55 protein-coding genes, 1 tRNA gene and 2 pseudogenes (1 of these 58 running past the window's edge) are annotated in these 57,671 nt (G+C 27.3%); 52 read left to right on the top strand and 6 right to left on the bottom strand.

What is annotated here, in order from left to right; all coding sequences use genetic code 11:
• The 10 genes from ABGF48_RS03900 to ABGF48_RS03855 all read left to right on the top strand — a co-directional run.
• Positions 1-447, top strand: partial view of a hypothetical protein gene (locus ABGF48_RS03900; RefSeq protein ID WP_408105032.1) — the 3' portion only. Its footprint begins 264 nt before the window's first position; 447 of the gene's 711 nt are visible here — the last part of the coding sequence; its start codon lies beyond the left edge, outside the window; it ends in the stop codon at positions 445-447.
• A 6-nt stretch (positions 448-453) separates the two neighbouring features.
• Positions 454-1,560, top strand: a complete 1,107-nt coding sequence (locus ABGF48_RS03895; RefSeq protein WP_408105031.1) for a tetratricopeptide repeat protein — start codon at positions 454-456, stop codon at positions 1,558-1,560.
• A 15-nt stretch (positions 1,561-1,575) separates the two neighbouring features.
• Positions 1,576-1,824 (top strand): hypothetical protein, encoded by a 249-nt coding sequence (locus ABGF48_RS03890; protein WP_408105030.1) that lies wholly within the window; start codon positions 1,576-1,578, stop codon positions 1,822-1,824.
• Between the two features lie 251 nt (positions 1,825-2,075).
• On the top strand, positions 2,076-2,219 hold the full coding sequence (locus ABGF48_RS03885) for a hypothetical protein (RefSeq protein WP_408105029.1): 144 nt from the start codon (positions 2,076-2,078) through the stop codon (positions 2,217-2,219).
• A gap of 97 nt (positions 2,220-2,316) precedes the next feature.
• On the top strand, positions 2,317-2,739 hold the full coding sequence (locus ABGF48_RS03880; protein ID WP_408105028.1) for a MarR family winged helix-turn-helix transcriptional regulator: 423 nt from the start codon (positions 2,317-2,319) through the stop codon (positions 2,737-2,739).
• 5 nt (positions 2,740-2,744) lie between these two features.
• Positions 2,745-4,466, top strand: a complete 1,722-nt coding sequence (locus tag ABGF48_RS03875; protein WP_408105027.1) for an ABC transporter ATP-binding protein — start codon at positions 2,745-2,747, stop codon at positions 4,464-4,466.
• Positions 4,467-4,474: 8 nt separating this feature from the next.
• Positions 4,475-6,244: an ABC transporter ATP-binding protein gene (locus ABGF48_RS03870; protein WP_408105026.1), complete on the top strand. Its 1,770-nt coding sequence runs from the start codon at positions 4,475-4,477 to the stop codon at positions 6,242-6,244.
• 59 nt (positions 6,245-6,303) lie between these two features.
• Positions 6,304-7,878, top strand: a complete 1,575-nt coding sequence (gene cls, locus ABGF48_RS03865) for a cardiolipin synthase (protein ID WP_408105025.1) — start codon at positions 6,304-6,306, stop codon at positions 7,876-7,878.
• A gap of 9 nt (positions 7,879-7,887) precedes the next feature.
• Positions 7,888-8,346, top strand: coding sequence for an NUDIX domain-containing protein (locus tag ABGF48_RS03860; protein WP_408105024.1), 459 nt, complete (start codon positions 7,888-7,890; stop codon positions 8,344-8,346).
• Positions 8,343-9,818, top strand: coding sequence for a family 20 glycosylhydrolase (locus tag ABGF48_RS03855; RefSeq protein WP_408105023.1), 1,476 nt, complete (start codon positions 8,343-8,345; stop codon positions 9,816-9,818). Before ABGF48_RS03860 ends, ABGF48_RS03855 begins: the two co-directional genes overlap by 4 nt.
• 102 nt (positions 9,819-9,920) lie before the next feature.
• Here the strand turns inward: ABGF48_RS03855 and ABGF48_RS03850 are convergent, their stop codons facing one another.
• Together ABGF48_RS03850 and ABGF48_RS03845 are read right to left on the bottom strand one after the other, a co-directional pair.
• The gene (locus ABGF48_RS03850; protein WP_408105022.1) at positions 9,921-10,805 is read right to left on the bottom strand and encodes a hypothetical protein; all 885 of its coding nucleotides are present in this window, start codon (positions 10,803-10,805) and stop codon (positions 9,921-9,923) included.
• An 18-nt stretch (positions 10,806-10,823) separates the two neighbouring features.
• Complete coding sequence (locus ABGF48_RS03845) at positions 10,824-12,041, bottom strand: glycosyltransferase family 2 protein (RefSeq protein WP_408105021.1); 1,218 nt, start codon at positions 12,039-12,041, stop codon at positions 10,824-10,826.
• 256 nt (positions 12,042-12,297) lie between these two features.
• Between ABGF48_RS03845 and ABGF48_RS03840 the strand changes: the two genes are divergently transcribed.
• The 22 genes from ABGF48_RS03840 (at position 12,298) to atpC (ending at position 32,021) form a co-directional block, all read left to right on the top strand.
• Positions 12,298-12,372, top strand: a tRNA-Gly gene (locus ABGF48_RS03840).
• A 108-nt stretch (positions 12,373-12,480) separates the two neighbouring features.
• Positions 12,481-13,080: a hypothetical protein gene (locus ABGF48_RS03835; RefSeq protein WP_408105020.1), complete on the top strand. Its 600-nt coding sequence runs from the start codon at positions 12,481-12,483 to the stop codon at positions 13,078-13,080.
• A 139-nt stretch (positions 13,081-13,219) separates the two neighbouring features.
• A complete protein-coding gene (gene hisS / locus ABGF48_RS03830; protein WP_408105019.1) occupies positions 13,220-14,551 on the top strand; it encodes a histidine--tRNA ligase in 1,332 nt (443 codons plus the stop codon).
• The gene (gene thrS / locus ABGF48_RS03825) at positions 14,541-16,448 is read left to right on the top strand and encodes a threonine--tRNA ligase (protein ID WP_408105018.1); all 1,908 of its coding nucleotides are present in this window, start codon (positions 14,541-14,543) and stop codon (positions 16,446-16,448) included. The genes hisS and thrS overlap by 11 nt, the downstream gene beginning before the upstream one ends.
• A 158-nt stretch (positions 16,449-16,606) precedes the next feature.
• Positions 16,607-17,137 carry a translation initiation factor IF-3 gene (gene infC / locus ABGF48_RS03820; protein ID WP_134711096.1) on the top strand — a complete coding sequence of 177 codons (531 nt, stop codon included), beginning with the start codon at positions 16,607-16,609 and terminating at the stop codon, positions 17,135-17,137.
• Between the two features lie 13 nt (positions 17,138-17,150).
• Positions 17,151-17,342, top strand: a complete 192-nt coding sequence (rpmI, locus tag ABGF48_RS03815; protein WP_134711094.1) for a 50S ribosomal protein L35 — start codon at positions 17,151-17,153, stop codon at positions 17,340-17,342.
• Positions 17,343-17,352: 10 nt separating this feature from the next.
• Complete coding sequence (gene rplT / locus ABGF48_RS03810; RefSeq protein ID WP_408105017.1) at positions 17,353-17,703, top strand: 50S ribosomal protein L20; 351 nt, start codon at positions 17,353-17,355, stop codon at positions 17,701-17,703.
• Between the two features lie 94 nt (positions 17,704-17,797).
• Entirely contained in the window at positions 17,798-19,153 is a 1,356-nt protein-coding gene (locus ABGF48_RS03805; protein ID WP_408105016.1) for a TrkH family potassium uptake protein, read from the top strand.
• A 10-nt stretch (positions 19,154-19,163) separates the two neighbouring features.
• Positions 19,164-19,811, top strand: a complete 648-nt coding sequence (locus ABGF48_RS03800; RefSeq protein WP_408105015.1) for a potassium channel family protein — start codon at positions 19,164-19,166, stop codon at positions 19,809-19,811.
• Positions 19,812-19,911: 100 nt separating this feature from the next.
• Complete coding sequence (locus ABGF48_RS03795) at positions 19,912-20,631, top strand: TrmH family RNA methyltransferase (protein ID WP_408105014.1); 720 nt, start codon at positions 19,912-19,914, stop codon at positions 20,629-20,631.
• Positions 20,632-21,366 carry an ATP-binding cassette domain-containing protein gene (locus ABGF48_RS03790; RefSeq protein ID WP_408105013.1) on the top strand — a complete coding sequence of 245 codons (735 nt, stop codon included), beginning with the start codon at positions 20,632-20,634 and terminating at the stop codon, positions 21,364-21,366.
• Positions 21,359-22,033 carry a methionine ABC transporter permease gene (locus ABGF48_RS03785; RefSeq protein WP_408105012.1) on the top strand — a complete coding sequence of 225 codons (675 nt, stop codon included), beginning with the start codon at positions 21,359-21,361 and terminating at the stop codon, positions 22,031-22,033. The genes ABGF48_RS03790 and ABGF48_RS03785 overlap by 8 nt, the downstream gene beginning before the upstream one ends.
• Positions 22,033-22,854 (top strand): MetQ/NlpA family ABC transporter substrate-binding protein, encoded by an 822-nt coding sequence (locus ABGF48_RS03780; RefSeq protein WP_408105011.1) that lies wholly within the window; start codon positions 22,033-22,035, stop codon positions 22,852-22,854. The genes ABGF48_RS03785 and ABGF48_RS03780 overlap by 1 nt, the downstream gene beginning before the upstream one ends.
• 253 nt (positions 22,855-23,107) lie before the next feature.
• Positions 23,108-24,595, top strand: coding sequence for a DUF1846 domain-containing protein (locus ABGF48_RS03775; protein ID WP_408105010.1), 1,488 nt, complete (start codon positions 23,108-23,110; stop codon positions 24,593-24,595).
• Positions 24,595-25,509 (top strand): diacylglycerol/lipid kinase family protein, encoded by a 915-nt coding sequence (locus tag ABGF48_RS03770; protein WP_408105009.1) that lies wholly within the window; start codon positions 24,595-24,597, stop codon positions 25,507-25,509. The genes ABGF48_RS03775 and ABGF48_RS03770 overlap by 1 nt, the downstream gene beginning before the upstream one ends.
• Before the next feature lie 372 nt (positions 25,510-25,881).
• On the top strand, positions 25,882-26,685 hold the full coding sequence (locus tag ABGF48_RS03765; protein WP_408105008.1) for a F0F1 ATP synthase subunit A: 804 nt from the start codon (positions 25,882-25,884) through the stop codon (positions 26,683-26,685).
• A 23-nt stretch (positions 26,686-26,708) separates the two neighbouring features.
• Positions 26,709-27,077: an ATP synthase F0 subunit C gene (atpE, locus tag ABGF48_RS08550; protein WP_456264605.1), complete on the top strand. Its 369-nt coding sequence runs from the start codon at positions 26,709-26,711 to the stop codon at positions 27,075-27,077.
• Between the two features lie 19 nt (positions 27,078-27,096).
• Positions 27,097-27,573, top strand: a complete 477-nt coding sequence (locus ABGF48_RS03755; RefSeq protein ID WP_408105007.1) for an ATP synthase F0 subunit B — start codon at positions 27,097-27,099, stop codon at positions 27,571-27,573.
• Positions 27,566-29,290: a F0F1 ATP synthase subunit alpha gene (atpA, locus tag ABGF48_RS03750; protein WP_408105006.1), complete on the top strand. Its 1,725-nt coding sequence runs from the start codon at positions 27,566-27,568 to the stop codon at positions 29,288-29,290. The genes ABGF48_RS03755 and atpA overlap by 8 nt, the downstream gene beginning before the upstream one ends.
• Before the next feature lie 6 nt (positions 29,291-29,296).
• Complete coding sequence (gene atpG / locus ABGF48_RS03745; RefSeq protein ID WP_408105005.1) at positions 29,297-30,205, top strand: ATP synthase F1 subunit gamma; 909 nt, start codon at positions 29,297-29,299, stop codon at positions 30,203-30,205.
• The gene (atpD, locus tag ABGF48_RS03740; protein ID WP_408105004.1) at positions 30,202-31,608 is read left to right on the top strand and encodes a F0F1 ATP synthase subunit beta; all 1,407 of its coding nucleotides are present in this window, start codon (positions 30,202-30,204) and stop codon (positions 31,606-31,608) included. Before atpG ends, atpD begins: the two co-directional genes overlap by 4 nt.
• Positions 31,608-32,021 (top strand): ATP synthase F1 subunit epsilon, encoded by a 414-nt coding sequence (atpC, locus tag ABGF48_RS03735; protein WP_134744345.1) that lies wholly within the window; start codon positions 31,608-31,610, stop codon positions 32,019-32,021. Before atpD ends, atpC begins: the two co-directional genes overlap by 1 nt.
• 72 nt (positions 32,022-32,093) lie before the next feature.
• Here the strand turns inward: atpC and ABGF48_RS03730 are convergent, their stop codons facing one another.
• Positions 32,094-33,773, bottom strand: a complete 1,680-nt coding sequence (locus ABGF48_RS03730; protein WP_408105003.1) for a hypothetical protein — start codon at positions 33,771-33,773, stop codon at positions 32,094-32,096.
• A 120-nt stretch (positions 33,774-33,893) separates the two neighbouring features.
• Between ABGF48_RS03730 and ABGF48_RS03725 the strand changes: the two genes are divergently transcribed.
• Together ABGF48_RS03725 and ABGF48_RS03720 are read left to right on the top strand one after the other, a co-directional pair.
• A complete protein-coding gene (locus tag ABGF48_RS03725) occupies positions 33,894-34,124 on the top strand; it encodes a pro-sigmaK processing inhibitor BofA family protein (protein ID WP_408105002.1) in 231 nt (76 codons plus the stop codon).
• 131 nt (positions 34,125-34,255) lie between these two features.
• The gene (locus tag ABGF48_RS03720) at positions 34,256-34,513 is read left to right on the top strand and encodes an HPr family phosphocarrier protein (protein WP_408105001.1); all 258 of its coding nucleotides are present in this window, start codon (positions 34,256-34,258) and stop codon (positions 34,511-34,513) included.
• A 321-nt stretch (positions 34,514-34,834) separates the two neighbouring features.
• Here the strand turns inward: ABGF48_RS03720 and ABGF48_RS03715 are convergent, their stop codons facing one another.
• Positions 34,835-36,703 carry an NAD(+) synthase gene (locus ABGF48_RS03715; protein ID WP_408105000.1) on the bottom strand — a complete coding sequence of 623 codons (1,869 nt, stop codon included), beginning with the start codon at positions 36,701-36,703 and terminating at the stop codon, positions 34,835-34,837.
• A 116-nt stretch (positions 36,704-36,819) separates the two neighbouring features.
• Between ABGF48_RS03715 and ABGF48_RS03710 the strand changes: the two genes are divergently transcribed.
• The 12 genes and pseudogenes from ABGF48_RS03710 to mobC (ABGF48_RS03655) all read left to right on the top strand — a co-directional run.
• Positions 36,820-39,363, top strand: coding sequence for a heavy metal translocating P-type ATPase (locus tag ABGF48_RS03710; RefSeq protein ID WP_408104999.1), 2,544 nt, complete (start codon positions 36,820-36,822; stop codon positions 39,361-39,363).
• Positions 39,363-39,635 carry a metal-sensitive transcriptional regulator gene (locus ABGF48_RS03705; protein WP_408104998.1) on the top strand — a complete coding sequence of 91 codons (273 nt, stop codon included), beginning with the start codon at positions 39,363-39,365 and terminating at the stop codon, positions 39,633-39,635. Before ABGF48_RS03710 ends, ABGF48_RS03705 begins: the two co-directional genes overlap by 1 nt.
• A gap of 26 nt (positions 39,636-39,661) precedes the next feature.
• On the top strand, positions 39,662-40,126 hold the full coding sequence (locus ABGF48_RS03700) for a tRNA (cytidine(34)-2'-O)-methyltransferase (protein ID WP_408104997.1): 465 nt from the start codon (positions 39,662-39,664) through the stop codon (positions 40,124-40,126).
• A gap of 12 nt (positions 40,127-40,138) precedes the next feature.
• A complete protein-coding gene (gene trxB / locus ABGF48_RS03695) occupies positions 40,139-41,077 on the top strand; it encodes a thioredoxin-disulfide reductase (RefSeq protein ID WP_408104996.1) in 939 nt (312 codons plus the stop codon).
• 485 nt (positions 41,078-41,562) lie between these two features.
• Positions 41,563-42,834 (top strand): alpha-L-fucosidase, encoded by a 1,272-nt coding sequence (locus ABGF48_RS03690; protein ID WP_408104995.1) that lies wholly within the window; start codon positions 41,563-41,565, stop codon positions 42,832-42,834.
• 125 nt (positions 42,835-42,959) lie between these two features.
• Entirely contained in the window at positions 42,960-43,958 is a 999-nt protein-coding gene (gene gap / locus ABGF48_RS03685) for a type I glyceraldehyde-3-phosphate dehydrogenase (protein ID WP_408104994.1), read from the top strand.
• Between the two features lie 53 nt (positions 43,959-44,011).
• Positions 44,012-45,199, top strand: a complete 1,188-nt coding sequence (locus ABGF48_RS03680) for a phosphoglycerate kinase (protein WP_408104993.1) — start codon at positions 44,012-44,014, stop codon at positions 45,197-45,199.
• A gap of 12 nt (positions 45,200-45,211) precedes the next feature.
• A complete protein-coding gene (gene tpiA / locus ABGF48_RS03675) occupies positions 45,212-45,958 on the top strand; it encodes a triose-phosphate isomerase (RefSeq protein ID WP_408104992.1) in 747 nt (248 codons plus the stop codon).
• Between the two features lie 109 nt (positions 45,959-46,067).
• Positions 46,068-47,351, top strand: coding sequence for a phosphopyruvate hydratase (gene eno / locus ABGF48_RS03670; protein WP_408104991.1), 1,284 nt, complete (start codon positions 46,068-46,070; stop codon positions 47,349-47,351).
• 32 nt (positions 47,352-47,383) lie between these two features.
• Entirely contained in the window at positions 47,384-48,382 is a 999-nt protein-coding gene (gene gap / locus ABGF48_RS03665; RefSeq protein WP_408104990.1) for a type I glyceraldehyde-3-phosphate dehydrogenase, read from the top strand.
• Positions 48,383-48,501: 119 nt separating this feature from the next.
• Positions 48,502-50,037, top strand: coding sequence for a glutamine-hydrolyzing GMP synthase (gene guaA / locus ABGF48_RS03660; protein WP_408104989.1), 1,536 nt, complete (start codon positions 48,502-48,504; stop codon positions 50,035-50,037).
• A gap of 193 nt (positions 50,038-50,230) precedes the next feature.
• Positions 50,231-50,424 (top strand): annotated as a pseudogene (gene mobC / locus ABGF48_RS03655) (plasmid mobilization relaxosome protein MobC); the annotation flags it as partial.
• A 247-nt stretch (positions 50,425-50,671) separates the two neighbouring features.
• Here mobC (ABGF48_RS03655) and ABGF48_RS03650 read toward each other — a convergent pair.
• A complete protein-coding gene (locus ABGF48_RS03650; protein ID WP_408104988.1) occupies positions 50,672-51,109 on the bottom strand; it encodes a MarR family winged helix-turn-helix transcriptional regulator in 438 nt (145 codons plus the stop codon).
• Positions 51,106-51,651 carry a glutathione peroxidase gene (locus ABGF48_RS03645; protein ID WP_408104987.1) on the bottom strand — a complete coding sequence of 182 codons (546 nt, stop codon included), beginning with the start codon at positions 51,649-51,651 and terminating at the stop codon, positions 51,106-51,108. The genes ABGF48_RS03650 and ABGF48_RS03645 overlap by 4 nt, the downstream gene beginning before the upstream one ends.
• Positions 51,652-53,114: 1,463 nt before the next feature.
• Here ABGF48_RS03645 and ABGF48_RS03640 point away from each other — a divergent pair.
• The 6 genes and pseudogenes from ABGF48_RS03640 (at position 53,115) to ABGF48_RS03615 (ending at position 57,241) form a co-directional block, all read left to right on the top strand.
• Positions 53,115-53,318 (top strand): helix-turn-helix transcriptional regulator, encoded by a 204-nt coding sequence (locus tag ABGF48_RS03640; RefSeq protein ID WP_006908593.1) that lies wholly within the window; start codon positions 53,115-53,117, stop codon positions 53,316-53,318.
• A 459-nt stretch (positions 53,319-53,777) separates the two neighbouring features.
• Entirely contained in the window at positions 53,778-54,194 is a 417-nt protein-coding gene (locus ABGF48_RS03635) for a histidine kinase (protein ID WP_408104986.1), read from the top strand.
• Between the two features lie 176 nt (positions 54,195-54,370).
• Positions 54,371-54,619: pseudogene (gene mobC / locus ABGF48_RS03630) on the top strand (plasmid mobilization relaxosome protein MobC); the annotation flags it as partial.
• Positions 54,594-55,562, top strand: coding sequence for an ATP-binding protein (locus tag ABGF48_RS03625; RefSeq protein WP_408104985.1), 969 nt, complete (start codon positions 54,594-54,596; stop codon positions 55,560-55,562). The pseudogene mobC (ABGF48_RS03630) and the gene ABGF48_RS03625, both read left to right, overlap by 26 nt.
• A gap of 607 nt (positions 55,563-56,169) precedes the next feature.
• A complete protein-coding gene (locus ABGF48_RS03620; protein WP_408104984.1) occupies positions 56,170-56,805 on the top strand; it encodes a hypothetical protein in 636 nt (211 codons plus the stop codon).
• Positions 56,806-56,896: 91 nt separating this feature from the next.
• Positions 56,897-57,241, top strand: a complete 345-nt coding sequence (locus ABGF48_RS03615) for a hypothetical protein (RefSeq protein WP_408104983.1) — start codon at positions 56,897-56,899, stop codon at positions 57,239-57,241.
• Positions 57,242-57,671: the final 430 nt, after the last annotated feature.

The raw sequence follows: 57,671 nt of genomic DNA, 5'->3' as shown, positions 1-57,671 counted from the left end.
AATATAATTGAAGGGACAAAAAGATATTATTTACCTATGTCAAACACTTTGTTTATAGTCTATATTATAGAATATTTGGCACATATTATCTTACAAAATATCGATTTTCAATATACATTTATAATTGATATTCTAGTGCTTATAGTTTTAAGTACAGTATATGAAAAAGTATATATTTCTGAAGAATATGGGATAGAAGTAGCTTTAAATTCTGTGATGTTTATCAAGGATAATATTATTCAATGGTTGCCTATAGTTGTAATATTTGTTGCTGCAAAATTCTTATTAACAATAAATTATGTAATTTTTACATTTGATATTACTTATATTATGAATGTAGTTTTATATTCTTTGATAATGGGTATTCTTTATATCTATAAAGGGCATCTATTTAAGATTTTAGATGGATCTTCAATTAGAAAAAGACAATTTCAAGGAAAGTTTTAGGTAAGTATGAATATTATTGAAAAGTATTTTAGAAAAAAAGCAGATAAAGTTTCTTTTATAGAGTTAAAGGAAAATATTGATTATTACAGAAATTATGGCATTGAAGACATTCCTCTTCCAATTATTTTGGATGATATGATGGATGGGATGACTCATAATGAATTTGATAATGAGATAAAAATTGAATACATCATTGACGGTATGTTGTATATGGTAGCAATAGATCCTGAATTTTTGTATGTAAATGAATATAAGCATATTTTAGGTAAATTATTAGATGATTCATCAAAATATGCATTATCAAAAGCTGTAAAATTTTACGATACTAATTTTGAAAAAGTATTGTTATTTACAAGAGCTGCATTCTTACTTAATGAAGAAAATGAAATGGCAGCTTACAGCTATGCAAAATTATTGTGGAATATTGAAGTTTCAAAAGAAGATAGAGAAATTTTTATTGAACAGTCAATAAGAATTTTGGAAAGAATTTTGAGATACAATGAAACATATTCCTTGGCAAATTTTGAGTTGGGAAATATTTCTAAAGCGACAGGAAAATATATTAAAGCAAATAATTTTTATAATAGAGCTTTGAGAAATGCGGAATTTGAAGAATTAAAAGATACTATAAGAGATGAAATGAATAAGATTGCTCCTGATGTTGCGGTTGAAAATTCAATTTATTATATTAATAAAATGGATTATAGTACTGCAATTTCTGAATTGATGGAAGCTAGAAAAAATTCATCTAGATATGATATTCCTTATTATATTGCAATTGCATATATGAATAAGGAAAATCCGGAATTAGCAGAGCAATTTTTTGAAGAATCTATTGAAAAAGGTGCGGATTTTGCTATGCTTTATACAGATTTAGTATATATAAAATACGTTTTGAAAAAAGATGTTGAAGCATTGCATTTGGCTAATGATTCTATTGAAAAGTATCCATCAGAAATTAAATTGAGATATAATAGAGCGATAATTTTGATGTCAATAAATAAATTTGATAAAGCAATAGAAGATTTTGACTTTATACTTGAATATCAAGATTTATCTGATGAAATGTTTAATCAAATAATGAAAATTAAAGAGTCTATCATGAATAGATAATACTAGGAGGTAGATTTGACAGTTGGAGAATTACTTTTAACGAATAAAGATAAATACACAAAAGCGTTTCTGATTCAAAATGATAAAGAAACAAATAAGGCTGTTTTTACACAAGTAAAAGATGAAAATGTAGCTAAAGATTTAATAGATGTTGAAGCTAAAGATTATTTTTTATTGGATAAAGTGGCGATAAATGAAATCTTTGGTAATGCAGATGAATTAGAAATTACTGAAGATGATAAAGTTTTTGTGATAGGGATTTAAAAATAGAATTTTGCATGATGCACTAGTCTTTGAGTTATTATAAACTCTACTGAAGTGCCTATGCAAAATTTTATTTTTTTTATATGTTAAAATAGTCTTGTAATAAAAAATATAGGAGTGAGGATGGATTTTATAAGCAATTTTTGAATAAAGACATTTGGTAAAAAGAATATGAAGAAATATCTTCCTGAATCTTTTTATATTAAAAAGAAACCGGAAATGAATTAAATAAAATTAAAGATAAAATAGAAATGTCATATCAATACTTCTTATTAAATAAAAAAATGATAGATTTAAGAAATGAAATTGATAATTTAGAGTCATGTATTTCATTGAAAAATACAAGATTACCTAATTATGAGATGACTTTTTCTAGATTAGATTATAGAAAGTAAAAATCTATAAAAATGTTGACGATTTTTTAAAATGGGTATAAAATAGTTGCATGAGAAACAGTTGCTTATGCAACTATTTATTTTTAAAGAGGTTTTTATGGAAAAAATTATGAGATATATAAATAGAATTTATAGATCTTCAATATCAGATAGAACAAAATATTTTCATAATTATGGATTGACTGGACATCACATAAGTTATCTTATAGCTATATATCATAATCCTGGATTAATTCAGGAAAAATTGACAGATGGTATATTTGTAAACAAGTCAACAGTAACAAGAAATATAAAACATCTTGTTGATATGGAATTAGTTGTTGCTAGAGTTGATACTAATGATAAAAGAGCAAATCGATTATATCCAACAGAAAAATTATATGAATTATTTCCTTTAATTGAGGAATACTCAAATCAATGGAATGATTTGATAATGCAAGATTTATCAGATGAAGAAAAAATAAAATTTTTAGAATTATTAAGAAAAATATCAGATAGAGCAGTTGAAAAAGGAAAGTAGGAATAATGTTTAAGAAATATGTATATCCAAGAAAAAAAGATATAAGTATTACTATGTTTATAAAAATATTTAGTACATTTTGTGGAATTATGGTACCAGCAATACTAGCATACATTATCGATACAGTTGTTCCAACTAAAAATAAGACAATGATAGTATTAGTTGGATTGTTGATGATATTAGTTTCTTTTTTAGAATGGTTTTATAGTATAAAGTCAAATAGAATGGCTTCTAAAATTTCTTCGGATACAATTCAAGATATTCGTCAAGATTTATTTGAGAGATCAATTAGATTGTCTGCTAAACAAATTGATAAATTAGGGATTTCTTCTATAGAGTCAAGACTTACTTCTGATACGTACACAATTCATAATTTTTTAGGGACTGCAATGAGAATGGGAGCAAGATCTGTAATCTTATTTTTGGGAGGAATTATTTTTTGTATTATTTTAAGTCCTAGATTATCTATTGTAATTTTAATATTAGTAATTCCTATTTTTGCAACAATTAGATTTATATATAATAAAACACAGCCAATGTGGAAAAATTTACAAAATCGAGTTGATGTAATGGTTCAATCTATAAGAGAAAGCATAAGAGGTATAAAAGTAGCAAAAGCCTTAAACAAAGTAGAATATGAAAAAAATAAATTTTTTAATGCAAATAATTCTGTAAGAGAACAAAATATTGAAGCAACAGATATAATGGCGTTAACATCTCCATTAGTAAATACACTGTTATATATTGGATTAGCAGTAGTAATAATTTATGGGGGAAATTTAGTTAAAAATAATCAAATAAAATTAGGTACAATTATTGCTTTTATGACATATTTTATACAAATAACTCATTCTCTATTTATGTTAAATTGGATGTTTAATATTTATAGTAGGGCTATGACATCTGTAAAAAGAATTGAAGAAGTAATATTTATGCCTATAGATAAAAATCAAATAGTTGATAATCCAACAAAATTACCTAAGTCAAATAGTGATATTCCAGAAATAGAATTTAAAAATGTTTCATTTTCATATCATGGAACTGAAAATAGTTTAGTAAATATAAATTTTAAATTATTTGTTGGAGAAAAGCTAGGAATTATGGGAGCTACTGGTTCAGGGAAATCAACAATTATTAAATTACTTTTAAGACAATATGATGTAAGTGAAGGAGAAATATTAATTAGAGGTGTTAATATAAAAAATATTAATCATAGAGATTTAAATGCTATTTATGGATCTGTATTCCAAAAAGACTTTTTATTTAAGGGAACTATAAAAGAAAATATAGATTTTGGTAGAAATTTACTAGATGAAGAATTAATTGATGCGACAATAAATGCGCAAGCTCAAGAATTTATAGAGGAAAAAGAAGATAAGCTAGATCATGCTTTAGCTTCTAAAGGCGTAAATTTATCAGGTGGACAAAAACAAAGAGTTTTACTTTCACGAGCATTTGCTTCTAAGCCAGAAATATTGGTACTTGATGATTCATCTTCTGCACTTGATTTCAAGACTGAATCAAATTTAAGACGAGCTATAGATGATAATTTTGGTAATTCAACAACTATAATTATTGCACAAAGAATTTCTTCTGTTATATCGGCAAATCAAATATTATTTTTAGAAAATGGAAAAATTTTAGCTAAAGGAAATCATGAATACATGATTAATAATTGCATTCCTTATAGAGAAATAGCTGATATGCAAATTGGGGAAATGAAATAGAGGTAGTTATGGATAAAAAGAAAATAAATAAAAAAATAAATGAAAAAAATTATGGTAAAATTGCTAAAAAATTATTTTCCTATATTCTTAATGAATGGAAATTATTTTTTATAACAATAATTCTTGTTATAGCTTCAAATTTAATTGTATTATGGGGTCCAAGATATTCGGGGGCAGCTATAGATACATTATCTAAAACTCCAATTAATTTTAATGACACTTATCTATATGTAGGTTTGATGTTATTAGCTTATTTAGGATCATCAGTTTTAACATATATTTCATCAAGATTAATGGTTAGAGTTTCTGAAAAAGTTATAGTAAAAATGAGACAAGATACATTTGATAAAATAGTGGATGTTCCAATTAAATATATTGATACTCATCAAGCTGGAGATCTTGTTTCTAGAATTTCATATGATTTAGATGTTGTTAATCAAACAGTATCAAATAATATAGTGAGTATCGTTGCATCATTAATAACTGTAGTGGGTTCATTTTCAATGATGATGTCAATATCACCATTTTTATCAGTAATATTTTTGTTTATTTTACCTGTGACGATTTTATTCACAAAATATAGAGTTAATAAGACAAGACCTTTATTTTCTTTAAGATCAAGAAAATTAGGTGAAATGAATGGTTATGTAGAGGAAATATTGATTGGACAAAAAACAATTCAAGCCTATGAAAAAGAAGAATATTTCTCAGGAGAATTTTGGAAAAGAAATAGTGATAGTATTGATGCCTATTATAAAGCGGATTATCAAGCATCCATAAATTTCCCAACAATGGGATTTATTACTAATATCTCTATAGCTTTAGTTTCTATTTTTGGATCTATTTTATACTTAGATGGAGTATTTACTCTTGGATATTTATCTGCATTCATACTTTATTCAAGACAATTTTCATTTCCTATAAATCAGATAGCGGCTGTAGTTGCAGAAGTTCAATCTGCATTTTCAGCCGCTAATAGAGTGTTTATATTATTAGAGCAAGATAACGAAAAAGAAGATTTGCCAAATGCAAAAGAATTACAAAATGTAGAAGGTAAAGTTGAATTTAGAAATGTTTCTTTTGGGTATGATGACAAAATGATAATTAAAAATTTCAACTATATTGCTAAACCGGGATCTCTTACAGCAATAGTAGGGCATACAGGTGCAGGAAAAACAACATTAATTAATTTATTAATGAGATTTTATGACCCACAAAAAGGAGATATTTTAATTGATGATTTATCATATAAAGATATTAAAAGAAAGAGTCAAAGAGCTTCATTTGCGATGGTATTACAAGATACATGGCTATTTAAGGGAAGTATTAAAGATAATTTAACTTATGGTAGAAGTGAGGCAACAATGGAAGAAATTAAAAATGCTGCAAAATCTGCACATATTGATAATTTTATTGAAAACCAAAAATATGGATATGATACTATACTTGATGAAGAGGCTGAAAATTTATCTCAAGGACAAAAACAATTAATGACTATTGCAAGAGCGATGTTATTAAATTCTCCTATGTTAATTTTAGATGAAGCTACATCGAATGTAGATAGTAGAACTGAACTACAAATCCAAGATGCTATGAATAATCTTATGAAAAATAAAACGTCATTTGTAATTGCTCATAGACTTTCAACTATAAAAAATGCTGATATGATACTTTTATTAGATAATGGAGAAATTATTGAAAAAGGTACACATGAAGAATTATTAGCGAAAAATGGAGAGTATAGCAAATTATACAATTCACAATTTATAAATAATTAATTAAAAACTTTGTAATTTCATGATATTATATATAATATATTGAAATTACGGAGTTTTTTATGCGAAAATTTAAAATAAAAAATAAAGACAAAATAACAGAATCTCTAACAAATTTAAAAAGTAAGAGACATTTAGTTAAGCCAATCTTTTGGGTTACTATTATAATATTGCTTCAATTTGCTCTATTGATTTATTTATCTAATATTTTTAAGGGTGAAGAATTATTGATTAATTATCTATGGAGCATTGTTTCATATGCGTTAATTATCTATATTATAAATTTAAACCAACCTATAGAGTATAGAGTAGCTTGGATTATTCCAATTGCTATATTACCTGTTGCAGGGTTTTTGATTTATTTGGTATTTGAAATTTTTCCAGGTCCAAAAAGGTTAAAGAGAAAACTGGAGAAAATTAAAGAAAGTAGCTCTTATTTACTAGTAAAAGATGATAAGATTTTACAAGAAATAGATGATAACAAAAAAATTAATAATGGAATTGAAAAATATTTACAAAATACTATAAATTATCCAATATATAAAAATACAAATTATAAATATTTTTCATCAGGAGAAGAATATTTTGAAAAACTATTAGAAGATTTAGAAAATGCTCAGGAATTTATATTTTTAGAATATTTTATAGTAAGACCAGGAAAAATGCTTGAACAAATACTAGATAAATTAATTGATAAAGTAAATGAGGGTGTTAAAGTAAAAATTATGTATGATGGAATAAATGATTATTATTTACCTGATAATTATAAAGAATTTTTACTTAATTTAGGATTTGAAGTTCAAGTATTTTCAGCTGTTACTCCAATATTATCTACTGTTCATAATAATAGAGATCATAGAAAAATAGTATCAATTGATAATAAAATAGCTTATACTGGGGGGTTAAATTTAGCTGATGAATATATAAATGAAATAGCAAGATTTGGACATTGGAAAGATAATGGTATTAGAATTGAGGGAGAAGCGGTTAGAAGTATAACTGTTATGTTTTTAAATTTATGGAATCTTTCTAAATATGAAAATTCTGATTATGAAAAATATTTGAAAAATGTTTATAAGGTAGATAACAACGATTATGTTCAACCTTTCGATGATTCTCCAAATGATGGAGAAACTGTTGGAGAAAATGTATATGCTGATATAATTAATAGGACTAAAAATTATGTATATATCATGACACCATATCTAATTTTGAGTGAAAAAATTAAAGATGCAATGATATTCGCTGCTAAAAGAGGAGTTGATATTCAAATTTTAATGCCTGGTATACCCGATAAGAAAGTTCCATATATAATGGCTCGTTCAAATTATGAACAATTACTTTTTAACGGTGTGAAAATATATGAGTATATACCCGGATTTTTACATTCTAAATCTATTATTGCGGATGACTTGATTTCTGTAGTTGGGACAATTAATTTAGATTTTAGAAGTTTACATTTACATTATGAAAATGCTATTTTATTTTATAGTAAAAACTTAGCTAAAATAATAAAAAATGATTTTGAAAAAACTAGAAATTTATCTAGAGAAGTAACATATAGAAATTATAAAGATTATTCTATTTTTTATAGATTTTTAGGAAAAATACTTAAATTAGTAGCCCCTTTGATGTAGGAGAATTTTATGAAAACAATTATGATGAATATGGTCAGAATTTTTAATGGAAGCAAAGTATTGGTTCTCGATAAAAAGAAAAAATATGGCTGGGAAGGATTAACATTTCCCGGGGGAAAAGTTGAACCTTTTGAATCTTTTAATAATTCTGCAATTAGAGAAATAAAAGAAGAAACTAATTTAGATATAAAAGATTTAGAATTTAACGGTTTTATTCAGTGGTATGGTAAGAATCCTGATGAGAGATATGTTGGCCTTTTATATACAGCACATGGATTTGATGGAAAGTTAATATCAGAAAATATAGAAGGAAATTTATTTTTTGAAGATTACGAAGAATTTAAGGCAATGGAAGGACATTCTGATTCAATGGAATATATTTTAAAAATATATGATGGAATGTATAAAGAAATATCTTTGATATATGATGAAAAAAATGTTTTAATTGAAAGGGAATTTATAAAATGAGGATAAATACGAAAAAATTAAATGAAAAATTATTAACTTTTACTTATCCTCAAGAGATAAAATTTATTAATTCAGAAACATTTTATATAAAAAATATTATATATTCTGGTGAAATACGTAATGTTTATAATATCTTTTATGAAAATATAAAAGAGTTTTTTATTAATGATGGAAAAGTATTTATTTTAGAATTAAATTTTAATGAAAATCTTAACTTTTCAGAACAAGGTTATAAATTAATTGTAAAAGAAAATAAAATTTTAGTTGAATATAAAAATGAAATTGGGATTATATATGCTTTGATGAAGTTAAATAACATTATAAAAATAAATAAGTCTTTATTTGAATTTGAAATTATAGATTATCCAAGATTATCAGAAAGAAGAATTTTACTTGATATTGGTAGAAAGTATTTTACAAAGGATTGGATACTTAATTTAATATTTGAAATGTCAAAATTAAAATTGAACACATTAATGTTACATTTTTCAGAAAATAGAGGGTTTAGAATTGAATCAGAATTTGATCCTAGTATTGTTTCAAAAGATGGTTTTCTAACAAAGAAAGATATAAGAGAAATCATCGATTACGCTAAAAATAAAAATATTTCAATAATTCCAAGTTTAGATACTCCAGGTCATGTTGAACATATTCTTAAAATTCATCCAGAATTAGGACAAATTGATATTAATGGAAAAAATAGTAAATATTCTTTTGATATAACTAGAAAATCAGTTTTAGAATATATTAAAAATCTATATTTAGAATTTATGGAATTATTTAATAATTCAAAATATTTTCATATAGGATTTGATGAATACATGGATTTTAAAAGTGAACAATTTAAAAATAAATATCAAAAAATATTAGAAGAAAATTCTAAGATAAATGGATTTTCAAGTTGGACAGATTCAATAAATTTATATTTAAATGAAATTAGTAAACTAATGATAGAAAATAATTTTATTCCAAGAATATGGAATGATTGTTTACATTATGGAGAAAATACATCAAATATATTTTCGAATAAACTTGAAAATAGGATAGGAGTAGATTATTGGTGTAATATTCCATGGGATGATAATGTTGTTAATATTTCTTACTTATTGGATAGGGGTTATAATGAAATATACAATTCAAATTCAAGCTTTTTTTATTATGTTTTAAGAGAAGAAATGCCGAAAGATGGTAGAAAACAAAATTCATGGGATTACTTTAATCAATATCAAAGAATATATAATATTTGGAGTCCTGGAGTTTTCTTTGGTGAAAATATTGATAATGAAGATAATAGGATTAAAGGTGCTTCTATATCAATTTGGTGTGATAATCAAAATCTAGTAAGTCAAGATATTATTTTTGAGGATATAAAAAAAGAGTTAAGAGCATTTGCTGCTAAAACGTGGAATTATAAAATAAATGAGAATATAGATATTGAAAAATATTTTGAAAATTTAAGAATTGTAGAATAATTATAAACTAAAAGCGGTTATGATATAAAAAACATGGTACTGTTGCAAAATAACATTTTTAGTTATTTTGCAACAGCCATATGCAAGTTATAACTTTTTATTTTATTGTACATTTATATTATTTATAACATTTTCATAAGCTTCTATTGAAATAGATGGATTCCATGTGTAACCTGCATTTTTATTTGAATTTATATAATCTTGTTTGTCTTTTTTATATTCTTTAATTTGGAACTTTAAGGCATCTAAACTTATCTTAAAATTATTCTTTTTTTCTAAATTAGGTATTAATGAATTTATATAATTAATACTTAAGTTTGGTTTTTCTTCAAAAACTGAAGCATAATTTAATGAATCATAAAACTTACCTATAATTTGTAAGCCTGATCCGGCAGTTCCATTTGGTATTTTTTCTAATTCTGTAACAAATTTATTTATATTTTCTTTTTCTAAGTTAGATAAACTAGAATTTTTTTCATTTTCTTTGCTATTGTTTTCTTTTTTTGATAATTCGTATAAGCTATTTACTAATTTTTCCAAATTATTAATATTTTTTTCGTTAGTAAATTTAGCACCTGCATCTTCATGTGATTTTTTATATTCACTAGGATTACTTTTGAACTTTTTGATATTTTCAAAAAGTAAAGAAATAGTCATATTTAAATCTGATTTTTTTTCTGAATTTTCATAAAGCTTATTAACATAATTAATTGTTTCATCAGAGTAATCTTGAAGATTTAATGACTCATCCAATAGCTTAACTGCTCTTAAAGATGAACCTGTTGTTCCGTGTGGGAATTTAATTAAATTTTGAAACCATTTATTTAATATATCCTTGTTGATTTCTTTTTTAGTTTCAATCAAAGTCTCTTTTTTAGTTTCTATTTTTTCGACTAATTTTGTATTGTTTTTAGCATTTGTTGAACAAGCAGTAACTATTAAAGAGATAGATAGTAATGCTATAATTTTTTTTATATTACTTTTCATATTACTTCCTTTTTTATTTTAATTTGTGATATTATTTTTTGAATCATGTTTTATTTCTTTCCATTCAACATTGTCCTTAAATAGGACATATGCATTAATTGGTATCCACGATGCTAAAAATACACCAAAAAATAATATTCCTTTCCACATAGGAATAATTTTTTTGCCATTAAGTGCTAAAATAATAATTGCAAATAATGAAGGACCAAAAACCATCCCAATAATATTATACCCTAAAATTGAAAACCCAACAATTGAAGTTGTTTTCATAGAAATAAATAATGTTCCTATAATCATTGATAATAAACTAATATTACTAATATAATTTGCAACTAACATGGCATATGTATCTAAAAAATGTATTCCTTTACCGGAAAATAATGATTTTAACACTGCTTTTGAATTAGCTATAAATCCTTGTTTTAATCCAAGTTGCCATCTAATTCTTTGATGCCATGAAGCTATAAATGAGTTTGGTTGTTCATCATAAAAAATCGCCTTTTCTGTATAACCAATTTTTTCACCTTGAAGAGTTGTCAAAACTGTAAATTCCAAATCTTCTGTTATTGTTTTAGTATTCCACCCACCTAATGATTTTATTACTTTTTTTGTAACCATAAATCCACAACCTATAATCATATTATTTAACTTTAGAGCAGTTCTAGGTTTATTGTAAAAAGTACTTATCATATAGTGATATAAGGTATATGAGCCTGATGTAAAAGATTCATATGGGTTTTTCGAATCTCTAAATCCTTGAGATGCTGAAAATCCATATTCAATTTGTTTATTCATTTCTAACAGAAAATTTTTATCGACGATATTATCGGCATCAAATATTACATAAGCATCATGATTTTCTTTATTTATTAAATAATTAAACAATTGATGTAAAACATCTCCTTTATTTTTTATGGGATATACAACATCAAAAATTCTAGCTCCATTATTAATAGCGACTTCTCTGGTATTATCAGTACAATTATTAGGTGCTATAATAATTTCGTATTTATCTTTTGGATAATTCAAATTTTTTAATGAATTAATTAAATTAGGGAGCACAAATTCCTCATTTCTAGCAGCAATTAAAATAGCAAATTTATTGTATTTATCAACATCAGGTATATTTTCTATTTTTTTAAAATAATGTAGCCCTATAAAAAATTGATATAGAGAATATGGTATTAATATAGAACTCAAAATAATCATCAAATAAGTTATAATTTTTAAAAACATTTTTCACCATCCTTTTCGTAAATTATACCATATAGAAAATATATTTAGTATTACAATTAAGTAAAAAAATTTGACAATTATTTATAAAATGTTTATACTAATAAAGTAATTACTGCTATAAAGTAGTTAAACATACGGAAGAGGCTCAGTGGTAAGGCTAGGTACCCAAAATCTTCGATTTTGATCTCATCAGCATTGCAAGACCATAAAATAAAATGTTTAATAAGGTAATTACTGCTATAAAGTAATTTAACATGCGGAAGTGGCTCAGTGGTAGAGCATCGCCTTGCCAAGGCGAGGGTCGCGAGTTCGAATCTCGTTTTCCGCTCCAATCTAAATCAGGATAATCCTGATTTTTTTTTACAATTTATAAAAAATGTTGAGAATTTTATTAATTTATAATAACATTATAAGTAAGATAAATACTTGGAGGGATAAAATGGATAGAAGACCAAATTTAAAGAGAAAAAATGATACCATGCTTAATTATATTATGATAGCATTAATTGTAATATTGATATTATGTTTCATAGTCTATATTGTATCAGCTATTTTTGGTGGAAAAGATAATACAAAGAAAAATGATGTAAAAATAGCAACTATAGAAACTAAAACGGAAAGCAAGACTTTACAAACCTTAAAAGAAACTTTAAAAGAATCTAATAAAGAAACAAATAAAGAAACAAATAAAGAAACAAATAAGGAAACAAATAAGGAAACAAATAAGGAAACAAATAAGGAAACAAATAAGGAATCTGTAAAAGAAACAAATAAAGAAACAAATAAGGAAACATTGAGAGAAAATAATGTGCGAGATAATGGTCAAAGAAGTGGAAATAGAAATGCTGAAAATCCTTATGCAGCAACAGCTTCAGATGAAAGGATTAAAAATGCTAGTGAATCGGAACTTGTAGATATGATCATTAGAGGGGATTTAGGATACGGAGCAGAAAGACAGGAAATTTTAAAGAAAAACGGTCTAGATGTTGATTATATTAACAATCTTGTAAATCAAAGATTAAGAGAATTAGGATATTAAATAAGATATAATTCTTAAACAAAATATCATAGGATTAGGGGATAGATTTTTCTATCCTCATTTATTTTAAAAAACATTTTACTTTAAATATTTTTGTATTTTTAATATAATAAATTAGATAGGAATATAAGGAGAAATTATGGATATAGTTAATCCATCAATTCTTTCTGGATTTATGGAATTATTACCAGATGAACAGAAATTATTTGATGAAATTAAATTGACAATTGAAAAAAATTTTATTAAATATGGATTTGTAAATTTAGATACACCTCTTATAGAGAAAGAAGAAATTTTATTATCTAAAGGAGGCGGGGAAACTTCAAAACAAATTTATAGAATTGATAAAGAAAGTACACCTCAAGCTTTGAGATTTGATTTAACTGTAAGCTTAGCTAGATATGTTGCAATGCATGCAAATGAATTAAATTTTCCATTTAGAAGATATCAAATTGGAAAAGTTTACAGAGGTGAAAGGAATCAAAAAGGTAGATATAGAGAATTTTACCAATGTGATATTGATATAATTGGTAATGAAAAATTAGATATTGTTAATGATGGGGAAATTCCATCAGTTATTTATAATATATTTAGTGATTTAGGATTAGGAGAAGTAACTTTTAGAGTAAATAATCGTAAATTGCTAAATGGATATTTAGAGTCAATTTCTGTATCAGATTTTGAATCTATAATGAGAACAATTGATAAATTACCTAAAATTGGAATTGAAAAAACAAAGTTAGAATTAGAAAAATTTGGATTAAATTCATTACAAATCACTCAAATTTTTGATTTTATTAATTTGACTGAATTAGAAAATACAGAGATATTAGATAAATTATTAAAGATTGAAATAAGTAATGATTCATATTCTGAAGGACTGGGAGAATTAGTTAAAGTATATGAATATATGAAAATGTTTGGAATTCCAGAAAAAAATATTAAAATAGATTTGACAATTACAAGAGGGTTAGATTATTACACTGGTACGGTATTTGAGACATTCCTAAATGGATATGAATCAATAGGATCTGTATGTAGTGGTGGAAGATATGATAATCTTGCAAGTAATTTTACTAAGCAGAAGTATCCAGGAATAGGACTTTCTATTGGATTGACTAGATTGTTTTACCAATTAAATGAGTCAAAACTATTGAAGAAGCAGGAGAAAACTGTCAGTCACAATATTTTAGTAATTCCTATGAATGAAGAAGTTCTTGATTATTCCATTGAAGTTGTTAATTTGCTAAGAAATAATGACATAAATTCTCAAATATACTTAGAAACAGTAAAAACAAAGAAAAAATTTAATTATGCAGATAAAATGGGCATAAAAAATACAATTATTATTGGGGAAACTGAAAAACAAAATAATACTGTTAGCTTGAAAAATTTTGATAATGGTAATCAAGAAGAATTAAAATTAGAAAATTTAGTCGAAATATTAAATGGGGGAAAATATGAAAATTAAATTTCCAGATGGAAGTATTAAAGATTTTGAACAAAATGCAAGTTTATTAGATATTGCCAAATCAATATCTGAAGGATTAGCACGTTCAGTAGAAGGGGCTATTGTAAATGGTGGTACTTTAATGGGGTTACAAGAAACGTTAAAAGAAGATAGTGAAGTAAATTTCTTTAAATATGATACAAAAGAAGGAAAACATTTATTTTGGCATACTTCTTCACACTTAATGGCTGCAGCTATTGAAAAATTATTTCCAGGTACATTATTTGCTATTGGACCAGCAATCGACAATGGATTTTACTATGATATAGATAGTGAACATCAATTTACTCCTGAAGATTTAGGTAAAATTGAAGAAGAAATGTTAAAAATTGCTAAAGAAAAACATAATGTAATAAGAGAAGATATTTCAAGAGAAGAAGCGTTGAAATATTTTGAAGAAAAAGGTGATAAATATAAAGTTGAGTTAATTAATGACTTGCCTGAAGATGCACCACTTTCATTATATAAATTAGGAGATTTTACTGATTTATGTAAAGGTCCACACATTCAAAACACAAAAGAAATTAAAGCGGTAAAATTATTATCAATTGCAGGAGCATACTGGAGAGGTGATGTTAACAATAAAATGCTTCAAAGAATTTATGGTATAACATTTAAGAAACAAGCTGAATTAGATGAATACTTAAATATGATTGAAGAAGCAAAGAAAAGAGATCATAGAGTTTTAGGTAAACAAATGAACTTATATATGATTTCTGAAGAAGGTCCAGGATTTCCATTTTATTTACCAAACGGTATGATATTAAAAAATAGTTTGGAAAGATATTTAAAATCATTAATGGATAGAGCTGGATACGGACAAATTCAAACACCTATGATCTTAAATGAAGAATTATGGCATAGATCAGGACACTGGGATCACTATAAAGACAATATGTATTTTACAAAGATTGATGATGAAAATTATGCCATCAAACCAATGAACTGTCCAGGCGCAATTTTGGTTTACAAATCACAACCTCATTCATATAGAGATTTACCAATAAGATTATCAGAATTAGGACATGTTCATAGACATGAATTATCAGGTGCATTACACGGGCTATTTAGAGTAAGAGCATTTACACAAGATGATGCCCACTTATTTGTAACAAAAGATCAAATCAAAACTGAAATTAAAAATATAATGAAATTGGCTGATGAAATATATACTAAATTTGGTTTTGAATATAAGGTATTTATTTCAACAAGACCGGAAGACTTTATGGGAGATCCTGAAGTATGGGATGTAGCAGAACAAGCATTAATTTCTACAGTAGAAGAATTGAATTTACCTTATGAGTTAAATGAAGGTGATGGCGCATTCTATGGACCAAAGATTGATATTCAATTATTTGATTCACTAAAGAGAGCATGGCAATGTGGAACAGTTCAGTTAGACTTCCAAATGCCTGAAAGATTTGATATTCACTATGTTGATGAACATGGTGAAAAAGTAAGACCTGTTATGGTTCACAGAGCTTTATATGGTTCATTAGAAAGATTTATCGGTATTTTAATTGAACATTATGCTGGACATTTCCCATTATGGTTAGCTCCAGTACATGCAACATTTATTCCTGTAAGTTTGGATGTTCATGGCGAAAAAGTAAAAGAAATTTACAATAGATTCTTAGAAAAAGGATTAAGAGTTGAATTAGATGATAGAAACGAATCAATGGGTAAGAAAATAAGAGATTCACAAACATCTAAAGTTCCATATCAATTAGTAATTGGTGACAATGAATTGAAAAATTATACAGTGTCAGTAAGAAAATATGGAGAAACAAAATCAGTTGATATTGATTTAGAACAATTCTTAAATCAAATGGTTGAAGATTTTGAACAAAGAAAATAATTGACATTTGTATTTAAGTATTGTATACTTATCTAGTAATGAAGAAGAGTACCTACTCTCACCTAATCATATTGTGAATTAGGTTAACTAAATTAATGATTATTAATGTAGTAGCGTAGGTATTTCTATGCTACTATTTTTATTATAAATTAAAACTTATATACTTTAGGAGGTATGTTATTAAAGAACTTCAAATAAACAATCAAATTCGTTTTCCAAAAGTTAGATTGATCGATGTTGATGGAGAACAATTAGGTATGTTTACTTCAGCAGATGCACAAAAAAGAGCCGATGAACAAGGATTAGATTTGGTGTTATTATCACCTAATGCAAATCCACCTGTTTGCAGAATTATGGATTATAGTAAATTCAAATATGAGCAAATAAAAAAACAAAAAGAAGCTAAAAAAAATGCTAAAACTGTTAACGTTCAAGAGATAAGATTGTCTCCAACAATCCAACAACATGATTTAGAAATAAAAGCAAAAAATGCAAGTAAAATCATTAAAAAAGAGGATAAAGTTAAAGTAAGTATTAGATTTAGAGGAAGAGAAATGGCTCACAAAGATTTAGGTAAAGAAGTTTTGGATAAATTCTTTGAACTTGTAAGTGATATTGCTCAAATATCAAGTAAACCTAAAATGGAAGGCCGTAGCATGCAGATGATAATAGAACCAAAATCAGAATAAGGAGGAACGTTGTATGCCAAAAATGAAAACACACAGAGGTTCAGCAAAAAGATTTAAGAGAACTGGATCAGGAAAATTAAAAAGATTTAAAGCTTATAAGAGTCATATAACAGCTAAAAAATCACCAAAAAGAATAAGAAACTTAAGAAAATCTACATTAGTAAGTAGTGCAGATATGAAGAGAATTGGACAAATGATTCCTTAGGAGGTAAAAGATGGCAAGAGTAAAACGTGCAGTAAATTCAAAGAAAAATCATAAAAAATACTTAAAATTAGCTAAGGGATACTTTGGTGGAAAATCAAGATTATTCAGAACAGCTAAACAAGCAGTAATGAAATCATTACAATATGCTTATATTGGTAGAAAAAATAGAAAAAGAGATTTTAGACAATTATGGATTGCAAGAATCAACGCAGCTTCAAGAGCAAATGGTTTAAGCTATTCAAAATTTATGGGTGGATTAAAGAAAGCTAATATCGATATCAATAGAAAAATGTTATCAGAAATAGCTATTAATGATCCTCAAGCATTTGCAAAATTAGTTGAAACAGCTAAAAATGCTTAATTAAATGAAATATTAAATTACTACTACTGCTAATGGGTAGTAGTTTTTTTTATTTGTGATATAATAATTTTGTAATTCAAAATTGAGGGGATATATGAAAGTTAAAAATTTTTTAAGTAATATATTTAAGGCTAAAAATGCAACAAGATTTATCTTAAATATGTATATTTTAATAATTATAATAGGTGCATTTATTTTGATGCTTCCAATATCATCAAATTCAGGAAATTTCACATCATTAATGGATGCATTATTTACAACTGTTTCTGCAATATGTGTTACAGGATTAACTACTGTAACTACTGCAACACATTGGTCAGTTATAGGTAAGTTTGTAATTATTATACTTATACAACTTGGTGGATTGGGTATAATGACTGCTGCATCCATAATATCATTGATTTTTAATAAGAAAATGTCTATTTCAGATCGACTTCATTTGTCAGAAGAAAAAAATACTGTTTCTATTCAAGGAATTATAAGATTGATTAAATTTATAATCTACTCAACATTTATAATTGAAGCTGTAGGCGCAATATTTTTTATGTTTACTTTTATTCCTGAATATGGATTAATTAAAGGTGTTGCATATAGTTTTTTTCATTCAATTTCAGCATTTTGTAATGCAGGTTTTGATATAATAGGATCAGAAAGTTTAACAAAATATGCTTTGAATGTAAATGTATCTTTGGTAATATCTGTATTGATAATTGTAGGTGGTATAGGATATAAAGTTATAACAGAATTATTAGAAAAAAAACTTAATTTCAAGAAATATACTTTGCATACTAAACTTGTAATAATAATGACTATTTCACTATTAATATTTCCAACTATTTTTTTCATGATTGTAGAATGGAATAATCCTGAGACTTTAGGACAATATGGATTTTTTGGAAAGTTATTAGTATCATTTTTTGAATCTACAACATTAAGAACAGCAGGATTTTTTACAACTAATCAGAAAATGTACTCAAATGCATCATCATTAATAATGATATTAATGATGTTTATTGGTGGTTCTCCAGCTGGTACTGCAGGTGGATTTAAGACTACTAGTTTTGCAAGTATGTTTTTAATTACTAAATCAAACGTTAAACAAGAAAAAAATATAGTTGTATTTAAGCGAACAATTTCATCTCAAATAACTAAAAAAATTATTACTTTATTTACAATATCTATTGCATGGATATTTACAATTACAATACTAATGTCCATAACAGATTCATCTAAAGATTTTATTGATGTTTTATATGAAATATTATCAGCATATGGTACAGTTGGTTTGACTAGAGGAATAACACCAGATTTATCAGCTTTAGGTAAAATATTCATAATGGCAACTATGATTTTCGGTAAAATAGGACCTATATCTATGATATACGCATTTATAGGAAAGTCTAAACCAAAAACATTTAAAGAACAAGAAGAAAATATTTTAATTGGATAGGAGAAAATATATGAAACAATACGCAGTTATTGGATTAGGAAGATTTGGAACTTCAGTTGCTACGACTTTACATGAGTTAGGACATGAAGTTGTAGTAGTAGATGAAAATGAAGATAATATAAATGAATTAGGTGATTATTGTACACATGGATTAATTGGTGATTCTACACAAATGGATGTACTAAGAGCTGCCGGAATTAAAGAAGTGGACTCAGTAATTATTGCTATAACAAATTTTGAAACATCAATTATGACAGCTTTGCTATGCAAGGAGTTAGGTGCAAGAAATGTAATAGCAAAGGCTAGAAATGATAGTCATGCCAAGATTTTAGAAAGAATAGGTGTTGATAATGTAATCATCCCTGAAAAAGATATGGGTAAAAAATTAGCTCACAATTTATCTTCAAAGAATGTTGTTGATATTATAACACTTTCTTCAAATTATGATATTGTAGAAATGAAAGCACCAGAATCATGGCAAGGAAGCACAATCGCACAATTAGATATTAGAAAACATTATGGATTAAATATATTAGGTGTAAATAGGGATGGAGAATTTGTTGGTAACCCAAGTCCATCAATGGATTTGAAGCCTGGAGATCGTTTAATCATTATGGGATCAACAAATGAAATATCTAAAATTGAAAATATAGAATAGCAAAAAAAATATCTTATGTGTTTTTCATCACTTAAGATATTTGTTTTTTTAATTATAATATCTATGTGATCATTTATGTCATATAGTAGAAAGAGTATGTATGTATGAAAAAATAACAAGTTCAAATAGTAATTTCATAAAAGAAATTAAGAAACTTAGACAAAAAAAATATAGACAAAAATTAAATAAATTTATTATAGAATCTAAAAAATTAATTTTAGAAGCTATTTCATCAGGTTATGAAGTAGAAAATATTTTTGTAGTGGAAGGTAAATCTTCTTTATTTGATGATGAAATTTATGTTTCTGAAAAATTATTTGATGCTATTACTAGCATGGTTAATCCTGATGGTTATTTAGCTATAGTGAAAATTAAAAAAAATAAATTATTAACTGATAAAGTATTGATTTTGGATAATATTCAAGATCCTGGAAATATGGGGACTTTAATAAGATCGGCAGAAGCTTTTGGATTTAATACAATAGTTTCAATAAATTCAGTAGATTTTTATAATGAAAAAGTTTTAAGAGCGACTATGGGATCAGGTTTCAGACTTAATTTAATTGATACTAATTACAAATTTTTAGAAAATATGAAGGATTACACGATTTACATTGCAGATATGGATGGTTATGATTATAGGAAATCAATTCCATCAAAAAAAATTGCTATTGTAATAGGAAATGAAGGGAATGGTATTTCAGATAATATATTGAGTTTCAATCATGAATTGATAAAAATTCCAATGTTGGGAAAAATCGAATCATTGAATGCTGGGGTAAGTGGCTCGATATTAATGTCTAATTTTATAGAGGTATAATTGATATTAAAATTTGAAAATGTTGCAAAAAAATTTAATAATTCAAATAATAATTTTGAATTGAGAAATATTTCTTTTGAACTTAAAGAAAAAGAAGTTTTAGGGATAATAGGTAAAAATGGTGCAGGGAAAAGTACCATTCTTAAAATGGCTAATAGCCTTGTTAAGAAAGATTCTGGAAAAATATTTTACGGAGATAAATCTTTAGATGAGATGAGTTCTCATCAAATTCGAGAAATGAATAAAGATGTAGTCTATATTTTTCAAGATGCAAATCTTTTAGATAATAAAACTGTTTATTATCATTTGAAATTGGTTTATAAGTTAAGTAATCAAAAAGTTGATGATCAAAAGATTGATGAAATATTAAGATTTATGCAAATAGAAGAGTTGAAATATTCTTATTGTATTTATTTGAGTGGTGGACAAAAGCAAAAAGTTGCAATTGCCATGGCTATTTTACAAAAGCCGAAAGTACTTCTTTGTGATGAAATAAGTGCATCGCTTGATACAAATTCTGAAAGAGAAATTTTTACTTTATTAAATAAGATAATAGTAAATTCAGATATTTCAATACTTTTAATATCGCATAATTTAAATATACTTAAAAACTTTTGTGATAGAATTTTACTCCTAGAAGATGGAAAAATAAATACCAGCATTATACCTAAAAAAAATGATGAAACATTCACCGATAACTATTTTGAAAATATTAAGGAGTATCTAAATGCTTGAGTTACTTATAGAAAATAGAGAAGCTATTTTTAAGGCATTTATAGAAACTAATATCATGATGGCAGTTACGGTTGTGTTATCGTTATTAATTTCTATACCGATGGGCACATTATTATATGCCTTAAATAAAGACTTTTTAATAAAAAACAAAGTTATATATGAAATTTTAAGTTTTATATTAAATACTCTAAGATCAGTACCATTTTTACTATTTATATTTGTATTGATACCAGTTAATAGATTTTTCTTTCAAACATCTTATGGTGTTATTTCAGCAATAATTCCGTTAACATTGGTAACGATAAGTATTTACACAAGATTTGTCGAACAAGCATATATAAATTTAAATCAAAATATAATAGATCGTGCGTTGAGCATGGGAGCGAATAAATTCCAAATTATTTATTATTTTTTATTTCCATCAATACATAGTGATTTGATTTTATCATTTACTTCTGTAATAATGAGTACATTGTCGTATTCAACAGTTATGGGAGTAATTGGAGCTGGCGGATTAGGAGATTATGCATTTAGATATGGATATCAAGAATATAACTATGAATTAATGTATCTTATAATAATAATTTTTGTATTATATGTATTTTTAATTCAAAGTTTAGGATATTTTATTGTGAAGAAAGTAAACAAATATAAGGAGAAGTATTAATGAAAAAAATATTAGCATTATTATTAGTTTTTTCAGCATTACTAGTTGGTTGTGCAGGAAATACTAAAAAAGAAACAAAAAAAGAAGTTAAAAAAGAAATGGAAGCAATTAAGGTTGCTGCTCATACAAACCCAATGACAACAATGTTAAAATTAATTGAACCTGATTTAAAAGAAAAAGGTTATAAATTAGAATTAGTATCAGTAACAGATAATGTACAAGCAAATGTTGCATTAAATAATAAAGAAGTTGATGCAAATTTCTTTCAACATGAACCATTTATGGCTCAATTTAATGATAAGAACAAAGCTAATTTAGTAAAAGTTACACCAGTTTACAATGCATTAGTTGCTTTTTATTCAAAAACAGCAAAATCTTTAGATGAATTAAAAGATGGCGCAGTTGTAGCGATTCCAAATGATCCAACAAACAAAGCAAGAGCATTAAGATTATTAGCTTCTTCAAAATTGATTGAATTAAAAGATCCAAATAGCTATAAAGTAACTGTAGAAGATGTAGTAAAAAATCCTAAAAACTTACAATTTAAGGAATGGGGATTATTAAACTTAAATGAAGCCTATCAAGAATCTGATTTGACATTTAACTACCCAACATATATTGAAGCATTAAAATTAAAACCATTAGAAAATGGTTTAATTTTAGAGCCAGAAGCTGATAAGACATTTGCAATTATAATTGCAGCAAGAGAAGATAATAAAGAGTCTGAAAAAATAAAAGTATTAAAAGAATTAATGAATGGTGAAAAAATTAAGAACTTTATAGATCAAAAATTAAAAGGACATGCAAGAGTAGCGTTTTAATGATTATATTTAAAAATCTGCCGTAAGATAAATTTTTAATTTATTTTGGTTCTTTGTTAAATACCCATAGGGCACAAGTAGTGAAGGTGAATTTTATTCACCAACACTATTTATTGTAGAGCCTTTATTTTGCGGCAGATTTTCTATATTAGAAGTAATATTCAAATTCATATACTTTTTATTAAAATATTTTGTAAATTAGTAGAATTTTGGTATAATGTAGACTGTTAAAAAAATAAGAAAAGAGGTGTGTATGAAAAAAGTTTCTTTTGATAATGAAAAATATATCAAAATGCAGTCAGAAAAGATTCTAGAAAGAATTAGCAAATTTGATAATAAGCTATATTTAGAATTTGGTGGAAAATTATTTGATGATGCTCACGCGTCAAGAGTTTTGCCAGGATTTAAGGTGGATACTAAATTACAAATGTTATTGCAACTTAAAGATAAAGCAGAAGTTGTAATAGTTGTAAACGCTAATGATATTCAAAGTAATAAATTAAGAGGTGATTTAGAAATTGGATATGATAGTGAAGTTTTAAGATTAATAGACTCATTTAACAGTGTTGATCTTTATGTTTCATCTGTAATGATTAATCAATTTGCTAACCAACCAAATGCTATTAAATTTAGAAACTACTTGGATAAAATGAATATTAAATCCTATGTTTCATATACAATTGAGGGATATCCTAATAATAGCTCTTTAATAGTAAGCGATGAAGGATTTGGTAAAAATGAATATATAGAGACTACAAGACCTTTGGTAGTTGTGACAGCTCCCGGACCAGGCAGTGGAAAGTTAGCTACATGTATGTCTCAAATGTATCATGAATATAAAAATGGAGTTAAAGCAGGATATGCAAAATTTGAAACTTTTCCTGTTTGGAATCTACCATTAAAACATCCGGTAAATATTGCTTATGAAGCTGCAACAGCGGACTTAAATGATGTTAATATGATAGATCCATTCCATTTGGAAGCATACGATGAAACAACAATAAATTATAATAGAGATGTAGAAGCATTTCCAATTTTACAATCTATGTTTAATAAGATAATGGGAGAATGTCCATATAAATCACCAACAGATATGGGTGTAAATATGGTTGGATACTGTATAAGTGATGATGATGGTGTTATTGCGGCAAGTAAAGAAGAAGTTATTAGAAGATACTATGATAGCTTATGCGATTTAAAAATTGGTAAAATAAAAGAAAATGTTGTACAAAAAATAGATATTTTAATGACACAATTAAATATCAAACCTGAAGATAGAGATGTTGTAATTCAATCCAGAAATAAATCAGAGCAAAATAATACTTCAGCTTTTGCTATAAAATTACCAAATAATCAAATTGTAACTGGAAAGACAACAGAATTATTGGATGCTTCTTCAGCATGCTTATTAAATGCGTTAAAATCTTTAGCTAATATAAATGATGAAATTCCTTTAATTTCACCTCATATACTGGAACCTATTACAGAATTAAAGTATAATATAATGAAAGAGGATGGAGTTAAATTACATCTTGATGAAGTATTGATTGCTTTAGCAATGTCAGCTACAACAAATCCTGTTTCACATTTAGCTATGGAACAATTGGAAAAATTGAAAAGTTGTGAAGCTCACTCTACTATAATGTTAGAATCTAATGATAAAACGATATTAAGAAAATTAGGATTACATTTTACTTCAGACCCCAAATTTAGATCGAAAGGTTTATATAGGAATTATTAATGGAAAAATATAGTAATATTAAAGTTATTGCAAATCCTCAGTCAGGTAAATCTGATGGTAAAGATTTTGAAGAAATAATAAAAGAACAATTAAGTGAATATTATGAAACTGTTGATTTTGAATTTACAAAAGAGGCTGGTGATGCTACTAAAATAGCGGAGAAAGCATGTGAAGATAATTATCATTCAATTTGCTCTTTTGGAGGAGATGGTACTTTGTCAGAAGTTATCGAAGGTATGGTGAATCATAATAATTCTCCAAAATTAGTAATATTTCCGGCTGGTACAGGTAATATAATGTCTAAATCACTTAAAATTGGACAAAATAAAAAAAATGTTATTGAGTCAATAGACTTTACTAAAACTAAAAAAATAGATATAGGCAAAGCGGGAAATAAAGTATTTAGCTTTGCTTTAAGTATTGGTCAAATTCCAGAAGCTCTTAATGAAGTTACAAACGAAGAAAAAGAAAAGAATGGTTTTTTTGCGTATATTTCAAATTTAGCTAAAAAACTTATTGGAAATGCAGAAACACATGACTTAAGAGTAATTGTAGATGGCAAAGAGTATGAAGGTAAGGTAGATCATTTATTTATTTTAGTCTCAAATAAATTTGGAAATTTAAATGTTCCAAATAAAGAATCGTCAATTGATGATGGATACCTAAATGTATACATTTTAAAAGAGGAAGCCATACTTGAAAAAGTAAGAGTTGGAATTGAGGTTATTATAGGTAATTTACTAGATAATGAAAATGTAGAATATATGAAGGGAAAACATATAAGGATAGAATCCATAGACTCGGAAGATGTTTATGTAGATTTAGATGGAGATAAAGGACCGAAATTGCCATTAGATGTATCTATTTTGAATAAAAACATAGAAGTATTTACTGGGAAAAAATATAAAGAATAAAGTTAATTAAAAAAAAGCTATTGCAATTTAAGGTGACCCCAAAAAGTTGGACCTAAAATCCAACTTTAAGTAGGTCAGTTCAATTTGCGATAGCTTTTTTTCTTTAATTATGAAATTAAGTAATTAAAATTAAGTAGAATGAATTTATTTTTAATATGTTTCATTTTTATGAAATATTAACAAATTTTTTTATTTTAATTTTGTAAACTTTTTCATTAAAAGTATTGTTAAAATTTATTTTAATTTTATTGAATACTTGAAATTTTAGGAGTATAATCAATAATGAATATTTGAACAATACAAGCTCAAAGGAGTTCTTGTATTTTTTGTGTTTAAAATTCACAAAAAATAAAAATATAGAAAGGGGAATAAATGAAGAAAAAAATCAGATATTTTTTGATATTTGTTGCGATTCTTTCTTTAGCAGGTAGTTTTTTAGTTGGTTCACATCATGGTGGACACGAATTAAAAGATGCGATGAAGGAAGCTGTTTTACATGAAATTGATAAGATAAGTTTATTTGGAATAATAAATGTAAATCCTTCTGTAATATCTGCAATAACTGTTACTGGGATTATATTTATATTTTCACTTATAGTAAGAATATTTGTGATTCCTAAATTTAAGAGAGTTCCAGGCAAATTTCAATTAATATTAGAAGAAGTTGTAATGACATTTAAGAATCTTGCAATTTCAAATAGTCCGCATAAATATAAATTGTTGTCAAGATATATATTTGCAGCAGGAATTTACATATTTATAGGTACGTTATTTGAACTTTCAGGGATTCAAGTAATTTCTATTAAGGGAAATTCTGTCACATTACCAGCTCCACTTTCAGACTTGAATGCAGCGATTGCAATGGGTTGTTTATCATACTTATTTATTATGTCTGGAGGATTAACATCAAATGGATTTAAGGGAGTTCTAAAAACATTAAAAGACTTTTCACTTCCAGTATCTATGAGTTTTAGATTATTTGGGGCATTGATAAGTGGGTTATTAGTAATGGATTTAGTATATCATTCATTATTCTTAAGTATTGGTTTACCAGTAATTGTAGCTGTAATGTTTACATTGTTACATGCGGTAATTCAGGCTTACGTTTTAACATTATTAACATCAATTTATTATGGAGAAGTATCAGAAAGACATGTTGAACATGTTGAAAATTAAATTAAATATTCAAGGAGAAATAAATGAAAAAATCAAATAAATTAGCAGCATTATTATTAGCTGTAATGGTAGTATCAAGTTTTATGTTTTTTGGTGGAGTAGCAAGTGCTGCAAATAATGAACAAGTACCAAATACATCTTTAGTAGAATCATCACAAGTTTATGGTTCAATCGGATCAAAAGCTTTAGCAGCTGGTGTTGCTATTGGTTTAGCTTGTTTAGGTGGTGGTATCGGTATGGGGTTAGCTATTGCTAAATCTGCAGATGGTATATCAAGACAACCGGAAGCTGAAGGAAAAATAAGATCAGCATTGATGATCGGTTTGGTATTCGTTGAAACTGTTGTAATCTATGCGTTAATCGTTTCAATATTAGTAATATTTGTATTATAGAAAATTTTGGAGGTGAAAAATGCTAGGAATTAACTGGCAAGATATTTTACTTCATGTTTTCAACTTTGCATTACTTGCAATTTTATTAAATGAATTACTATTTAATCCTATTAGTGAATTCATAGAAAATAGAGAAGCACATTATAAAAACTTAGACACAGAAAAAGAAAAGACACTACAAGATGCTCAAGCTTTATTAGAAGAAAGAAATTCTAAACTAGCTTCAATTCATCGAGAAGCTAAAGAAATCAAAGATGAAGCTATTAGAGAATCTCAAATACAAGCTAACTTAAAAATTGAAACTGCTCAAGCTGAAGGTGAAAAAATTATAGAACAATCTAGAATTAAAGCTAAATTAGAAAGAGATACTTTAATTAGAAATACTAGAAAAGACTTAAAAGAAGTTGTTGTAGAAGCAGCAGCTAAATTAGCATTATTAAATGGTAATGTATATGATGACTTCTTAGATCATACGGAAGAGGATATTAATGAGTAAGTTAGTAGTTAGATTAAGAAGTAATGAAAAACCTACAAAAGAGCAATTAGATAAGTTAGAAAAATTTATAGACAAAAGATATAACAAAGTTGAATTTGATTGGAAATATGACGATAGCATTGTTGATGGTTTAGTTTTACAAGTTGGGTCAGATGTTTACGACTGGTCTACAATAGGTAAAGTAGAACAATTAAGAGATAATATTGAACAAGTTACAACTGAAACAGATGATTTTATGCCGCTTTTAAGACAAAGTGTTAAGGAATGGAGTCCAAAAGTTGTTGCTAAAGAAGTTGGTTACGTTGAAGAAGTAGGTGATGGTATTGCTGTTATCAGTGGATTAAAGCACGTTACTTATGGAGAAATTGTAGTTTTTGAAAACGGTGAAAAAGGACTAGTTCAAGATATTCAAAAAGAATATATTGGATGTGTTATTTTTGGAAAAGATTCAGAAATTTTAGAAGGTGATGAAGTAAGAAGAACAAATAGAACTGCTGGTGTTGGAGTATCAGAACAATTGATTGGTAGAGTTGTTGATGCTTTAGGATCACCAATAGATGGTTTAGGAGATATTGTTCCAGAAGAGTATTATCAAATTGAAAAACCTGCACCAGAAATTTTAGAAAGAAAACCAGTTTCTAGACCTATGGAAACAGGTATTTTAGCTATAGATAGTATGTTTCCAATTGGTAGAGGACAAAGGGAGTTAATTATCGGTGATAGACAAACAGGTAAGACAGCTATCGCTTTAGATACAATTGTAAATCAAAAAGGTAAAGATGTTATTTGTATTTATGTAGCTATTGGGCAAAAAGCAAGCTCAATCGCACAAATATCAGAAAATTTAGCAAAACACGGGGCTAGTGATTATACAATTATAGTTGCTGCAACAGCAAGTCAACCTGCATCTATGCAATATATTGCTCCTTATTCGGGAACAGCAATTGCAGAATACTTCATGGATAGAGGTAAAGATGTTTTAATCGTTTATGATGATTTATCAAAACATGCTATCGCCTATAGAACAATTTCATTGTTATTAGGTAGATCACCAGGACGTGAAGCATATCCAGGGGATGTATTTTATTTACATTCAAGATTATTAGAAAGATCAGCGCAAATGTCTGCTGATAATGGTGGTGGTTCTATTACAGCATTGCCAATTGTTGAAACACAAGCTGGAGACGTATCGGCTTATATTCCAACAAATATTATTTCTATTACAGATGGACAAATTTTCTTAGAAAGTGATTTATTCTTTGCAGGACAAAGACCAGCTGTTAACGTTGGTTTATCAGTTTCTCGTGTTGGTGGGGCTGCTCAAACAAAAGCTGTTAAGAAAGCTGCTTCTACATTGAGACTGGAACTAGCGCAATATAGAGAAATGGAAATATTTACACAATTTTCAAGTGATTTAGATGAAACAACAAAGAAACAATTGAAATTTGGTAAGGGATTGATGCAATTATTAAAACAAGATCAATATAGTCCATTAAATCAATCAGAACAAGTAATTACTTTGGTAGTTTCATTATCACAAGTTTTACTTGATGTTGAAGAAAAAAATATTAAAAATACAATGAATGAAATTATTAATTATATTAATATGAAGAATCCAGGTATTTATCAAGAAATTGAATCAACAGGACAATTACTTGATTATACAAAGGATGAAATAATTTCACTTGCAAAAGAATATTTAAATCAAGGAAAGTAGGATTAAATGTCAAGTGCAAAAGAAATAAAATCAAGAATAAAAAGTATTAATGATACAAGAAAAATAACAAATGCAATGTATTTAATTTCTTCAACAAAAATTAAAAAAGCAAAAAAATCTTTAGATGATACTAGACCATATTTTTATGCGCTTAGAAAAGAAATTAAGAGAATATTCAGAACCGTAAAGGATATTGAAAGTCCATATTTATATCCGCTTAATAAAAATCAGTTTGTTAATGGGACATATGGAGTACTTGTTATAACAGCTGACAAAGGTTTAGCTGGGGCCTATAATCATAATATTATAAATAAATCTAGAGAAATTTCTCATGAAAATGATTCAAGATATTTTATAGTTGGAGAATATGGTAGACAATATTTTAATAGACATGGGTTAGATTATGAAAAAGATTTTCATTATAGTGCACAGGCACCAACAATGGAAGAAGCTAGACAAATTGCAAAAATTTTACTTGATGAATATAATTCTGGAAGGATAAAGAAGATATTTATAGTGTATACAGATTTTGATGGTAAAGCAGGAGCTGAAGCTAAACTAACAAGACTGTTACCGTTTCATAGAGATTATTTTAAAGATTCAAAAAAATTAGAAGAAGAAGTTGTAAAAAATGAATTTGAATTTACTTCGGATTCATCAAGTTTATTAGAAAGTCTTACTGAAAATTACATCGTTGGGTTTATTTATGGTGCTTTAGTAGACAGTTATTGTAGTGAATTAGATTTTAGAATGAATGCTATGAATTCAGCAAATCAAAATGCTGATAAAATCTTAGATGACTTATCTTTAGAATATAATAGAGTAAGACAAGCATCTATCACTCAAGAAATTACAGAAGTAAGTGCTGGTGCAAAAGTAATGAAACAAAACAGAAGAAAGGCAAAGAAAGTATGAAAGAACAAGGAAAAATAATTGCAATTTCAGGACCAGTAGTTGACGTTGAGTTTGAAAAAAGTGCAAATTTGCCAAGAATTAAAGAAGCCTTATCTACAAAAGTTGGAAATGAATTAAAAGTTATGGAAGTAGCTCAACATATCGGAGGAAACATCGTTAGATGTATTATGCTTTCAGGTAGTGAAGGGCTAAATAGAGATATGATAGTTGATAGGGATGGATTTGGAATTAGAGTGCCTGTTGGAGATGTTACACTAGGAAGAATGTTTAATGTTCTAGGTATGCCAATAGACAAAGGGGCTGAATTAGATCAAAATGTAAAAAAATGGTTAATTCACAGAGATGCACCAAAATTTGAAGATCAAAGTCCTGCTGTAGAAATTCTAGAAACAGGTATTAAAGTTATAGACTTATTAGAACCATATCCAAAAGGTGGTAAAATAGGACTATTTGGAGGTGCTGGTGTAGGGAAAACAGTTTTAATCCAAGAGTTAATTAATAACGTAGCACAAGAACATGGTGGATATTCAATATTTACCGGTGTTGGTGAAAGATCTAGAGAAGGTAACGACTTATGGTTAGAAATGAATGAATCAGGAGTTATAGATAAAACAGCACTAGTATTTGGACAAATGAATGAATCTCCAGGAGTTAGAATGAGAGTTGCCCTTACAGGATTAACAATGGCGGAATATTTTAGAGATGAAGAAGGTAAAGATGTTCTTTTATTCATTGATAATATTTTCAGATTTGTACAAGCTGGTTCAGAAGTTTCTACATTACTTGGTCGTATGCCATCCGCTGTAGGTTATCAACCAACTCTTGCAGAAGAAATGGGGCAATTACAAGAAAGAATTACATCAACAAAGAAAGGATCTGTAACATCTGTTCAAGCTGTTTATGTTCCTGCTGATGACTTGACAGACCCTGCACCTGCAACAACATTTTCACATTTAGATGCGACAACAGTTTTATCAAGAAAAGTTGCTGAACAAGGTTTGTATCCTGCAGTTGATCCATTAAATTCTACATCAAGAATTTTGGAACCGGAAATTGTAGGAGAAGAACATTATCAAACAGCTAGAAGAGTTCAAGAAGCCTTGCAAAAATATAATGAATTACAAGATATTATTGCAATTTTAGGTATGGATGAGCTTAGTGAAGAAGATAGAGCTATAGTTTATAGAGCTAGAAGAATTCAAAGATTCTTATCACAACCTACACACGTTGCTAAGAAATTTACTGGATTAGATGGTAAATATGTAAAATTAGAAGATACAATAAAAGGATTTAAGGCTATTTTAGATGGTGAAATGGATCAATATCCAGAAGCAGCATTTTTCAATGTTGGTACAATTGAAGAAGTTATTGAAAAGGCTGAAAAAATTAAAGGTGAAAATTAATGAATACATTTAATTTGAAAATATATGCTTCTGATCATATTTACTTTGATGGAGAATGTGAACATGTAATGATTCCAATTGAAAATGGACAATATGGTATTTTAGCTAATCATAGAAATACTATATCAGAAGTTGAACCTGGTATTATGACATTTAGACCAGCTGGTGGAAAAGACATAAAAGCAGCAGTTACAAGAGGGTTAATTAAAATTGAAGAAGGAAATGTATTAGTTTTAGTTCACAGATGTGAAGATCCTGATAAAATAGATATAAATGCAATAAAGAGGGCTGAAGCAGAAGCTTTACGTAAAATTAGAGAAAAAAATAGTAGTAAAGAGTTTCACATGGCGGAAGCTAACTTATCTAGAGCATTTAATAAACTTAAATCTACAACTAAAAAAAATAAAATTTAAAAAAAGATGCTTATCTAAGGCACTAGTCCTAGTCCCTGATGGAAATAGGATGTGCCTAATATAGCATCTTTTTTATTTTATTTCTTCGATAATAATTACTTTATTTATATTATCTTTTTCATATTGGAATTTTATGTTTTGTCCTTCTTTTAAGAATGGTAATTTTTCGGATAAAGAAATATCACTTACAAATATTTCATTACTACTATTTAATGTGAAATAATAATGTGTATTTCCTTTAATAACAACCTGTTTAATATCTGTTATTTCACCTTCCAATGATAATTCTTCTTTCTTCTTATCATCTTTTTTATCATTATCTTGAATAGAATTTGAATTACCTAAATGATTTGATAGTGCTTGTGCTACAGTATTTCCCACTGAGACTTTTTGATAATCTTGTGCATCGATAAATGCGTAAAGTTTTATTAATCCTGCATTATCTTTTAATGATAAAAAATAAGTAGGTTTATTTTTTATATTAAGTAGTAGTGGAAATGTTGATTTATATTTTTTTTCTTGAACAGCACCTTCTGCAGATTCCATTGCGGATTGTTCTTTTGCAGATGAAACAGGATAGAATTTTGTTTCTTTTGTTCTCATATTTGACAATATAAATCCAACATTTGATTCATCTCCTGCTACTGAAGTATAACCAGTATATAAGTAAACATCATCATTTAATGCTAAATAGTTATAGCCTTCTGTTGTTTTTAATACATTTTTTTGAGCAAATAGAGAATTTATATATCCTCCTTGATATAGACCATTCCAATCTAGTTGTTCTATAATATTGTCGGCTTCATAAATTCTATCTAACCATTTTGGTATATTATTTAGATCATATTTTGTATGCTCTCCGGTTGATACGTTTATTAATATTGCTCCATTTACATCTAATCCATCGAATATGAATATTTTAGGTTGATAAGTTGGAATTACCCAATATGGCACACCATTTTCATCAATTTCAAAACTTATATTATCAAAAATTTCTGAAGGATATCTTAATCTAGCATATCTCCATACATTTCTAAAGAAATAATCTTCTTTTGAAATTTTAATCTTATTATCTAGTTTTGTAAGTTCGGTATTTCCATTTACTATATCTACTTTTAAGTATCCAGGTAATCCTTGACTCATATTGAAAATGTATTTAATAAATCCATTATATTTCAAAGGTGTTACCCTTATAGGTTGATCTTTGTAATTAATTTGTGTATATGTAGTATCATCAATGTCAAATTGAGAAACTAAATCTAAAAGCTCACCCATTTTTCTTGATCCTAATTTAATAGAAGAATCTCTATCAATGGTTGGTATTTTATTTATTGGCAATTGAGCAATATCATTTTCAAATTTTGAATTTTCAATTTTTATAATATTAGCGTATGATCTAGAATTAAAAATTTTTAATCCAGGTATTTTTAGAATTAACATTAATAATATTAAACCAACTAAAACTCCTCTAAATAATTTGTAAGATTTAAACGCTTTTCCACTTATTGAAACAAATATTGTAAATGTTAAAATAACAAAAATCCAAGTTTCAATAGATCTTATGTTTAGCGGTGGTAGAAAAATATAAAAATATACTAAAGCAAAAATTAAAGAAATAATTATTGCAGCAATTTTTTGACCTTTTCTAAATTTATTTTTCATTTTTAAATCTATTTCATTAAAAATATTTCCAAAATTTTCTTGATTATTTTTTCCAAATTCTTTTTTGAAAGCATCCTTAAAATGTTCCATAATACCTCCTAATCTGTATTGATTGTATAATACAATAATCGGAAATTTAAATCAATAAAATTTTTAATATTTATGGATATAATGTATTATATTAATATGTTGATTATAAAGGAGGTAGTTATGGAGCTTTCATTTGCTATTATTGGTATTATAGTATTATTTTTAATATTAAAAATATTCAAAGTATCAATTAAGCTTATATTCAAATTTATACTAAATAGTATAGTTGGAGTATTGATCTTAGCGGTTGCTAATGCATTAGGAGCAAATATAGAAGTTACAGTTTTAAATGCTTTTATAGTTGGAATTTTAGGAATTCCAGGAGTTATTTTGTTGTTATTAATAAAATAAATATTAAAAAAATGTAAAATCTTTCAAAAAATTAATGATAAAACTGTAAACCTTTTCAATTAAAATGGAATTTTAAATATTTTTATGATATAATAATTACTAGTTAGAATGTGAAGTTAGGAGGCATAAAAATGTATGAGTCAGCTGTTAAAATTAAAAATGAAATAGGTTTACATGCTAGACCAGCATCTTTATTTATCCAAGAAGCTATTAAATTTTCATCTAATATTGATGTAATAAAAAATGAAAAAGTTTATAATGGAAAATCTATTATGAGTGTACTAAGTATGAGTGCAGGAAAAGATGAAGAAATTATAATAAGAGCTAATGGGGAAGATGAAGAAGAAGCTGTTAAATCATTAGTTAATTTAGTAGAAAATAAATTATAAATAAATTTGAATAAACTGAAGTGAAATGATTGTTAAACTTGTTTTGCTTCAGTTTTTTATAAAACACATTAATTATTTATTACACAAATTATCTATTAATTTTTTGTGAAATATTGAGCATTGGAACAGTTATTTTATTTTTTAGAATTCTGTTCCATTTTTTTAAAATGGAACAGAAAACAAAATTTTAAATTACTGTTCTAAATTATTTAAAATTTGAATAAGTTGATTAATTTGATATATTTGACAATTTTTGTCAGCTTGATAAAGTGCAGTTAATACGATTAAACTGCACATTGTTATATCATTATTTACATTATATTAAATATTAAACGAATTTGGGTCTAAGTCGGATGGTATAATAAATCCATTTTTAGGATTTAATGAATAGTCAAGTATTTGAGGACCGTCAACGGCGATATTCTTCTTAAATTGTTGTGTTACAAATCTCCATCTGAATTTATTAAACCATTTTTCAATTATTTCTTCAGAATATTTATCGGAGAAAGCTTGTTTTGCCATAAATAATATATCACTTAATTTGGATTTATTTCTTACTAAATGATATACAAAGAAATCATGTAATTCATATGGTCCAACATTATCTTCCGTTTTTTGAGTGATAGTTCCTTCTTCGTTTGTTGGTAAAAGCTCAGGTGAGATAGGTGTTTCAATTATATCTATTAATGTATTTTTTAATAGGGTATTTTCAGTATTATTTGCGACATATCTAACAACTTCTCTCAAAAGAGTTTTAGGAATACCGGAATTTACATTATACATAGACATGTGATCTCCGTTAAAAGTTGCCCAACCTAATGCGATTTCTGACATATTTCCTGTACCTAATACTATACCACCATGTTTATTTGCTAAATCCATTAAAACTTGAGTTCTTTCACGTGCTTGTGCATTTTCATAAGCTACAGATGTATCATTTTCATCATGTTCAATATCTTTGAAGTGTTGTTTTACAGATTCAACTATGCTTATTTCCTTAAATGTAGTTCCGTAAGCCTTAGATAAATTTATTGCGTTATTTTTAGTTCTATTTGAAGTGCCAAGCCCAGGTAATGTTATAGTATGAATGTCCTTGCTATCAAGTTTTAATTTGTAATATGCAAGAGAAGCAACTATAAGTGCCAATGTAGAGTCAAGCCCACCAGAAATCCCTATGAAAATTTTCTTTTCAGGAATTTGTTTTAATCTTCTAGCTAAAGCTTCTGATTGAATTTCTAGTATATTTCGCATTGAACTTTCAAAAATTTTACTTTCAGGGAAATAAGGATATTTATCTAATTGTCTAGTTAATTCAAATATTGTTTCTGAAATTTTATATTCATAAGGAGAATAGACTGCTTCATAATTCATTCCGGTTTCTCTATTTTTACATTCATAAGAATTTATTTCAGAGATAATTAAACCATTTGTAAATGAATTACCTTTTGCGATGATTTTACCATTTTCAAGTATGAATTTTTGTGAAGCATAAATTCCATCACTTGAAGATTCTCCGTTTGAAGCCCCTGCATAGATTAATCCGACTCCATTTGTTTTACTTACAATTTGCAATGTGTTTTGAATATCATTAATCTGATTTACAGTAGATTTAACAGATCCGGGAACAAGAATTAAATTCATATTTTCTGAAACTATATAGTTATTGTTGATTAATTCATTTTCAAACACTAATTGTAAATTAAAGTCAAAATTTCCTTCGTAAGAATTTAATTTATCAGAATTAAATATTCTTAAATAAAATGAATTATCTCTATTAGAATCTATAAAGTATGAATTATCTTTTGCTACACTAAAATATCTTTTATCTTCATAAGATAAAGTTTTCTTTGAGGTTACATTTATAACTTGACCATTTTGAACATAAAGCATTGCATTATAAAATTTATTATTAATTTTTATTGGCATTCCAAATATTACAAGCATGTTAGATTTTTTTGAATTTTCAACAATTTCATCTAAAGCTTTTTTGCACTTATCTGTAATTTCTTTCGTTGCAACCAGTTCACCAGAGCTTACACCAGTAAGAGTTAATTCTGGAAATAATAAAATTTCTACATTATTATTTGAGGCATAATTCATATATTTTAATATGCTATCTTTATTTTCTTCTACGTTAAGCAATTTTGTGTTGATATTAGCACTTGCTACTTTAATAAAATTTTTATACATAATCCCTCCAATTTTTATAATATGAATTATACATTAAAATTGTGTTGATAGTATAGAGAAAAATTGATTTTATACTCAATATTGGGTATAATATATACGGGTAGGGGGTATTAAAAATGAAAAGAAAATTTGATATAGAAGGAATGACATGTGCTTCATGCCAACTTACAGTTGAAAAAGCTGTTAAAAAACTAGGTATAGAGAATGTAAATGTAAGTTTGTTGACTAATACCCTTGAAATTTCAAATAATGATATATCAGATAAAGAAATTATAGCTGCTATTGAAAATTCAGGATATAAAGCATTTTCTAGACGAAATAATAAAAGCGAAGAAAAAAATATTAATCCTAAAGAAAAATTTGATAAAGAATTAAAAAATATAAAAAATAGATTAAAAACTTCTATTCCGTTAATGGTAATTTTAATGTATGTTGCAATGGGTGAAATGGTGAATTTGCCATATCCAAACATTCTTAATGGATATGAGGGTGCCGGAATGTTTGCATTCTTACAATTAATTTTTGCTTTACCGATAATTTATGTAAATAGAATATATTTTCAAAATGGATTTAAGTCGTTATTCAAATTACATCCAAATATGGATTCGTTAGTTGCGATTGGATCATTTTCGGCGATTATATATGGTATTTTTGCATCATTTATGATTTTCTATGGATTAGGTCAAAAAGATGAAAAAATGGTAATGATGTATCATCACGATTTGTACTATGAAGCTGCAACGATGATATTAACATTGATTACATTTGGTAAGTATTTAGAAATTAGATCAAAATTAAAAACTACTAATGCGATAAATAAGCTTATAGAATTGCAGCCAGATAAAGTAAAAGTTGTTATTGGAGACAAAATTATTGAAAAATCAGTTGATGAAATTAATATAGGAGATTTAATAAAAGTATCTCCTGGAGAAAGAATTGCTGTTGATGGCATACTTATTGAAGGTAAGTCTAATATTGATAAATCTGCAATTACAGGAGAATCAATACCTGTTGAAGTAGATATAAATGATGAAATATTATCTGGTTCTGTTAACATGAATGGATCATTTATAATGAAGGCTAAAAATGTAGGAAGTGAAACCACAATTTCAAAAATTATAAGTTTGATGGAAGAAGCATCAGCAACAAAAGCACCTATATCAAAATTAGCAGATAAGATTTCAGGAATATTTGTTCCAATTGTAATATTAATTTCAGTATTATCATTCGTAGTATGGTTGTTACTAGGATATGATTTAACATTTGCATTATCAGTATCAATAGGCGTATTGGTCATATCTTGTCCATGTGCGTTAGGACTTGCAACTCCAGTTGCTATGATGGTTGCGAATGGCAAAGCTGCTGAACAGGGAATTTTAGTAAAAAATTCTGAAGCATTGGAAATTTTAAGTAAGATTAATACAATTGTGTTCGATAAAACAGGCACAATTACTGAAGGAAAGCCACAGATTACGGATATATATTTTGCAGATGGATTAGATAAACAAAATATTTTAGATATTGCATATTCTCTGGAATTAAATTCAGAACATCCACTTTCAAAACCTTTTAATAACTTAGATGCTAAAAAAATAAATGTTTTTAATTTTAAATCTATTTCAGGAAATGGTATAGAAGCTGAAATTGAACAAGAAAAATATTTTATAGGTAATGAAAAATTGCTGTTAGATACATTCAAACTTAATGATGAAATTAAACTTTTATATGAAAACCTATCAAAACAAGGTAAAACGGTTGTATTTCTATTTAATGAAAAAAATATATTAGCAATTTTTGGAATAGCAGATGTTATAAAAAACTCATCGGTTGAAGCGATCGATAGAATAAAAAATTTAGGTATAAATACAGTTATGTTAACTGGAGATAATAAATTTGTAGCAGAAGAAATTGCAAAAAATGTTGGGATTAATGATGTTAAATCAGAATTATTGCCACAGGATAAAGATAAAGTTGTTGAAAATTATCAATTAAATCAAAAAGTTGCAATGGTTGGCGATGGTATAAATGATGCTCCAGCATTGATGAGAGCAGATATAGGCATTGCAATAGCAGATGGAACTGACATAGCAATTGAATCTGCAGATTTGGTTTTAACAAAATCAAATTTATACGATATAGTAAATGCAATAAAATTAAGTAAAAGGACATTAAAAATTATAAAAGAAAATTTATTTTGGGCATTTATATATAATGTAATTTCTATTCCATTAGCAATGGGTGTGTTTTATCCAAGTTTCGGAATCAAGTTAAATCCAATGATAGCAGCATTTGCAATGAGTATGTCATCAGTTTTTGTTGTTACAAATTCATTGAGATTAAGGAACTTTAAATATGAATATAGAGAAAAAAATGAAAAACAAGATTTATCAAATTATATAAATTATGGTAGAATTAATTTGTATACAAATTATAAAGATGATAAGGAGTATAGAATGGAAGAAAGAAGATTAAATATAGAAGGAATGTCTTGTGGGCATTGTAAAAAAGCAGTTGAAACTGCTTTAAGTAGAATAGCAAAAGATGTGGAAGTTTCTCTTGAAGATAAATATGCTATCGTTAAAGTTTCAAAGGATGTAGCAGATGATACATTAATTACAGCAGTAGAAGAAGCAGGATATGAAGTAGTGAGTGTAGAATAATGAAGGCTGATCATAAAAATATATTAAATCGTCTAAATAGGGCGAGAGGTCAGTTAGATGGTATAATAAAAATGGTTGAATCAGATAAGTACTGTTTAGATGTATCAACTCAGCTTTTGGCAGTTATTGCTGCGTTAAATTCAACTAATAAGGAAATTTTATCAGCTCATTTAAAAACATGTGTTTCAGAATCGCTTGAAAAAGGAGATGAAATAAATGTTAATGAAAAAATAAATGAAATTGAAAAAATTATTATGAAACTTGGTAAATAGTGATTAATTAAAATAAAAGAGGGAATATGTTAAATATAGTATTATTTGAACCTGAAATAGCTGGTAACACTGCTAACATAGGGCGTACATGCTATCTTACAAAAACTAGATTGCATTTAATTAGACCTTTAGGTTTTTCTCTAAACGATAAAATGATGAGAAGAGCAGGGCTAGATTACTGGGAACATGTAGACGTTGTAATGCATGATAGTTTTGAAGATTTTATGGAATATAAAGGTAATTCCAGAGTATTTTTAGCTACAACGCATGCAACTAAATTCCATACAGATGTAGAATATCAGGATGGAGACTATATAATGTTTGGTAGTGAATCTAAAGGTGTTTATGAATATATTCATAATGCTTTAGTGGATAATGGTATAAAAATACCTATGAGAGAAGATAGTGATAGATCATTAAATTTGTGTAACTCAGCTAATATAGTTTTATATGAAGCGTTTAGACAATTAGGATTTGAACATATGAATTAAAAAGGAGTAAATATGGAAAATATTAAATATGATGTAATAATTTTAGGTGCTGGTCCAGCAGGTTTAACTGCTGGAGTATATGCAGCAAGAGCAGGTTTAAAAACAGCAATTATTGAAAAAGGACAAACTGGTGGACAAATTTCATTAACACTTGATGTAGATAATTATCCTGGTGTTGTAAAAACATCAGGACCAGAATTAACAGATAAAATGCTAGAACAAGCAAAAAGTTTTGGTGCTGAAAAAATTTCAGATGAAATTAAAGAAATTTCATTAGATGGAGATAAAAAAATATTAAAATCAAGCACAAAGACATATGAGGCAAAAGCGTTAATTTATGCAACAGGAGCAAATCCTCGTAAATTGAACGTGCCTGGTGAGCAAGAATATGTAGGTAAAGGTGTAGCTTACTGTGCAACATGTGATGGAGCATTCTATCAAGGCTCAGATATTTATGTAGTTGGTGGTGGAGATGCAGCTGTTGAAGAAGCAATATTCTTAACAAAATTTGGTAAAAGAATTATAGTGTTAAATAGAAGTGGTGAATTAAAAGCTGCTAATTCGATTCAACAAAAAGCATATGCAAATGATAAAATTGAAATAAGACATCATGAAGAAGTTGTTGAAGTAATTGGAGATAAATTTGTTAAATCTATTAAAATTAAAAATAATCAATCTGGAGAAGAAAGAGTTGTAACAGCTAATGATGGTGATCCAGATATTGGTTTATTTATCTTTGCAGGGTATTTACCAAACACAGATTTACTAGAAGGTGTTGTTGAACTTGAAAGAGGTTATGTAAAAGCTGGAGAAGACACAAAAACAAGTGTACCAGGAATCTTTGCAGCAGGAGATGTAAGAGCAAAAACAGTAAGACAAGTTGTTACTGCTGCAGCTGATGGAGCTGTTGCTGCGATAGCTGCTGAAAAATATATTGAATCAATGGAATAGGTATATACTTTATAGTTAATAACTTAATAAATATTATAAAAATGTAAAAGATACTGAGGGATTTTCTTAAGTATCTTTTTTATTTGTGGGATAATAATAATTATAACCATCACATTAGCGGGTGATTATGATCTATATGTTAATTAAATTTGGTCGATATGGATGAAATTATGTGAAAGTTTATTTTCATCAACATGGGTTTTGATGATAAATATGGAAGAAAACAGCAAAATCTCAAATTTTTCCATATATTTTTACTTACACAATACGGTAGTAAATAATAAAATCTCAAATTCTTCCATATATTCTTGCAAAATCAATATGGAAGAAAATTGTAAAACTAAAATTTCTTCCATATATTTGCATTTGCAGAGATTAATATTCAAGAATTCTTAAAATTTTATTTATTTTTAATTTAAGATTAAAAAATATTTACAAATACAAAAACATTTTTGATATAATACATTTGAATAAATGGGGGTAGTATGGAAAAATATTTAGGACCTGTGCCAAATGAGGCACAAATAAAGTATCATGAAGAAGAAATGTCTTGTTTTATGCATTTTGGTATGAATACATTTACTGAAGTTGAATGGGGAAACGGAAAAGAGAACTTATCAAATTTCAAATTAGAGAGTTTTGATTTTGATGGATATGTAAAATTCATAAAGGAAATGGGATTTAAGCGATTGATATTTACTGCAAAACATCACGATGGATTTTGTATGTTTGATACAAAATATTCAGAGCATAAAATTACAAATACATCATATGGAAAAGATTTTTTTGAAGAATTATCAAAAGCTTGTACTAAGTATGATATGAATATGGGATGCTATTTGTCTCCGTGGGATGTTCATGAAGAAACATATGGAACTGGAGAACCATATAATGAATATTATTTAAATCAACTAAAAGAAATATGTGAAAGTCCAAAATATGGAAATAATGGGAAATTTGTTGAATGGTGGTTTGATAATGCGAAGGATCCAAATTATAAAGATCAAGTTTATACATTTGATAAATGGATTGAAGCTGTTAAATCAAATAATCCTAATATTTTAATGTTTGGAGTAGGTTCAAAAGGAGGAATCCATTGGTTAGGAAATGAAATGGGATATGCACCCGAGGAAAATTCTCCAAAGTTAAAAATTAGAGAAAGTTTTGATTTGGATTTCTATAATGAATTTAAATCAAAAGATGGACATGATGAAACATATGTATGGAGTGTTCCAGAAGCTGATACATGTACCACAAGCGGATGGTTTTCACATCCGAAAGAAAAAATAAAATCAGTAGATGAGTTATTTAATATCTATTTAAAGTCAATTGGTAGAGGTGCAGTTTTATTATTGAATATTGCTCCAAATAAAGATGGAAAAATTGATGAAAAAATAAAACAAAATGTTAGAAAATTTGTTGATAGAATTCATAATGAATTTTTAAATGAATTATCTAATAAATTAGAAATAATTGAAGATTCAAAAAATGATGGAAAAGAAATTTTAATTAACATTAATAATCTTAAAGAAATAGATTTAAGATATTTGATATTACAAGAAGATATAAAATACGGATCAAGATTTATTGAAGGATTTGTCTATATAAACGATGAAAGGGTTAATATAAATTCAATAGGGTATAAAAGAATTATAGAATTACGAAATTCTAAAATTGAAGGTAAAAAAATACATAATATCAAAGTATATTTTAAAGGAGAAAGTGAATTGAAAATTAAGCCTATTAAAATTTATTAAAAGCTTTGTTATTTTTTTATAAAATTTAAGTAAATTTTAATTATATATCTTGATGAAATTTTTCACATGCTGTATACTTATTATGTAGAGAGATGATAAAATCTCAAAAATATCAAGGAGGACAAATGAAAGTAGCAATAAGCGGATTCGGAAGAATCGGTAGAGACGTAGCAAGAGTTCTATTAGAAGAAGGTAGAGAAGGCGTTGAATTAGTAGCAATTAACGATACTGGTGATAAAGCAACTTCAGCTAAATTATTTAAATACGATTCTTTATACGGAAAATTCTCAAAATCAATTGAATTAACAGATAAAGGTATAAAATTTGGAGATCAAGAAGTAACATTTTTATCAGAAAGAAATCCAGAAAATTTACCATGGGGAGAATTAGGTGTTGATTTAGTTATAGACTCAACAGGTGCTTTCAACTCACACGCAGGTGCATCAAGACACTTACAAGGTGGAGCAAAGAAAGTTTTATTAACAGCTCCAGCAAAAGATGCAGACAAGACAATCGTAATGGGTGTTAACCATAATGAATATGATCCAGAAAAACATGTTATTGTATCAAACGCATCATGTACAACAAACTGTTTAGCACCATTAACAAAAGTATTATTAGAAGAATTTGGAATTGAAAAAGGATTAATGACAACAGTTCACTCTTATACAGGTGATCAAAATATTCATGATAATAAACATAAAGATATAAGGAGAGCAAGAGCAGCAGCTTTATCTCAAATTCCAACAACAACAGGAGCAGCACAAGCTGTAAGTTTAGTACTACCACAAGTTGAAGGAAAATTAACAGGTTTAGCAATTCGTGTACCAACCCCAACAGTTTCTTTAGTTGACTTAACAGTTCAATTATCAAAAGAAGCATCAGTTGAAGAAATCAATGCAGCATTTAAAAAACATGCTGAAGGTGATTTAAAAGGTATCTTAGGATATGCTGAAGATGAATTAGTATCAATTGATTATCAAGGAGATAATAGATCATCAATTTTTGATCCATATTTAACATATGCAATAGGTGATTTAGTAAAAGTTATTTCATGGTATGATAATGAATGGGGTTACTCAAATAGAGTTGCTGATTTAGCACAATTAATGGCTACAAAATAGTTGATAAAATTAGCCCAGTTATTCTTGCTGGGCTAAATTATTATGGAGGAAAGATGAAAAAAACATTAAAAGATTTAGATGTACAAGGTAAGAAAGTTTTAGTTAGAGTTGATTTTAACGTACCTTTTTCAAAAGAAGATGCAACACAAATTACTGACGATTCAAGAATCGTTGCAGCATTACCAACAATAGAATATTTATTAGAAAATAATGCTAAAGTAATTTTAATGAGCCATTTAGGAAGACCTAAAGGTGAACCAAAACCAGAATTTTCTTTAGCACCAGTTGCTAAAAGATTAGGAGAATTACTACATAAAGATGTTAAATTCTTAGATTCAGATGTAGTTGTTGATGATAGTGTTAAAGCGGCGGTAGCAGAATTAAAAGAAGGAGAAGTTGCTTTATTACAAAATACAAGATATAGAAAAGAAGAAACAAAAAATGAAGAAGGATTTGCAAAAGAATTAGCTTCATTAGCAGATTTGTATGTAAATGACGCATTTGGTACATCACATAGAGCACACGCTTCAAACGTTGGTGTTTCATCATTATTACCATCAGCTTTAGGATTTTTAGTTCAAAAAGAAGTAGAAATCATGGGTAAAGCTGTTACAACACCAGAAAAACCATTTGTAGCAATTTTAGGTGGAGCAAAAGTTTCAGATAAAATTGGAGTAATTGAAAACTTATTAACAAAAGTTGATAAGATTATCATCGGTGGTGGTATGGCTTATACATTCTTAAAAACACAAGGAATAGAAATTGGTAAGTCATTATTAGAAGAAGACAAATTAGAATTAGCACAAGAATTATTAAATAGAGCAAAAGAAAATGGTGTAGAAATTTTACTACCTGTTGATTTTGTTGTATCTAATTCATTTGGAAAAGATGCTCCTGCTACAGTTGTGACAGAAATTTCACCAGATGTTGAATCATTAGATGTAGGACCAAAAACTGTTGAACTATTTGTAAAAGCATTAGAAGGTGCAAAGACAGTTGTATGGAATGGACCTATGGGCGTATTTGAATTTCCACAATTTGCAAATGGTACAAATGCTATAGCTAAGGCATTAGCAGATTCAGATGCAATAACAATTGTTGGTGGAGGAGATTCAGCTTTAGCAGTTGAAAGAGCTGGATATAAAGATAAAATCACTCATGTATCAACAGGTGGTGGTGCAAGCTTAGAATTATTAGAAGGTAAAGTATTACCTGGTATTGATGCTGTAGAAGATAAATAATAAGGAGAAATAATGAGAAAGCCAATTATTGCTGGTAACTGGAAAATGAATAAATCATATTCCGAAGCAAAAGTTTTACTAGAAGAAATTAAAAGTTTTGATTTAAATAAAGAAGTAGAAGCAGTAGTTTGTCCTCCGTTTATAAATTTAGCATTAGCTAAAGAATTATTAAAAGATACTAACGTTGAAGTTGGTGCACAAAATGCTCATTTTGAAACATCAGGTGCATTTACAGGTGAAGTATCACCAGTATTCTTAAAAGATTTAGGAGTGAAATATGTTATTTTAGGACACTCAGAAAGAAGAGAATATTTTGGGGAATCTGACGAATTAATTAATAAAAAAGTTAAATCAATGTTAGAAAATGGATTATTACCAATTTTATGCTGTGGTGAAACACTAGAAGAAAGAGAAAGTGGAAAAGCACAAGATAAAGTTAAAGTTCAATTAGAAGCAGATTTAAAAGGATTATCAGTAGAAGATTTTGATAATGTAGTTATTGCTTACGAACCAATTTGGGCAATTGGTACAGGAAAAACAGCATCAGCTGATGATGCAGAAGAAATGTGTGCATATATTAGATCTTTAGTAAAAGATTTATTCGGTGATGCTGCTGCAGAAAAAGTTAGAATCCAATATGGTGGTTCTGTAAAACCTTCAAATGTAAAAGAAATTATGTCAAAAGCAAATATTGACGGTGCATTAGTAGGTGGAGCAAGTTTAGAAGCAGAAAGTTTTTCAAAATTAGTAAATTTTTAATAAAAATTTAATTAAAAATGTGACAATATCATTTTAAAGTGATAAAATAAATAGGTAATAAATTTTAACAATTTATAATAAATTTAATAAATATTAAATGGAGGGTAACATGGGTTACATTACAGACGTATATGCAAGACAAGTTTTGGATTCAAGAGGAAATCCAACAGTTGAAGTAGAAGTTTTCACAGATCAAGGTGGTTTTGGTAGAGCTTTAGTTCCATCAGGAGCATCAACAGGTGCTTTTGAAGCAGTTGAATTAAGAGATGGTGAAAAAGATAACTACATGGGTAAAAGTGTTTTAACAGCAGTAGAAAATGTTAATACAGAAATCGCAGAAGAAGTTATCGGTTTAGACGTATTTGATCAAGTAGGAATTGATAGATTAATGATCGAATTAGACGGAACAGATAATAAAGGTAGATTAGGAGCTAACGCAATCTTAGGTGTATCTATGGCTGTTGCTAGAGCTGCTGCTGATGAATTAGGAGTGCCTTTATATAACTACGTTGGTGGATTTAACGCAAAGCAATTACCAGTTCCAATGATGAATATCTTAAATGGTGGGGAACACGCAGATAACAATGTTGATATTCAAGAATTTATGGTTATGCCAGTTGGTGCAGAATCATTCTCAGAAGCATTAAAGATGGGTGCAGAAATTTTCCACAACTTAAGAAAAGTATTACATGACAAAGGTCATAATACAGCAGTTGGTGATGAAGGTGGATTTGCTCCAAACTTAGCATCAAATGAAGAAGCTTTATCAACAATCGTTGAAGCTATTGAATTAGCGGGTTACAAACCAGGTGAACAAGTAAGAATCGCTTTAGACGTTGCTTCATCAGAAATGTATGAAGATGGAAAATACAATCTAAAAGGTGAAGGTGTTGTAAAAACAAGAGAAGAAATGGTAGCTTGGTATGAAGAATTAGTAAACAAATACCCAATCATTTCAATCGAAGACGGTTTAGATGAAGAAGACTGGGAAGGTTGGAAGTTATTAACAGAAAGACTAGGAAAGAAAATCCAATTAGTTGGTGATGACTTATTCGTAACAAATACAAAGAGATTATCAAAAGGTATTGAAAACGGAGTAGCGAACTCAATCTTAGTTAAAGTAAATCAAATCGGTACATTAACAGAAACTTTAGATGCTGTACAAATGGCAAATAGAGCAGGATATACAGCAGTTATGTCACACAGATCAGGTGAAACAGAAGATACAACAATCGCTGACTTAGCTGTAGCATTAAACACAGGTCAAATTAAGACAGGTGCTCCATCAAGAACAGATAGAGTTGCTAAATACAATCAATTATTAAGAATTGAAGATGAATTATTTGATACAGCAGAATTCAAAGGTTTAGATTCATTCTTTAACTTAAAATAGTAAAATTTTTGCAAAATAAGGAGATTTATATTATGACAATGAAAGTAGCAATTAACGGTTTTGGACGTATTGGTAGATTAGCATTAAGAAGAATTTTAGAAAGTGATACAAACTTGGAAGTTGTAGCAATCAACGATTTAACAGATAACGATGATTTAGCATATTTATTAAAATATGATACAGCTCAAGGAAGATTCCCATACTCAGTAGAAGTGCAAAATGATGACTTAGTAGTTGACGGAAAAGCTATCAAATCATACGCAGAAAAAGATGCTAATAATTTACCATGGGGTGAATTAGGAATCGATATCGTATTAGAATGTACAGGTTTCTACGTATCAAAAGAAAAATCACAAGCTCACTTAAACGCAGGTGCAAAGAGAGTATTAATCTCAGCTCCAGCTAAAGGTGACTTAAAAACAGTTGTATTTGGTGTAAACCACGAAATTTTAGAAGCAGATGATTTAATCGTATCAGCAGCTTCATGTACAACAAACTGTTTAGCACCAATGGTAAACGTATTAGACAAAGAATTTGGTGTTGATAGAGCATTAATGTCAACAATTCACGCTTACACAGCAACACAAGGTACACAAGATGCACCAGGTGGAAGAAAATCAAGAGCAGCAGCTCAAAACATTATTCCTGCTACAACAGGTGCTGCAAAAGCAGTAGGTAAAGTAATTCCTTCAGTAAATGGAAGAATTGACGGTACAGCATTAAGAGTTCCTGTAATAACAGGTTCAGTTGTTGAATTATACTCAGTATTAAACAAAGAAGTTACAGTAGAAGAAGTAAACTCAGCAATGAAGAAATATGCTAACGATGCATTCTTATACAACACAGACGAAATCGTTTCATCAGACATCATTGGTGTTCCAGCAGGATCAATCTTTGATGCATCACAAACAAACTTAATGGTTGGTGAAAATGGTGAACAATTAGTTAAAACAGTTGCATGGTATGATAATGAATATGGTTTCACAGGAAACATGATTAGAACATTAGAATACATGACAAGCTTAAAATAGTCTTACATTAATATTTATTTGTAAATTAAAAAAGGGTTAGTTTTTCTAACCCTTTTTATTTTACAAAGCACTAAAAATTATAGTATTATTATATTAATAATTTAAGATATGGAGGATTGATGGAAGTACAAGAAAAAATATTAATTTTGGACTTTGGTGGCCAGTATAAGCAGTTGATAGCTCGTCGTGTTCGTGAAGCTAATGTTTATTGTGAAGTTCATGATTTTGAAATGACAATTGAAGAAATTAAAGCATATAATCCTAAGGGAATTATATTTACAGGTGGACCAAATTCTGTGTATGAAGAAGGGTCACCTCAATTAAATAGAGAAATTTTTGAATTGGGAGTGCCAATTTTAGGAATTTGTTATGGTTGTCAATTAATGATGCACTCATTGGGTGGCGAAGTAATTCGTGCTGAAAGAGAGTATGGAGAAGCTATCTTAAATATTTCAAAAGATTCAAAGCTATTTAAAGATGTTAAGGAAACATCTACAGTTTGGATGAGTCATACAGATAGAGTTGAACATTTAGCACAAGGATTTGAAATAATCGGATCAACAAAGGATTGTAAGGCTGCATCTTTACATAATGAATCAAAATCACTTTATGGAGTTCAATTCCATCCAGAAGTATTTCATTCAGAAGAAGGCTATAAGATTATTAAAAACTTCCTATTTGAAGTGTGTCAATGCTCCGGTGATTGGAAAATGGATGAATTTTCAAAAGTTGCCATTAAAGAATTAAGAAATAGAATTGGAGATAAAAAAGTTCTATTGGCTTTAAGTGGAGGTGTTGATTCATCAGTTGTTGCTGCAATGTTAAGTAAAGCAATCGGAAACCAATTAACATGTATTTTCGTTGATCACGGTCTATTGAGAAAAGATGAAGGGGACAAAGTTGAAGAAATCTTTACAAAAGGATTTGACTTAAACTTTATTCGTGTAAATGCTCAACAAAGATATTATGAAAAGTTAAAAGGTGTAACAGATCCTGAGAAGAAGAGAAAAATTATTGGGGAAGAATTTATTCGTATCTTTGAAGAAGAAGCAAAAAAACTTGGTGCAGTTGACTATCTTGCACAAGGAACAATCTACGCCGATGTAATTGAAAGTGGTACAAAAAATGCTCAAACGATCAAATCACATCATAATGTAGGTGGATTGCCAGAAAATATCGAGTTCAAAGAATTAGTAGAGCCTCTAAGAGACTTATTCAAAGACGAAGTGCGTTCTGTTGGACGTGAATTAGGCTTACCAGAAGAACTAGTAAGCAGACAGCCATTCCCAGGACCAGGACTTGGCGTACGTATTTTAGGCGAAGTTACAGAAGAAAAAGTAAAAATCCTTCAAGAAGCAGATTACATCTATCGTGAAGAATTAAGAAAAGCAGGAGTAGACAAAAACTTAGGTCAATATTTCGCCGCTCTTACAAATATGAAGAGTGTTGGTGTAATGGGTGACGAACGTACCTACGACTACGCAGTAGCTCTAAGAGCAGTAAACACGACAGACTTCATGACAGCCGACACAGCAATCATACCTTGGGATGTTCTAATAAAAGTTACAAATAGAATTGTAAATGAAGTAGAGCACGTAAACAGAGTACTGTACGATTGCACGGGGAAACCACCTGCAACTATTGAGTTTGAGTAGTAGAAAAATTTTCTAAAATGGCTTAATTACAAGCTATAAAGAGAATAAAAAATGGCTACGGATACTCAAATGGTACTGGAAGTAAAAAAGAATAAATTGAATAATAGTTCCAAGTGGTTTACATGAGGACAAAAAATGAGACCGTAGTTTCAAGCTGCGGTCTTTTTGTCTACATATTATGAGGATTAATTTATTTAGATATTTCCAATGGCTACTTTCAAATACAACAAACAATATAAATCAGATTGCAAAGGCAACTAATACCACTGGTGTTATTTACAAAAATGAAATCGAATCAATGAATAAACAAATAGAAAAATTATCAAAGAGATATGGGATATACATTCCATACTTCTTAATAAATCAAAAGAAAGTTCTACTGATTAGTATGGTAATTACAAAAATACATCCTATAAAATAAACTCTAAATTTTCATGAAAAATTGACAGTTTATCATAGTTGTGTAAAATTAAGTAAAACTCAAATTCTAGAGGAGTTGATAAACATTGATAAATAAAAAATGTATCAACCCTTACACTTTTAGGAGGATTAAGGTTGATACACAAAATTATTTACAGACCCAAATAATACCTTATAATTTATATATTTTTCTACTCATAATCCTATACATAATTCACTTTTCTTTTGAAGGCTCAAAATTAATGATTTCATATAGGATATTATAAAGTTCTTCTGTATTTACATTTTTTAATCCCAAATTGCAAATAACTTTATCCGGGATTTCATATGCTCTTTTTTTTAATTCCTTGCCTTTTGTCGTTAAAAATATTTCTACTACCCTATCATCCTCCTCCTTTCTTTTTCTATTAATTAAGCCCTTATCTATAATTTTTTTGATTGTAGGCGTGACTGTTCCATTATCTAAGTGAAGAAGTTTACATATATCTCCAATTGTTTGCCCATCTTTTTCCCACAAAACTAACATAATTAAATATTGAGTATATGTCAAATCTAGTGGTTTAAGAAACGGCGTATATGCAGATATTACTTTTCTGCTTGCTGCATATAGTGGAAAACACAATTGATTTTCTAATTTAAGATTATCAATCATAATAATGATTCAACTGCTTTTGCAACTTCATGCATGCTTTCAGTTGGTTCAAAACGAGAAACTACATTTCCATCACGATCTACTAAAAACTTTGTAAAATTCCATTTTATATCTGGATTATTTTTATAATCTTTATCAATCTTTTTTAACATTACAGACATCATCAATGCTTTTGGTCCTTTTCCAAATCCAGAAAATCCTTTTTGGCTTTTTAAATACTCAAATAATGGTAAAGCATTATCACCATTTACATTGGATTTAGTCATTTGTGGGAACTTTGTATGATAATTTAGCGTACAAAAATTAGTTATTTCTTCATCAGTTCCAGGTGTTTGACCTGCAAATTGATTACAAGGGATATCTATTATTTCAAATCCTTGGTCGCGATATTTTTCAAATATTTCTTCTAATTCTTTATATTGAGGAGTAAACCCGCAACCTGTTGCTGTGTTTACTATCAATAATACTTTTCCTTTGAATTGATTTAAAGAAATATCTTCACCCTTTTGGGTTTTAACGCTATAATTATAAATTTCTGTCATATTAATCCTCCTTAAAAATTAATTTAAATATCAATTGCTTAATTAAAAACAATTAGACTATTTTTTCATCTTGATTGTATTATATCACATTTTTATATTTGGCAAAAGTATATTTGACAAAATATATTTTTTTTTTTTTGTAATTATTTTTGAATTCTCTTTACTCTTCTCAGACTATATGTGCTCTTTTGTTTTTGATATCTTAATAATTTTGTTGCTAATATAATAGATAATGAAGATTCTACAAGAGAAATTAGACTAAGCACTCCGATATGCCGTAGAGCAAGATGCCTAAAAATATCCATTTCAATACTTAGATAGGTCATTAAGAATATTTGTCTAGCAAAATGTAGAATATTTTGTACAGCTAAGAAAAACCTTACTAAGGATGTGAAAACCGCTAAGAATGTTACAGCACCCAGATATTTTAAGTTTATGCAGAGTGCTAAAAATACAAGAATTACCGATATTAAAAAGAGGTTGATTAATCCAATATATTCTGTAAACTAACTTAGTATAAAATACAAATTTAAGGATTTCATAAGGAAGATAAGCTTCTGTAAAAATTTAATAGATAGTTTTTACCATAAAAGTAATCATATTATCCGGTACTGGGACTAGGACGGGACTAAAAATCTGAAAACGTCTCATAATTAGGTGGATTTAGTGATAATCTAAAAATAGAACCTAGTATTTTGAATGATTTGAGATATATTGTACTTTTGGAAAAGAAGAATGGGAATAGTCGCAAAAAAATTAAAAGCTTTGTAAAATCAACAGTTACAGAAGATAGAAAACTGTAACTGGGATTAAAATGGGAACATTTGTTAAAAAAGAATAAATTGAATAATAGTTCCAAGTGGTTTACATTTGGAAAAAAATTAGACCGTAGTTTAAAGCTATGGTCTTTTTAATACATACAAACATAAAAATTTAAACCTCAAACAAACTTTATAAATAGTCTGGTAATTCTATTGTGGTAGATGTTTTAATGTCTATTGTAAAAAAGTAAGTAAAACGATTTGACAAAAAAAATGATATCATGGTACTATAAATGTAACAATGGTGCTATAAATGTAACCATACATAATTGTAAGAGGATAAGAGTGTTATGTTATACTTTAATTTTCAAAGGTATAAAAATGGAGATACGTTGATCCTATATTTAGTAGTTGAGGTTTAGATTTTATAAATTAGGAAAAGAAATATGAATATAAAAATTTTGAAGTATATTTTGATAATTGCATCTATAATAACCATATTCGTAGGATATAATGCCTTTAAAAAGCATATACCCATGTATGTAGCGATTATATGTGTGTTTGTTTGTGCAATATTATCGTTAGATTATTTCTTCAACAAAAAAAAGCATGTAAATATGAATATAAGAAGACCGTATCGTATATATTAAAGTCATTGTTATGTGATTAATTTGCATTATAAACATATATGGAAGTGATTATATGGAAGTAGTAATTGAAAATAGAATAGCAGAATTTAGAAAAGAACTTGGATTATCGCAACATAAACTAGCTAAAGCTGTTGGTATGAAAAGAAGGTCAATAATGGCTTATGAAAATAATACAATAAGCCCAACTCTGGAAACTGCATACAAAATATGCAAGGTATTAAATAAAGATATTAAAGAAGTATTTATATTTAAGTAGAAGTGCGATTAAGTTATATTAGTCCATCTTATTTGATTATAGATAAGATAGTTAAAATAAAGGTAGGATAATTTTAATTAATAAGGATGGATAGTTGGAAACGTGATGAATCAGAAGTCACTTTTAATATATATTTTAATGATAGTTTCTAGTGTAGGGTATTACTTGCTAAAAGCTAGGAATGATAAGTTTATTTATGTATGGGTTGTTATTTTTGTCATTGCTACAATTCTCCAGTCTATAATTAATAATAGGATATTTAAGAAAGTAAAACAAAATTAGTTTATATGGATATAATATTTGTCCTATGGGTAATTTTTATACCAAGAATTTACTTACCTTACGGTTTATCTCGTTTGATTATGGCAATTATAGCAACAGTATACGCTTGTATCGTTTCAAGTAAAAAGACATATTTGTTAAAAGGTAGAAAGGAAAAATATTTTAGTAGGTGATAATATGGGACTTTTATTTAATGATAACAATGAAATAAATGAAAAAATAAAAAATGAATTTGGGAATTTAGATAATCACTTGTTAGCAATTAAGCATAATGATTTAAAAACAGGTCTTGCTAAGTTGATAGCTAGTAATATTTTTTATACTTTGGATTCAAATAGAACTTTTATCTTATATTTTTCAAATAAAGGAATTCACGAAGTGGAAATAAGTAATTCTTTAAAAAGAGATTTCTTATTTATGCCATGGAATGAAGTTAGTTCTTTTGATATCGAAGTTAAAAATAATAAAGCCATCATAGAATTAGTTCATATTGGAAAAAAAATAGGATATGAAATTCCTTTTAATGGAAAAATTTTTGGCGCTAACAAGGATAATTTCAAAAAATTAGAAGACAAAGAATGGAATAAAATTTAAGTAATTTAGTTGATAATAATCAATCTTAGTTATGATGAATAAAAACTACTAAGAATCTAGGGATAGATTTTTAGTAGTTTTTTATTTTCGAAAATAACAATTGTAAAAGTAAGGGAGAAATGTAAGGATAATAGAATAAGAAAAAAACAACTTAAAATATATTTATCAGATGAAGAAAAAAAATTTATATTGTAGACCTAGAAGCATTTAGAAATCTCCAATCGTTAATTTCAAATGCAATAAATAACATAAACCAGATTGCAAAAGCTACTAATACAACTGGTATTATTTACAATAAAGATATAGATTATATGAGAGAAAAAATAGAGAAATTGTCAAAAGAAATATGGATTTTCTTCTACAGGATGCACAATAAGAATAGGAACAACCTGCAAAGAGATGACACCCGAGCAGATAAAAATTAGGTATGAGAAAAAGTTCATAGATAATGAATACATGCTTAAGAAAAGGTCAAAATCATATGATTTATCCTTTAGAGAACTTAAGATATATTATTCTGAAAAAAATTACCATTTAGAAGATAAGTCTTTTGAGACAAATTTAAATTTAAGGAATGAAGCCGGAGAATATAATTTACTTGCAGAATTATTATCTGATAAAAACAATATTCCCTTTATTTTTGTGAAATTTCAAGGAGAAAATAAGTCTTCTATATCTGAAAGAAGTGATTATGGTTATGGATGTATTTTAACAACATATGGAAAAATAAAAAACAGATTACAGGCTGAAAATATATGTATATCTGATACGACAGTCAGACCAAGAAAAGATACATATTTATTTGATTATGATTGTGTTAATGAGGCTATTTTAAATGCTTTAGTTCATAACGACTGGACAATTACAGAGCCTCAGATTTCAATGTTTAATAACAGACTTGAAATTCTTTCTCATGGTGGACTTCCTAATGGAATGACAAAAGAACAATTCTTTGAAGGAATAAGTAAACCTAGAAATGCTACATTGATGAGAATATTTTTAAATATGCGACTTACAGAACATACAGGGCATGGTATTCCAACGATTGTAGAAAAATATGGAAAAGATGTTTTTCAAATTGAAAGTAACTATATTAGATGCACGATTCCTTTTGATAAAGAAGTAATTGATCAAACAGACAATAAAAATGTCGGTTTGAATGTCGGTTTGAATGTCGCTTTAAATAAGACGGAAAAGAAAGTGATAGAACTTTTGATAGAAAATCCAAGTATGACATCAGTTGAGCTTGCAGAAATGGTAGGAGTAACTAAGAGGACTATTGAAAGAGCTTTTAAATCTTTGCAAGAAAAGAAGATGATTGAAAGAATTGGCTCAAAACGAGATGGGAATTGGATTGTGGTGAGATAAATGATAATATTATTAAAAAAGTTTGATATAAAGAGCTAGTATAAAATATTAATATCTGTGCTTGCAAAATGAATGCAAAAAATCGGATAAACATAAATAAATCAGATAATAAGACTAAATCCGACTACTAAAACCTTGATTTTATGCCATTTATATAAAACGACATCAATGGACATATTGAGTTTGAGTAGTATAGAGTGGATTAAAGTTCTAATTTACTAAAAATTTCTATAAAACTTAAATATAAAATGCATCTTTAACATTAATTTGTGCTATTTTTACTTATAAAATTATGAAAAGTCACATGTAAGAAAATGGATGCATTTTTATTTTAACATAAAAAAATAATCTATTTTTATTATAAACAGTTATTTATAACTGAAAAATAAATTCTATAAATATAGTAGTAATAAATGTTTAATGACAGGAAATAAGATGTAATCATTAAAAAATAAAATTATAGGACGTAATATTTGCTGGATGATAAACTTGTAAATGTTGTAATATGTTGATGAAATTTTTTGTTTTAATGTTATTTTGTTCAAAACAAAAAAATAATAATTTGAAACGAAAATACAAATAATTAAGATACAAAAGGAAATTATGTATGGAACCATTTAATAAAAAAATAAATGAAGATGAAGCTATAAAATGCTTAAAAGAATATGATTCTAGATATAAAAATTTAGTAAAATCAGAACGTCCAGACTTTATTTCTGAAGAAGATAGCATTGGAGTAGAGCTTACACTTGTAGAATTTGATAATTTTATTGATAGCTTTAAGTATAAAAATAAAACTTTGATAGAATATGCTAGAATGAATAAAAAAATTATACCTAATAAAAAGAAAGAATTTAAAATTATTGATGAAATAATATATAATAATTATTCAGCTGATAATATAGATGATATAAATATTTTTATTGACAGTTATTATTATAAAAAAGGTAATGATTTATTGAAAATAGAATCTATTGAACAGTATAAAAAATTAGATCCAAACACTAATCTATACTTAAAGTCATTATTTCCTGATGAAAGATATATTAATGGTCAAAGAATTATTTGCCATTTGCCTTGTACATTTTGGTCAGGACAAATAGTAGATAAATATTTAAGAGCTGTAAATGTAAAAAATAATAAGTTTGAAAATTATAAAAAATTTGATGAAAATTCATTACTTTTAATTAACTACACTACGGGATTAGAAGAAAATATAGAATTTGAAGAAAAAATAAAATAATGAACATATTAATTTAGATTAAATTGAAGATATTTATGATTATATAGAGCTTTCTAGTGAACAAGAATCACCAGATGAAGTTTACAAAATATTGAAAAAAGTAGAAAAACTAGATCCAAATAATTTAGATGTTAAAGTAATATTAGCTGGATTTTCATGTGAAAATGGTATAAAGTATGTAAATAAACTTGAAAAAATTGTTGAAAAATACTTAATTAGAAAGAACGAAATCAAAAATGAATATAATTATGACTTTGATTTTGAAGATAGATCACTTGTAAGATGTTATTTTACTATTCTTCAAGAATACTCAAATCTTGGAGTTATGAATAAAGTTATAGAAATTTCTAAAAAAATAATGAAACTTGATTTAATGGATAGAACAGAATCAAGATATAATCTTTTAATGGCTTATTTATATTATGAAATGGAATGAGAAGCTATTGAATTATATAAAAAATATAGTGGAAAATATGATTGTTATATGACATTCTTAATGGCTATTTTATATTTCAGATTATTTGATATTAAAAAATCAAAAAAAAATACTTAAAAAATTTATTTTCATTGAATTCAGATGCAAGTCAATTCTTTCAAATGCTTGATATGACGAAATTACAACATTATATGAATAATTTGATGGTATTAGTTTTATTCCAGGTACAATACAAGAAATGTTGATGATTTACAATTAACCATGGATTAGATATGCATTGAATGAGAATTTTGTTGATTTTGCAGTAGATTATTTAACCGATTTAGAGTATAAACAATTAGAAAAAGATATGTAATCTTTATAAACTATTACATATTTATATTTAATTATAATAATGAGATTAAGCAGATTTTTATCTGCTTTTTTTATT

It is taken from the genome of Helcococcus bovis (genome assembly GCF_046035835.1).
Lineage (GTDB): Bacteria > Bacillota > Clostridia > Tissierellales > Peptoniphilaceae > Helcococcus > Helcococcus bovis.
This window is presented reverse-complemented; position numbering and strand designations above follow the sequence as displayed.

Excerpts from the sequence above, each read along its gene's own strand:
- ABGF48_RS03845 (WP_408105021.1), bottom strand. The coding sequence starts at position 12,041 with ATGTTTTTAAAAATTATAACTTATTTGATGATTATTTTGAGTTCTATA.
- ABGF48_RS03875 (WP_408105027.1), top strand. The coding sequence starts at position 2,745 with ATGTTTAAGAAATATGTATATCCAAGAAAAAAAGATATAAGTATTACT.
- ABGF48_RS03880 (WP_408105028.1), top strand. The coding sequence starts at position 2,317 with ATGGAAAAAATTATGAGATATATAAATAGAATTTATAGATCTTCAATA.
- ABGF48_RS03860 (WP_408105024.1), top strand. The coding sequence starts at position 7,888 with ATGAAAACAATTATGATGAATATGGTCAGAATTTTTAATGGAAGCAAA.
- ABGF48_RS03715 (WP_408105000.1), bottom strand. The coding sequence starts at position 36,703 with ATGTATAAAAATTTTATTAAAGTAGCAAGTGCTAATATCAACACAAAA.
- rplT (WP_408105017.1), top strand. The coding sequence starts at position 17,353 with ATGGCAAGAGTAAAACGTGCAGTAAATTCAAAGAAAAATCATAAAAAA.
- atpC (WP_134744345.1), top strand. The coding sequence starts at position 31,608 with ATGAATACATTTAATTTGAAAATATATGCTTCTGATCATATTTACTTT.
- ABGF48_RS03690 (WP_408104995.1), top strand. The coding sequence starts at position 41,563 with ATGGAAAAATATTTAGGACCTGTGCCAAATGAGGCACAAATAAAGTAT.
- ABGF48_RS03725 (WP_408105002.1), top strand. The coding sequence starts at position 33,894 with ATGGAGCTTTCATTTGCTATTATTGGTATTATAGTATTATTTTTAATA.
- gap (WP_408104994.1), top strand. The coding sequence starts at position 42,960 with ATGAAAGTAGCAATAAGCGGATTCGGAAGAATCGGTAGAGACGTAGCA.
- ABGF48_RS03780 (WP_408105011.1), top strand. The coding sequence starts at position 22,033 with ATGAAAAAAATATTAGCATTATTATTAGTTTTTTCAGCATTACTAGTT.
- ABGF48_RS03755 (WP_408105007.1), top strand. The coding sequence starts at position 27,097 with ATGCTAGGAATTAACTGGCAAGATATTTTACTTCATGTTTTCAACTTT.
- ABGF48_RS03770 (WP_408105009.1), top strand. The coding sequence starts at position 24,595 with ATGGAAAAATATAGTAATATTAAAGTTATTGCAAATCCTCAGTCAGGT.
- rpmI (WP_134711094.1), top strand. The coding sequence starts at position 17,151 with ATGCCAAAAATGAAAACACACAGAGGTTCAGCAAAAAGATTTAAGAGA.
- ABGF48_RS03850 (WP_408105022.1), bottom strand. The coding sequence starts at position 10,805 with ATGAAAAGTAATATAAAAAAAATTATAGCATTACTATCTATCTCTTTA.
- ABGF48_RS03635 (WP_408104986.1), top strand. The coding sequence starts at position 53,778 with ATGGGACTTTTATTTAATGATAACAATGAAATAAATGAAAAAATAAAA.
- tpiA (WP_408104992.1), top strand. The coding sequence starts at position 45,212 with ATGAGAAAGCCAATTATTGCTGGTAACTGGAAAATGAATAAATCATAT.
- ABGF48_RS03765 (WP_408105008.1), top strand. The coding sequence starts at position 25,882 with ATGAAGAAAAAAATCAGATATTTTTTGATATTTGTTGCGATTCTTTCT.
- eno (WP_408104991.1), top strand. The coding sequence starts at position 46,068 with ATGGGTTACATTACAGACGTATATGCAAGACAAGTTTTGGATTCAAGA.
- ABGF48_RS03775 (WP_408105010.1), top strand. The coding sequence starts at position 23,108 with ATGAAAAAAGTTTCTTTTGATAATGAAAAATATATCAAAATGCAGTCA.
- ABGF48_RS03800 (WP_408105015.1), top strand. The coding sequence starts at position 19,164 with ATGAAACAATACGCAGTTATTGGATTAGGAAGATTTGGAACTTCAGTT.
- atpG (WP_408105005.1), top strand. The coding sequence starts at position 29,297 with ATGTCAAGTGCAAAAGAAATAAAATCAAGAATAAAAAGTATTAATGAT.
- ABGF48_RS03645 (WP_408104987.1), bottom strand. The coding sequence starts at position 51,651 with ATGACAGAAATTTATAATTATAGCGTTAAAACCCAAAAGGGTGAAGAT.
- hisS (WP_408105019.1), top strand. The coding sequence starts at position 13,220 with ATGGATATAGTTAATCCATCAATTCTTTCTGGATTTATGGAATTATTA.
- ABGF48_RS03855 (WP_408105023.1), top strand. The coding sequence starts at position 8,343 with ATGAGGATAAATACGAAAAAATTAAATGAAAAATTATTAACTTTTACT.
- ABGF48_RS03785 (WP_408105012.1), top strand. The coding sequence starts at position 21,359 with ATGCTTGAGTTACTTATAGAAAATAGAGAAGCTATTTTTAAGGCATTT.
- ABGF48_RS03705 (WP_408104998.1), top strand. The coding sequence starts at position 39,363 with ATGAAGGCTGATCATAAAAATATATTAAATCGTCTAAATAGGGCGAGA.
- ABGF48_RS03895 (WP_408105031.1), top strand. The coding sequence starts at position 454 with ATGAATATTATTGAAAAGTATTTTAGAAAAAAAGCAGATAAAGTTTCT.
- atpD (WP_408105004.1), top strand. The coding sequence starts at position 30,202 with ATGAAAGAACAAGGAAAAATAATTGCAATTTCAGGACCAGTAGTTGAC.
- cls (WP_408105025.1), top strand. The coding sequence starts at position 6,304 with ATGCGAAAATTTAAAATAAAAAATAAAGACAAAATAACAGAATCTCTA.
- ABGF48_RS03720 (WP_408105001.1), top strand. The coding sequence starts at position 34,256 with ATGTATGAGTCAGCTGTTAAAATTAAAAATGAAATAGGTTTACATGCT.
- ABGF48_RS03710 (WP_408104999.1), top strand. The coding sequence starts at position 36,820 with ATGAAAAGAAAATTTGATATAGAAGGAATGACATGTGCTTCATGCCAA.
- atpA (WP_408105006.1), top strand. The coding sequence starts at position 27,566 with ATGAGTAAGTTAGTAGTTAGATTAAGAAGTAATGAAAAACCTACAAAA.
- ABGF48_RS03680 (WP_408104993.1), top strand. The coding sequence starts at position 44,012 with ATGAAAAAAACATTAAAAGATTTAGATGTACAAGGTAAGAAAGTTTTA.
- ABGF48_RS03885 (WP_408105029.1), top strand. The coding sequence starts at position 2,076 with ATGTCATATCAATACTTCTTATTAAATAAAAAAATGATAGATTTAAGA.
- ABGF48_RS03700 (WP_408104997.1), top strand. The coding sequence starts at position 39,662 with ATGTTAAATATAGTATTATTTGAACCTGAAATAGCTGGTAACACTGCT.
- ABGF48_RS03620 (WP_408104984.1), top strand. The coding sequence starts at position 56,170 with ATGGAACCATTTAATAAAAAAATAAATGAAGATGAAGCTATAAAATGC.
- ABGF48_RS03650 (WP_408104988.1), bottom strand. The coding sequence starts at position 51,109 with ATGATTGATAATCTTAAATTAGAAAATCAATTGTGTTTTCCACTATAT.
- ABGF48_RS03805 (WP_408105016.1), top strand. The coding sequence starts at position 17,798 with ATGAAAGTTAAAAATTTTTTAAGTAATATATTTAAGGCTAAAAATGCA.
- trxB (WP_408104996.1), top strand. The coding sequence starts at position 40,139 with ATGGAAAATATTAAATATGATGTAATAATTTTAGGTGCTGGTCCAGCA.
- ABGF48_RS03625 (WP_408104985.1), top strand. The coding sequence starts at position 54,594 with ATGACACCCGAGCAGATAAAAATTAGGTATGAGAAAAAGTTCATAGAT.
- ABGF48_RS03835 (WP_408105020.1), top strand. The coding sequence starts at position 12,481 with ATGGATAGAAGACCAAATTTAAAGAGAAAAAATGATACCATGCTTAAT.
- ABGF48_RS03795 (WP_408105014.1), top strand. The coding sequence starts at position 19,912 with ATGTATGAAAAAATAACAAGTTCAAATAGTAATTTCATAAAAGAAATT.
- thrS (WP_408105018.1), top strand. The coding sequence starts at position 14,541 with ATGAAAATTAAATTTCCAGATGGAAGTATTAAAGATTTTGAACAAAAT.
- ABGF48_RS03870 (WP_408105026.1), top strand. The coding sequence starts at position 4,475 with ATGGATAAAAAGAAAATAAATAAAAAAATAAATGAAAAAAATTATGGT.
- ABGF48_RS03730 (WP_408105003.1), bottom strand. The coding sequence starts at position 33,773 with ATGGAACATTTTAAGGATGCTTTCAAAAAAGAATTTGGAAAAAATAAT.
- guaA (WP_408104989.1), top strand. The coding sequence starts at position 48,502 with ATGGAAGTACAAGAAAAAATATTAATTTTGGACTTTGGTGGCCAGTAT.
- atpE (WP_456264605.1), top strand. The coding sequence starts at position 26,709 with ATGAAAAAATCAAATAAATTAGCAGCATTATTATTAGCTGTAATGGTA.
- gap (WP_408104990.1), top strand. The coding sequence starts at position 47,384 with ATGACAATGAAAGTAGCAATTAACGGTTTTGGACGTATTGGTAGATTA.
- ABGF48_RS03640 (WP_006908593.1), top strand. The coding sequence starts at position 53,115 with ATGGAAGTAGTAATTGAAAATAGAATAGCAGAATTTAGAAAAGAACTT.